Genomic DNA, 54,281 nt, shown 5'->3' with positions numbered 1-54,281 from the left:
TTTTTATTGTCTATAGTTTATTACTGACCGCGGGAGGACCAGGCCTTGTTAACTGAACGTCGCCATAAGTAGTCAATCCCAAAGTAACCGATTATTGCAGCAACACTGGCACAGATGAGTGAGCCGACTATGAAAGCCGGGCCTATAGTTGTGATACTTTGTGTAAGCCATTCCCAGCTAGCTTCAAAATGAAAAGGCTGGGTTTCTTGTCCTAATGCAAATACGCCAACGATATAGGAGCAGTAGAAAATAGGCGGCATAGTTAGTGGGTTTGTTAACCAAACTAATGCAACGGACAGTGGTAAATTAACGCGAAATGGAATCGCGAAAGCAGCAGCTAGCACCATTTGAAAAGGAACAGGGATGAATGCGAAGAATAACCCGACAGAAAATGCCCCACGAGCGGAACGGCGGTTTAAATGCCATAAATTGGCATCATGTAGTAAACGACCAAAAATCTTGAGTGACTTTTGCTGTTTGATCTTATTGTGATCGGGTAAAAATCGTTGGATCGTCTTCTTAGCCATTTTGTGCAACCATATACTTCAATTCTCTTAGGGTGTGGGTTTTGTTTAGGCTGCATAGTCACCATGTTTTATTTTGGTCAGTGGCAATTTTACTGCAGCTTACTCTTCCTATTGATCATCGCGTGTTATTTTAAGCCGTTTTGGCTTTTATTGTTAGGTTTTATTTTCGCTATTTTTTCAGTTTCGGTACATTATAGGTTGTTTTACCAACAAATTCCCTTAGGGAGTGATAAATTACAAACAGTACTCATCAAAGGTGAAGTCGAAAGAGTACTTTCTAAAGGGTATTTACGCATTAAGCTTACACAACTAGATAGTAAGGTAATACCTTGGTATAAATCTATATTCGCAAATATTGCAGTTAAACTCGACAACAAGTCGCTTAACGTTGGTGCTTGCTTTACAGCAACAGCTAAGTTGAAATCATATAGAAGTCGAAAAAATTTCGACAGCTTTGATAGTGAACTATATGCGTTTACGAAAAACCTTCATTTTAAAGGCAAGCTAGTCGCTTTTGAGGTGTCTCCTTCTCAATCTATAACTTGGATTTCTTCCTATCGGACTTGGTTGTGGCCGCATTTGGAAAAATATGAATTATCTTGGCTTTACTACACCTTGCTAAGTGGAGACAGGTCAAAAACGAATTACGAAAATACCCAGCTAATGCAACGCTTAGGTCTGAGCCATATGCTGGCAATATCTGGGTTACATGTAGGTATTATTTATGGGTTATGTTTTTACATGGCGCAATGGCTATTATTTTGCTGTGCTTTGTGCGGCTGTAAGTTTAATCAACTATATGATGTAAATCGATACTATGCCGCGATTGGTTTATTTGGTAGTGCAGTGTATGTATTGCTAAGTGGTTTGAGCGTGTCGGCGCTCAGAGCATTATTAATGCTTATCGTTTTAGTGATTGCATATATTTGTGAAAAACGCGTTATAAACTATAGAACTTTGTTATTTGCTTTGTGTGGTGTGCTGTTATTTGACCCCTTTTCTTTACTCAATCCTGGGTTATATTTTTCGTTCATTGCGGTGTATTGTATTTTTACGTTTGTACGGATTTTTATTCATCAACTAGGCTTAGAACGCTTTATAACGCAACTTTTTATTCTACAACTGATATTAGGCGTTGTCTTAGCGCCCTTGAGCAGTTTTTTCTTTTATGGCGTAAGTGTTTCGTCTTTATTGACAAACATCGTGTTCATACCACTTTTAACATTTACATTGCTACCGGCTTTATTGATTCTATTGCCTCTATTAGGGTTGGGTATTAGCGATAGTTGGTTTCTGTTGTTAGATGGTTTTTTCAGTTGGTTATTGCAATTATTTAGCAATAATCTGCTGACTATAGGTTGGTTGCCAACACAACCCTTTGAGTTTTCTTATTTAATCGCGTGCTATTTGGCATTACTATTAGTCATGCATGTTAAAATCTGGCGTATGATTGCGTGTTTGCCTCTATTAATAAGTGCAGGGTATGCACTTATGCAGCCTAGAGTACATTGGCAATTGGACGTATTTGATGTAGGTCATGGCACTGCTGTATTGATAACGTCACAAAAACAGGCTGTGCTCTATGATCTGGGTGCAAAGTATTTTGATCGATTTTCTATTTTTGAACGTGTTATTAAGCCTTATATTGAGCGCAATAAAATTACCTTATCTCATGTAGTTTTGAGTCATCAAGATAATGATCATGTTGGAGGCATAGATGAGTTAATCAATTTTGTAGGCAAGGCACCTTTGAGAGCGTTTCACAATGAAATGCCAGATTCTCTGTGTAATATAACGCGCTTAAACTTTGCGGGTGCGTTGAGTGTGGAATCAATTTGGCCAACGCAAATGATGTCTAGCAAAAACAATAATTCATGTGTTGTTAAGATCACTGATGGGCGTTTTTCGGTTTTGTTTGCGGGTGATATTGAGTATTTAGCTGAGCAGTGGTTGGTTAAACAGTCAAGAAAAAGTTTACAGAGTGATATTTTACTTGTGCCGCATCATGGCAGTAGAACGTCGTCGAGTGAAGAGTTCATTGCAGCAGTTAAACCTAAGCTTGCTATTTATTCTCGTAGCTACTATTCAATTTGGCGTTTGCCACACTCTGAGGTAGTTGCACGCTATACAAATGCTGGTGTTAGGCAACTTGATACTGCAATTGACGGACATATTCGTATAAAGATAACTCAACAGGGGCTGTTAGTAGAGTCTGCTAGAGAAAACTACCATTATTGGTTCTTATAAGTGTACAAAGAATACTCCATAGATTAGGTATTTAATTACTTTTTGCTTCAAGATGAGAGCTTTGGCAACATTGCATTTTGTTTTTGGTCACTGCACAAGTACAATAAGAGGGGTTTTCAAAAGCAGAGAGTTTTTATGCAGCACAGTGCCAAACAAGTCTACAAGCGGCTATTAAAGTATACATTTGACTTTAAAATGGTTGCGATCTTTTCAGTCGTGGGCATGTTGGGCTATGCGGCAATGGATGCATTATTTATTAAACTCATGCAACCATTTATTGATGAAGGACTAACGCAACGAAACAGTGAAGTTTTGACGTGGGCTCCAGTGGTGGTGATAGTACTGGTACTTGGCCGTGGTGTATTTAACTATATGGCATCATACTGCTTAAGTTATTTAGGCTCTCAAGTGGTACAAAGGCTTAGACAACAATTGTTTGAGCATATGCTATTTCTATCCGTATCTTTTCATGATCAGCACTCAAATGGCGACATGATCTCAAAGATCACCTTTGATACTGAGCAAGTGCAGCAAGCTATTACAAGAGCGTTACAAGTCATGATCCGAGAAGGTGCATTTGTTGTTTTCCTATTGGTAGTGATGTTTGATGCTAGTTGGCAACTGTCATCTATATTTTTAGTGATTGTTCCCCTTGTGGCTGTCATTGTTAATGTTGTTTCAAAACGTTTCAGAACAATTTCCAAGAATATTCAAGATGCAATGGGTGAGGTAACAAGAGGTTCTGAGCAAATGTTGTCAGGGCATAAAGTGATCCATGGTTTTGAAGGTCACAACAAAGAAATAGGACGCTTTGCAAAGGTTAATAATCACAATCGCCAACAAAGAGTGAAAATGGACGCAACACGTGCATTGAGTGTATCTGTTATTCAAATTTTAGCAGCCAGTGCAATGGCCCTAATTTTGGCGATAATTGCCATGCCATCGATGATAGATACGATCACCTCCGGTACTTTTGTTGCGCTTTTATCGTCGATGATGATGATGCTTAGACCACTTAAGCAGCTTGCTAATGTGAATGGAGAATTACAGCGTGGTATCGCCGCTGCGCAAAGTATTTTTGAAATTTTAGACACTCCAACTGAAGCGGATACCGGTACTTTAGCTATCACATCTTGTCGGGGCGAGCTTGAAATAAACAACGTAACGTTTTGTTATCCAAACAAACAAGAGCCTGTTATTCGAGATCTATCTTTACATATCAAACCTGGACAAAGTATTGCGCTTGTAGGACGTTCTGGCTCCGGTAAATCGACTGTATCTAATTTATTACCGAGGTTTTATGATATAGAAATGGGCGAGATTTTACTCGATGGACATGCTATACAACAGTACAAGTTAAAAGATTTGCGTCGGCAATTTTCTGTTGTATCACAACAAGTGGTGCTGTTTAACGACACCATTGCCAATAACATCATGTACGGGTTGGATGAACCCTTGTTACCCGAACAGTTAGAAGAAGTTGCTAAACAGGCACATGTGTGGGAGTTCGTTAAGGATTTACCTGAAGGTCTTGAGACCATGGTAGGTGAAAATGGTGTAATGCTCTCTGGCGGACAAAGACAGCGTATTGCCATAGCAAGGGCGCTTGTTAAAAATGCACCTATTTTGATTTTAGATGAGGCCACTTCAGCACTTGATACTGAATCTGAAAGGCTTATTCAAGGCGCACTAGATAGCTTGATGGCAGATAAGACCTCTATTGTCATAGCGCATAGGCTATCAACAATAGAAAAATCAGATAGGATATATGTTCTTGAACAAGGGCAAGTTATTGAGCAAGGCACACATCAATCACTCCTTGAGTCTGGCGGAACCTACGCTGCATTGTGCCAAATGCAACATGGGGCATAATATGATTGAAAAAAGCTGGTACCAAGCAAAAAGCTTGTTAACGTTCGTATTGTTACCATTGAGCGCCGTTTTTTGGTTGGTTAGTACGCTTCGTCGATGGAGCTTTTCTGCAGGGCTGAGAAAAAGATTCCATGCGCATGTACCCATAATTATTGTAGGCAATATTGGTATTGGTGGTAATGGTAAAACGCCATTTGTATTATGGCTTGTGCCTTATTTACAGCTACTAGGCTTAAAAGTAGCGGTAATTAGTAGAGGATATGGCTCTGAAGCGCTTAATTACCCGTATGAAGTCACCAAAGCAAGTTCTGTCAAAGAGGCGGGGGATGAGCCATTTTTACTGGCATCAAGGCTGAATTGCCCGATTGTAATTGGTGCAGATAGGCAAGCGAGTTGTACGCATATCAAAAAGCGCTATGAGGTAGATATCATTATCTCAGATGATGGGCTACAGCATTATAAAATGCACCGTGAAATAGAACTATGTGTTGTGGATGCAAGGCGTCGATTCGGCAATGGTTGTTTGTTACCGGCAGGCCCACTTAGAGAGTTGCCAAGTAGGTTAAACTCTGTTGATTTGGTGATTGAAAATGGTGGTAATGCCCAAATAAGCTATCAACTTGCCCATACAGGTATTTATCGGGTAATAAATGGCTCTGAAGCTACAGTTTACCCGCATAATGGCATTGCGATTAGTGCCATTGGCAACCCTGAGCGTTTTGAAAAAAGTTTAACAGAGCAAGGTATTACTTTAGAGAGTACACATCATTTTCGAGATCACCATGCATATAGTGCAAGTGACTTTGCATTATTTGGCAATACCCCTATTTTTATGACAGAAAAAGACGCAGTTAAATGTCAGGCGTTTGCTAAAGACAACTGGTACTATTTGAAGGTTGATGCGCAGCCTAGTGATGCGTTGCAATCACAATTAAAGCAGATTTTAAAACAAAAAGAGATTTATCATGGCGTTTGATAGAAAACTATTAGAAATTTTGGCATGTCCTGTATGTAAGGGAAAGTTGCAATACGATAAAGAAAATAGTGAATTAATTAGTACCGCGGCAAAGCTCGCATACCCTATTCGTGAAGATATTCCGGTGCTGCTTGAAGATGAAGCGCGAGAGCTTAGCGCTGATGAAATTGAAAAGTGGCATGGTTAACAGCACGATGCTAGTTATTCTAATAACAGAAAATACGTTATTTTAAATGGCTGATATTGTATTAATCGCAGATGAGCCAGACTTTGTTGTTGCCTACAAACAAGTTGGTGTGAGTTTTCATAGCGAAAGTGATATTGGCTTTGTTGTGCAACTTGAAAAGCAATTAGGTATTAAGCTTTATGCAGTACACCGATTAGACAAAGTAACATCAGGGATAATTATTTTAGCAAAGTCTAGTAAGGCTGCTAATGCATTAAGTCAGTTATTCGCTAATCGACAAGTTGATAAAGCGTATATTGCTTTAGTTACGGATAAACCGAAGAAAAAGCAAGGGTGGATAAAAGGTGACATGGCAAAGTCGCGTCGGGGGGCTTACAAACTGTTAAAATCCTCCGATAACCCGGCTATAACTCGATTTTACAGCATAAGCTTAGAGCCTGGGATCAGAGCATGCATTTTAAAACCATATACAGGTAAAACACACCAACTTCGTGTCGCCTTGAGGAGTTTATCTTCACCTATTCTAGGCGATGATCTTTATGGTGGAGCATCTAGTGATAGAGTCTATTTACACGCTTATGCTTTGCGTTTTTCTTGGCAAAATAAAGTAAAATGTTATTTTTCAAAGCCTCAACCTATGGGGCAGTTTTCAATATTATTAAATCACGAGGCGTTTGCTACATGGCAAAACCCGTGGCAGTTAGAGTGGTAGTATGACACAACAGCAAACCCAGTTACGTTTTGGTGGCATTGGCCGACTGTATGGTGAGCAACAATTGCAATGGTTAAGCGAGGCTAACTTTTGTGTTGTTGGTATAGGTGGAGTAGGTAGTTGGGTTGCAGAAGCATTGGCACGTAGTGGTGTTGGTCGGATTTGTTTAGTGGATTTAGACGATATTTGTGTAACTAATGTGAATCGTCAAATTCATGCATTATCATCTTCAATTGGTGAACAAAAAATTGAAGCTATGCAAGATAGGCTCAAGCAAATTAACCCAAACTGTAATGTACAGTTAATTGATGACTTTATTACCTTGGATAACATTATTGAACATATTAGTGGCTTTGATTATGTGATTGATTGTATTGATGCAGTAAAAGAAAAAGCAGCGTTAATTGCGCATTGTAAGAGAAATAAAATTCCAGTGATCACCACTGGAGGCGCTGGTGGCCAGACTGATCCCAGTCAAATTCAATTTGGTGATGTAGCGAAAACCACGCAAGACCCTTTACTTGCTAAAGTTCGTTATATTCTGCGCAAAAATTACAATTATTCGACAAACCCAAAGCGCAAATTTGGTGTCGATTGCGTTTATTCTACCGAACAACTGGTTTACCCAACTGACAGCGGCGAAGTATGTATGGCAAAGCAACAAGCTGATGGTAGTAAAAACATGGATTGTGCAACAGGATTTGGCTCTGCGACTATGGTAACGGGTACGTTTGGTTTTTTTGCAGCAGCGAAAGCTATTCGTAAATACTTGGATAAAAAGGCAAAAGTAGTATAAGTCTAAAAGTTGATAAAGTTAAAAATGATTTAATTTACTTTACATTAGGTTGTTTTTAACGCAGTGAATGAGTCATTGAGCTCGCTAGAATGATCAATTTTTTAATAAAATTGGTGTTATACATTGATTTTGTGCATGATATCGAATAGTCAAAAACAGTAGCTGTTCATGCGTTTTCATATTATTTAGCTTTTAAGTGATGTCAGTTAAGGCCTTTAGAGCTGTGTTATTTATGGTAAAAGGTTATTCAATACATCGATAAGAGAAGTCGATGTATTGAAAGAGAGTTAAACCCACTGTAAGGCTATTGTTTGAATTCTGTCTACGATGGCTTTGATACCGTTACCTCTTGAAGGGCTCAGATGCTTTATTAATCCCAGTGATTCAAATTCTTGATATGCATCTATTTTGGCAGCTTGTGTGGGAGTTTTACTATTGTATAAAGAAAGTACGATAGCTAATAAGCCTTTAACGATACGAGTATCAGAGTCGCCAACTAGTAGCATATGTTGCTGTGATTCATCTAGCTCAACATGAAGCCACACAATACTTTCACACCCTTTTACTTGTGCTTGCTCTGTTTTCAAAGCATCTGGTAAGTTAGGGAGCTGCTTACCTAGCAACATGATTTCACGATAACTTTGTTGCCAACTTGTGGTGCCAGTCAACTTACTGTGGATCTCTTGGTATGTCAAAAATACTATCCTTCTATCAATTCAATACAGTTATTTAAGGCACTGATGAACCTATCAATATCGACACGGTTGTTATAAAACGCCAAGCTAACTCGAATCGTACCATTGAGGTTGAGTGCTTGCATGAGCGGCTGAGTGCAGTGGTGGCCGCTGCGAACAGCAACGCCATAACTGTTAAGCAACATTGCTAAGTCGTAGTGATGCTCTGATTTGTAAGTAAAACTGATAGTACCAATATTATTGCCTAAATCACCATATAGGTTAACGCCTTTAATGGCTGATAAGTGTTTGAGTAAGTATTGAAATAAACTTTGTTCATACTTATGCATGGCAGCAAAGTTGATATTACTGAGATAATCTATCGCTGCTCCAAAGCCTAAAACGGCAGATATATTAGGCGTTCCAGGCTCAAACTTAGCTGGTGCCTGTCTAAAAGTAGTTTGCTCAAAGGTGACTGTTTCAATCATTTCCCCACCAGTTTGATAAACAGGGAGAGCGTTTAATTGTTCATATTTACCAAATAATATACCTAAGCCTGTTGGGCCAAGTGCTTTGTGTGCCGAGAGTACATAAAAGTCGCAATCTAACTGGCGAAGATTAGGGCGTAAATGCAAAAAGGCTTGTGCACCGTCAATTATTGTTGTTGCTCCTATACTTTTTGCCTGTGTGATAAAGGTTTGTACATCGTGAATATTGCCTAATGTATTTGATGCATGTGTGCAGGCAAATATTTTCGGTTGCCATTTCTGTATTTGTGCTAATACGTTGTTCGTGCAAATTATTCCTTGATCATTAACTGGGATCACTTTGAGTTTGGCACCTGTTCGTTGCGCGAGCTGTTGCCATGGTACAATATTCGCGTGGTGCTCCAGTGCGGTAATCAAAATAACATCGTCGTATCGCAATTGATTAGTTAAACCCGATGCAACAAGGTTAATGCTATGCGTTGCGCCACTGGTCCAAACTAATTCTGTTGCAAAAACACCAAGAAACTGAGCTAGTTTTTCACGCACACCTTCATACTGAGATGTCACTCGCTCACTGAGTGTGTGTAAACCTCTGTGTACATTTGCATTGTTTTTTGAGTAAAAATGATTGATTTCATTTATTACCACCTGAGGCTTTTGGCTGGTAGCACCTGAATCTAGATAGACTAAAGGATTACCTTCTATGTTCTGGTTTAGCGTTACAAAGTCATTTCTTAGCTGCGCAATATCGCTCATGCATAAGTCCTCAGATTTAAAGAGCGGAGATTTTAAATATATTCTGAGATAAAGCCAATAAAAAAGGCCGCATTAGGCGGCCTTAAAGCAAAATTAAAGTGAACTTATCTCTGCGTTGTGGCTTTATAGTCGCGTTTTGCGTAGCCTGTGTATAACTGACGAGGACGACCAATTTTGTGACCTGCTTGAGATAACATTTCATCCCAATGAGAGATCCAACCAACAGTACGTGACATCGCGAAAATAACGGTAAACATACTAGTAGGAATACCAATTGCTTTCAAAATGATACCTGAGTAGAAATCTACGTTAGGGTAAAGCTTCTTCTCGATGAAGTATGGGTCTTCAAGTGCTATTTGCTCTAGACGCATTGCTACATCTAACAATGGATCTTTAATATTTAACTCTTTCAATACTTCATGGCACGTTTGACGCATGACTGTTGCGCGAGGATCGAAGTTTTTATAAACACGGTGACCAAAGCCCATAAGACGGAATGGGTCATTCTTGTCTTTTGCTTTAGCAACGTATTCGTCGATACGATCTAGCGAACCGATTTCTTCTAACATGTTCAAACATGCTTCGTTAGCACCACCATGTGCTGGGCCCCATAATGATGCGATACCTGCTGCGATACAAGCATAAGGATTAGCACCTGAAGAGCCAGCTAAGCGAACTGTAGATGTTGATGCATTTTGTTCGTGATCTGCATGAAGCATAAAGATTTTGTCCATTGCTTTTGCAAGAATGGGGTTAACTTTATATTCTTCAGCTGGGACCGAAAACATCATGTGAAGGAAGTTTTCTGCATAGCTCAAGTCATTGCGAGGATAAACAAATGGCTGACCAACGTTATATTTGTAAGCCATTGCCGCGATGGTAGGTAACTTAGCAATTAAGCGAACTGCACTGCGGTGACGTTGTTCAGAATCAGAGATATCCAAGTCATCATGGTAAAAAGATGACAAAGCACCTACCACACCACAAAGCATCGCCATTGGGTGTGAATCTACGCGGAAGCCTTGGAAGAATACCGCAATTTTTTCATGCAACATCGTGTTGCGTGTGATCTCATCTGCAAATTCAGCATGCTGTTCAGCTGTCGGTAACTCACCGTTAAGTAAAAGATAACAAAGTTCGATGTAGTTAGAGTTGTCTGCTAGCTGTTCAATTGGGTAGCCACGATGTAATAGTACGCCTTTCCCGCCGTCAATGTAGGTGATAGATGACTCGCACGAACCGGTAGACATAAAACCTGGGTCATAAGTGAAGTGGCCATGAGCGCCTAGTGTGCGAACATCTATTACGTCTTGGCCTGCTGTGCCTGAGTAAATTGGAAGCTCGATTGGATCGTGACCTTCAATATGTACAGTGGCTTTCTTATCTGCCATCTATTTATCTCCTATGAAATAACAATTCTGATTGTTATGTTGTGATACTAATGTTAAGCAAATTCCGATCATTTTAACGTAAAAATAGGGTAGAAAGTCAATTTTTCTAAGAATTATGCAAATATGTATAATAAATATTCTATCAAGATTAAATATTATACCATTGGCTAATTCGCAACCGTCTCAATCTAAACAAGAATTGTAAAAGCGCGCATGGCCTTATATACTGTAAAAGGTTTTATACCGTATCGTCTGTGGGTAAACCTATTTTTACGAAAAATGATCGTTTTTTTGGAAAAACAGGTTTATTTAGAGTGTGCCATTTGTACATGGGTGCAAATGGGTTTTATAACAACAAGTAGATGAGCTCCTTTATGGGGCAAGATGGGCAAGTAACTGTGAAAAAGCAAAGACCTGTAAATCTAGATCTTACGACTATATCTATGCCGGCAACGGCTAAAGCATCAATTCTGCACCGTGTAACTGGGGTAGCCTTGTTCTTCGCTTTAACTTTTGTCATTTGGGCTTGGTCTGAGTCTCTTTCTTCTCCTGAAGGTTTTGAATTTGTGAAGGGCCTATTTACTGGCTTTATTGCAAAGTTCATTGCGTGGGGCACCGTCAGTGTGTTGGCATACCACTTAATCGTTGGTATCCGCCATATGATCCAAGACATGGGTCATTGGGAAGAATTAGAGTCGGGCAATAGCAGCGCTATAATTGCAATTTCACTTTCTGTGATAGCAGCAATTTTAGCAGGAGTGTGGATATGGTCTTAAATCAAGCAACTCTCAAGCGTGATGGCGTACAAGATTACGTTTCACTACGCACAACCGCATTAGTAATTGCAGCATATGCAGTATTTATTGTTGGTTATTTACTTCTAACACCAGAACTTACATACGAAGCGTGGCAGGGTTTATTCTCAAACTTAGCTGTTAAAGCTGCAACAATCGTTACATTGGTTTGCATCATGGTGCATACACGTATCGGTCTTTGGCAAGTATTAACGGACTACGTAAAGTGTTCAACCATGCGTTCTGTGCTTGGCTTCGTATTAAACCTAATGGCTCTTGCTTACGTAGCAATAGGTCTGTTTGTTCTGTGGGGTGTTTAAGTGAAATACAATACTCGTGAATTTGATGCTGTTGTAATTGGTGCTGGCGGTGCTGGTATGCGTGCAGCGCTTGCGATTTCTGAATCAGGTAAAACTTGTGCGTTGATTTCAAAAGTTTTCCCTACTCGTTCTCATACTGTATCTGCGCAAGGTGGTATTACCGTTGCGTTAGGCAATTCTCATGAAGATAATTGGGAATGGCACATGTATGATACGGTTAAAGGATCTGACTTTATTGGTGACCAAGACGCAATTGAATACATGTGTCAAACTGGCCCAGAAGCAATTACCGAATTAGAAAATATGGGTTTACCTTTTTCTCGTTTTGAAAATGGCCGTGTATATCAACGTCCTTTCGGTGGTCAGTCGAAAAACTTTGGTGGCGAACAAGCAGCACGTACTGCTGCGGCTGCAGACCGTACTGGTCATGCATTGCTTCATTGCCTTTACCAACAGAACGTTAAAAACAAAACTAACGTGTTTTCTGAATGGTATGCATTAGATTTGGTTAAAAACGACAACGGTGATGTTGTTGGCTGTACTGCGATTGATATTGAATCAGGTGAAGTTACTTTCTTCAAGTCTAAAGCTGTTGTATTGGCAACGGGTGGTGCAGGGCGTATCTTTGCTTCTACGACCAATGCTCATATCAACACCGGTGATGGTGTAGGTATGGCAACACGTGCTGGCATCGCAATGCAAGACATGGAAATGTGGCAGTTCCACCCTACGGGTATTGCAGGGGCTGGTACGCTAGTAACTGAAGGTTGTCGTGGTGAAGGTGGCTATCTGCTGAACAAAGACGGTGAGCGTTTCATGGAACGTTATGCACCGAATGCTAAAGACTTAGCTTCACGCGATGTTGTTGCTCGTTCAATGATGACAGAAATTCGTGAAGGGCGTGGTTGTGATGGTCCTTGGGGTCCTCACCTTAAGCTTAAGCTTGATCATTTGGGTGAAGAAACACTTAACCTTCGTCTGCCAGGCGTATGTGATTTGTCGAAGACATTCGCACACGTTGACCCAGCTAAAGAGCCAATCCCTGTGATACCAACGTGCCACTACATGATGGGTGGTGTACCAACTAACGTTAATGGTCAGGTATTGAGCGTAGATGAAAGCGGTAATAATAAGTTAGTTGAAGGCCTATTTGCCGTAGGTGAGATTGCATGTGTATCCGTACACGGTGCCAACCGTCTTGGTGGTAACTCATTGCTAGACTTAGTTGTATTCGGTCGTGCAGCTGGTAACTTCTTGGGTCAGTACCTTGCTCAAGCAGAAGTGTCAAAGCAAGCAACGAGCGATGATATTGATGCAGCGTTTGCTCGCTTTAATCGTTGGGAAAATTCAAGTAAAGGTCAAGGCGAAGATCCGGTTCAAATCAAAAAAGATTTACAACAATGCATGCAGCTTAACTTCTCGGTATTCCGTGAAGGAGACTCAATGTCTGAGGGTCTACAGCAACTTAAAGAAATTCGCGAGCGCTTACAGCACGCGCGCCTTGATGATAAGTCAACAGAATTTAATACACAGCGTATTGAATGCTTAGAGCTTGATAACTTGATGGAAACAGCCTATTCAACAGCGGTTGCAGCAAACTTCCGTCAAGAAAGCCGTGGTGCTCACTCTCGCTTTGATTACCCTGAACGTGATGATGAAAACTGGCTATGTCATACGGTTTATAACCCTGTGACGGAAAGTATGAGTAAGCGTGAAGTAAACTACGCGCCTAAGACTCGTGAAGCATTCCCACCTAAAGCACGTACTTACTAGGAGCACAGCGATGGCAACTTTAGAATTTTCTGTTTATCGTTATAATCCTGATGTGGATAATGCACCACACATGCAGGATTACACGCTAGAAGTAGAAGAAGGTCGTGACATGATGGTGTTGGACGCACTTTTACTCTTAAAAGAGCAAGATCCAACCCTATCTTTTCGCCGCTCTTGTCGTGAGGGCGTATGTGGGTCTGACGGAGTAAACATGAATGGCAAAAACGGCCTTGCATGTATTACACCTCTTTCTGCATTGCAAAAAAATGGCAAAGGTAAAATTATTTTGCGTCCACTACCAGGTTTACCTGTAGTGCGTGATTTGGTAATTGATATGAGTCAGTTCTACACTCAATATGAAAAGGTGAAACCTTTCTTAATTAATGATAAGCCAACTGGTGGTGAAGAGCGTCTTCAAACAATCGAAGAGCGTGAAGAGCTAGATGGGTTATATGAGTGTATTTTATGTGCGTGTTGTTCAACATCTTGTCCATCGTTTTGGTGGAATCCAGATAAGTTCATCGGTCCAGCTGGCCTTTTGCATGCGTATCGCTTCTTAGCTGATACTCGTGATACAGCAACTGAAGAACGCTTGGCAGATCTTGATGATGCGTTCAGCGTATTCCGCTGTCACGGTATAATGAACTGTGTTAGCGTATGTCCAAAAGGCTTGAATCCAACTAAAGCCATTGGTCAGATTAAATCTATGTTGTTAAATCGTTCGGTTTAATACATATTTAAATCCTTAGATGGCATGCGGCGCATGCCATCTTGTTAATTAAATTTCTGCGCTAGAGAAAAGGGCTAATAAATGCACGAAGGTGTGATGAAGGCATGGCTAGAATCTTCGCATTTGTACGGCGGAAACGTAGCTTATGTAGAAGAGCTGTATGAAGCGTATCTTGATGATGCGACTTCAGTGCCAGAAGAATGGCGGGAAGTGTTTGATCAACTACCTAAAGTTGATGGAGTGGATGTTGATGTTAAACATTCGCAAGTAAGGGAGCAGTTTGCTGACCTTGCGAAAAACAAACATAGAGAAGTAGTGGTTGCAGCGGATAGCTCGTCTGACGCGAAGCAGGTCAAGGTACTGCAACTGATAAACGCATTTAGGTTTAGAGGCCACCAAAATGCCAACTTAGACCCACTTGGTCTTTGGAAACGTGAACGAGTTCGAGATTTAGAGCTTGATTATCACGACCTAACCGATGCGGATTTAGAAAAAGAATATAACGTTGGCTCTTTCGCAGGTGGCAAAGAGACAATGAAGCTAAAAGACTTATATTCAGCGTTAAAAACCACTTATGGTGGTTCTGTTGGCGCGGAATATATGCACATCACTTCTACTGAAGAAAAACGTTGGTTACAGCAACGCTTAGAATCAACCTTCTCCAAGCCTCAATTTAGCAAAGAAACAAAACTACGCATTCTGAAAGGCCTCACAGCAGTAGATGGTTTAGAAAAGTATTTAGGTGCAAAATTCCCTGGTGCTAAGAGATTCTCTCTAGAAGGTGGCGATGCATTAGTACCGATGCTTAAAGAGCTAATTCACCGAGCTGGTGAAAGTGGTCAAGAAGAAGCTGTCATTGGTATGGCGCACCGTGGTCGCTTAAACGTACTAGTCAATGTGTTGGGTAAAAACCCGCAGGAGCTATTTGACGAGTTTGCTGGTAAATATGGCGAATCAGCTGGCTCTGGTGATGTTAAATATCACATGGGCTTCTCATCTGATTTTGCCACGCAAGGTGGTGACGTCCATATGGCGTTAGCGTTTAATCCGTCCCACTTAGAAATTGTTAACCCAGTAGTCATGGGTTCAGTACGGGCGCGTTTAGACCGTTTAGGATGTAAAACGGGGTCAAAAGCACTGCCAATTACGATTCATGGCGATTCTGCAATTGCAGGCCAAGGTGTTGTTCAAGAAACCTTCAACTTATCACAAACACGTGCATTTGGTGTTGGCGGTACAATTCGAATTGTCGTCAATAACCAAGTGGGCTTTACGACTTCTAAACAAGAAGATGTGCGTTCTACAGACTACTGTACTGATATTGCTAAGATGGTTCAGGCACCTATTTTCCATGTCAATTCAGATGACCCAGAAGCAGTTGCTTTTGTAACTCAGCTTGCACTTGATTTTCGTAATCAGTTCCGTCGCGATGTGGTAATTGATTTAGTTTGTTACCGTCGACACGGTCACAACGAAGCTGATGAACCAAACGCAACGCAGCCGTTGATGTATCAGAAAATTAAAAAACACCCAGTACCACGCCAGCTTTATACTGATCAGTTAGTGTCTGAAGGTGTTATTTCAGCAGATGATGCTAAAAAACTGGCTAACGATTACCGTAATGGCTTAGATAATGGCGAATGTGTAGTAGAAGAAATAAAATCAGATACTAAGCATTCCTCAGATTGGTCTAAGTTTGTGGGTCACGATTGGGATGTTGAATACGATCCAAAACTGTCAGTTGAAAAATTAAAAGACTTAGCGGATAAAGTGTCAACCTATCCAGAGTCGCATAAAGCCCAATCTCGTGTTAAGAAAATATACGATGACCGTAAAGCAATGGCAAAAGGTGACAAGCAACTTGACTGGGGGATGGCAGAAACATTAGCCTATGCGACTTTGGTGGACGAAGGTGTTGATATTCGTATGACCGGTCAAGATTCTGGCCGAGGTACTTTTTTCCACCGCCATGCAGTTGTGCATAATCAGGCAGATGGTTCTACCTATCTACCATTGCAGGATATTGGTCAAGAGCAAGGTGCATTTGAAGTATACGATTCAGTATTATCTGAAGAAGCTGTACTAGCATTTGAATATGGTTATGCAACGGCAGAGCCGACTTCTTTAGTACTTTGGGAAGCTCAATTTGGAGACTTTGCTAACGGTGCTCAGGTTGTATTTGACCAATTTTTAAGCTCAGGTGAGCAAAAGTGGGGTCGTTTATGTGGCCTGACTATGTTGTTACCTCATGGCTATGAAGGTCAAGGTCCAGAGCATAGCTCTGCTCGTTTAGAGCGTTACTTACAGTTGTGTGCTGATCACAATATGCAAGTGTGTGTGCCTTCAACACCTGCACAGGTTTATGCTATGTTGCGTCGTCAGTCGGTTCGTCCGTTGCGTCGTCCACTGATTGTTATGACGCCAAAATCATTACTTCGCCACCCGTTAGCTGTTTCATCCATTGAAGAGCTAGCACAAGGCACATTCCACAATATGATTGATGAAGTAGATGATCTCGATCCGGCTAACGTTGAACGAGTGGTGTTCTGTAGCGGTAAAGTATATTACGAGTTACTGCAAGAACGTCGAAAACTTGAGTTAAATAATGTCGCTATTGTGCGTGTGGAGCAATTATATCCGTTCCCGCATCAGGAAATGGACGAAATTATGGCTCGTTACCAGCACGTAAAAGATTTTGTCTGGTGTCAAGAAGAACCACAAAACCAAGGTGCTTGGTATTGTTCGCAGCACCATTTCTGGGATGCAATTCCAGCGGGCGCGAACCTAACTTATGCTGGCCGTAAAGCCTCGGCAGCACCTGCGTGTGGCTATATGTCAACACATACTAAAGAACAAAACGCGTTAGTTGCTGACGCATTAACAATTAAAAAGTAAGGGATAAGAGATGACAACCGAAATTAAGGTTCCTGTTCTTCCTGAGTCAGTTGCAGATGCTACAGTAGCAACTTGGCACGTTAGCGTTGGTGATACAGTAACTCGTGACCAAAACCTAGTTGATATTGAAACAGACAAAGTTGTGCTTGAAGTAGTTGCGCCTGAAGATGGCGTGATCACTGAAATTACACAAGCAGATGGTGCAACGGTTTTAGGTGAACAAGTTATTGCAATTCTAGGCGCGGGTGAGCAAGCTAGCGCACCAGCTCAGTCAAATGATCAACCAGCAGCGTCTTCATCGGCGCCAGCAGCAGAAGGTAAAGAAGTGGACATTAAAGTACCTGTACTTCCAGAGTCAGTAGCGGATGCTACAATCGCAACTTGGCATGTTCAACCAGGTGAAGCAGTAAGCCGTGACCAAAACCTAGTTGATATTGAAACTGATAAAGTTGTTTTAGAGGTTGTTGCACCAGAAGACGGTGTAATGGGTGAACACGTGCACGCAGAAGGCGACACGGTATTAGGTGAGCAAGTGATTGGTAAAATCACAGCAGGTGGTGCACCAGCTGCATCATCAGAAGCCAAAGCTGACGCAGCACCGCAAGCGTCTTCAGATGAGAGCTCAGATGTACTGACGCCATCTGTACGTCGTCTAATTGCAGAAAAAGGCCTAGATGCGTCTAAGATTAAAGGTACAGGTAAGGGCGGTCGTATTACCAAAGAAGATGTTGATACATTCTTAAAAGCACCGGCTGCTAAGCCTGCTGCAGCAGCGTCTTCTACACCTGCTGCACCTGTGGGTGAGCGTACACAAAAGCGTGTACCAATGACGCGTCTTCGTAAGACGATTGCCAACCGTCTACTTGAAGCTAAAAACTCAACAGCAATGTTAACAACGTTCAACGAAGTGAACATGAAACCAATCATGGATCTTCGTAAGCAATATCAAGAAGTGTTTGAAAAACGCCATGGTATTCGCCTAGGCTTTATGTCTTTTTATGTGAAAGCAGTAACGGAAGCACTTAAGCGTTTTCCTGATGTAAACGCATCTATTGATGGCGATGATATCGTTTATCACAACTACTTTGATATTAGTATTGCAGTGTCAACACCACGTGGTCTAGTAACACCTGTATTGCGTGATTGTGACAAATTATCTGTTGCTGAAATTGAAAAAAGCATCCGCGAGCTCGCGCTTAAAGGTCGTGATGGTAAGTTAACTGTTGAAGATATGACTGGTGGTAACTTTACTATTACTAACGGTGGTGTGTTTGGTTCGTTACTATCAACACCTATCATTAATTTGCCTCAGTCTTCAATCTTGGGCATGCACAAAATTCAAGAACGCCCAATGGCGGTAAATGGCAAAGTAGAAATCTTGCCTATGATGTATTTGGCACTAAGCTATGACCACCGTCAAATTGATGGTAAGGAATCTGTAGGTTTCTTAGTTACGATTAAAGACCTATTAGAAGACCCGACACGTTTATTACTAGACGTTTAATCGTAATTGATTAGATATTAAGCTGTATGTTTGTTCATACAGCTTTTTTTTTGCGCCTTTGGTCTAACTAGGGTTTTCATCGTAAGCCTTGGGATCTATACTAGGAGCGCAATTTGGGATAGCTGATTATTTGCATAAATATTCAGCTTTTTTAGTATAAGAAATTGGATAAAGCATCATGAATTTGCATGAGTATCAGGCAAAACAACTATTTGCCGACTATGGTTTGCCAGTATCTGAGGGGTTCGCTTGTGATACACCTCAGGAAGCGGTAGAAGCAGCTGCTAAAATTGGCGGCGACAAATGGGTAGTTAAATGTCAAGTACACGCCGGTGGCCGTGGTAAAGCAGGTGGTGTTAAGCTTGCTGATAGCAAAGAAGAAATTCGCGCATTTGCTGAAAACTGGTTAGGTAAAAACTTAGTAACTTACCAAACGGACGAAAAAGGTCAGCCAGTTGCTAAAATTTTAGTAGAAAGCTGCACAGATATCGCGAACGAATTATACCTAGGTGCTGTTGTAGACCGTGCAACACGTAAAGTTGTGTTCATGGCGTCTACTGAAGGCGGTGTTGAAATTGAAACCGTTGCAGAAGAAACACCAGAGCTAATCCATAAAGCTGAAATTGATCCTCTAGTTGGCCCACAGGCTTACCAAGGTCGTGAGCTAGGCTTCAAGCTAGGTCTAAACCCAGTACAAATTAAACAATTTGTTAAGATCTTCATGGGTCTTGCAAATATGTTTAACAATCATGATTTCGCATTACTAGAGATCAATCCACTAGTAATCACTGATGAAGGTAACCTTCACTGTCTTGATGGTAAAATCGGTGTGGACGGTAATGCATTATTCCGTCAGCCTAAGATCCGTGAATTTCACGACCCATCACAAGAAGATGCCCGTGAAGCTCACGCAGCAAGCTTTGAGCTTAACTACGTTGCACTAGATGGTAACGTAGGTTGTATGGTTAACGGTGCAGGCCTAGCGATGGGTACTATGGATATCGTAAACCTACATGGCGGCAAGCCAGCTAACTTCTTAGATGTTGGTGGCGGCGCAACAAAAGAGCGTGTAGCTGAAGCATTCAAGATTATCTTATCTGATGACAATGTTAAAGCTGTGCTAGTTAACATCTTCGGTGGTATTGTACGTTGTGACATGATCGCAGAAGGTATTATCGGTGCAGTTAAAGAAGTTGGCGTTCAAGTACCAGTAGTAGTACGTTTAGAAGGTACTAATGCTGAACTAGGTCGTGAAGTTTTAGCTAACTCAGACCTTGACATTATCGCTGCAGAATCACTAACTGATGCTGCACAGAAAGTTGTTGCTGCTGCGGAGGGCAAATAATGTCTGTATTAATTAATAAAGAGACTAAAGTAATTTGTCAGGGTTTCACTGGCGGTCAAGGTACTTTCCACTCTGAGCAAGCTATCCAGTATGGTACGCAGATGGTTGGTGGTGTGTCTCCTGGTAAAGGTGGTCAAACTCACTTAGGTCTTCCTGTATTTAACACAGTACGTGATGCGGTAGAAGAAACAGGCGCAACGGCATCGGTTATCTATGTACCAGCAGCTTTTTGTAAAGATGCAATTTTAGAAGCAATCGATGCTGGTATCGAGCTTATCGTTTGTATCACTGAAGGCATTCCAACGCTTGATATGGTTGACGTTAAAGTTAAGCTTGATCAAACGGGTGTGCGTATGATTGGTCCTAACTGCCCTGGTGTTATCACTCCGGGTGAAACCAAAATTGGTATCATGCCTGGCCATATCCATAAGCCAGGTAAAGTAGGCATTGTTTCTCGCTCTGGTACGTTAACGTATGAAGCGGTTAAGCAAACTACAGATGCAGGTTTCGGTCAGTCTTCATGTGTTGGTATCGGTGGTGACCCAATCCCTGGTACTAACTTTATTGACGTACTAGAAATGTTCCAAAATGACCCTCAAACAGAAGCAATCGTGATGATTGGTGAAATTGGTGGTACTGCGGAAGAAGAAGCAGCTGAGTACATCAAAGCGAACGTGACTAAACCTGTTGTTTCTTACATTGCTGGTGTAACTGCACCAGAAGGTAAGCGTATGGGGCACGCAGGTGCGATTATCGCAGGTGGTAAAGGTACAGCAGACGAGAAGTTTGCAGCTCTTGAAGCCGCAGGTGTTAAAACTGTGCGTTCTCTTGCAGATATCGGTGTTGCACTAAAAGAAAAAGCAGGTTGGTAATAACCGCTTAACTTCAAAGTAAATACTAAATGCCAGTCTATATGACTGGCATTTTTCATTATGGGCTTTTAATTTATTATACTTATTGGATTAAATAAATGATCAGATATTGCAACTGAAAATGGCTTAATAATCGGGCAAAAACTTCGGTATATAGTTATTCTACATGAGCCATTTAACGGGCTAAAATGATTAATTTTTTAATAAATGGTTTTATTTTCGGTTGTTATTTTGCAAGAGCGATAGCATGGTAGGAGTGATTCTGATTTTTTTGCGTAACTAAATTAAGATACTTTTGCTTATATTCTGCTGGCCATAGAGCGCCACCGTTAGCATGAAATTTTTTGCAGTCGTAAAGCTAATATTGAATATAGCTTTGAACTAGTTCATCAATTGTTGGTTGTAATTGGGTAATTGCCCAATTAACTTGTTTTAACAAATCTTTATTAGTAGGACTCTTTTTAATTATAAAATGTACTTGGTTGTCATGAACTATATATGGCCATGGCTTGATGTCTTTATAGCCCTTAGTTCTTTTAATATAAAGGCCAGAAATAATGTCATCTACAATAAAGTCGACGCGTTTTTTCAGGAGCATGTCTGCTCTGCGATCTGAACTTGAAATTTTTACAAATTGATTTTGGTATTTTGGCAGCTTGCTTAGTTTAGCGATCTCTTTGCCATAAAATGAACCGATACTGAGACCAATTATCTTTTGTTTGTCTAATAGCTCAGGTAAACTCTTAATTGGGTAAGCGTCTAAATAACTAAAAAGTCTCATTTTTTCATATCTATATGGTTTTGAAAAATAGCCAAATTGTGCCCTTTGCTCTGTATAGCTAACCATTACAGCTACATCAATATCTCCATTTTCTATTTGCTCTAAGGCACGTGCACTTGATGGTAGGCGAACATATTTAACACAAATATCAATCGAGTCGAATATAATTTTTGCAATTTCAATATCTAAGCCATGTGCTTTGCCTTGGTAAAAATAAGTCAGAGGAGGCCAATCAGCAACCAATCCGAGCTGAACAGTTTGAGAACAGCTTTGATGTGCATAACCTTTTGTTATATAAATTAAAATACATATTAAAGCTATTTTTGATAACGGCAGCAAAATTATTTCCAATGGAACATATATCCTACTAAATTTAGTCAAGTTTGGAAAAATTAAATAATTTTAGTGAATATTTTTTCTAGGTGTACTTTCAAAGAGAATACGGGACGATAAGAGTTTTATTATCTCATCTATATTTCTTTGCATTTAAAAATCAGCCCTGCATAATTGCGCAAAAAATTAAAAGTGTCTTTCATGCAGTTAGGAATTGGTGAAATGGCAGCGTTGTTCGCTGCATTTGTGTGGGCAAGTTCAACATTACTGTACAAGCGCTTCAGCCATAGTTTATCGCCCTTGCAACTTAATGTTAGTAAGGGGGTTCTAGCAGGGTTGATGATGCTCATTGCTGTTATCATTACTCAGGATTGGCAAATACCTGAATTTAAGGAAAGTTGGTATTGGTTAATTGCTAGCGGCATTATTGGTATAGCGATTGGAGACAGCGCTTACTTTGCTGCCCTAAGAAATATTGGGCCAGCAAGAACGTTAATTGTCGAGTCATTTGCCCCGGTTATTGCTGGTATACTGAATATTGTAATATTGGGAAGTTATTTATCTGTACAGGCATGGTTTGGTATTTCACTTACAATAATAGGTGTTTTGATAGCGCTTAAACCTAAGCACATTCTACCCCAAATTGAACGCGGTATTTATTATAAAGGCGTATTATTTGCCTTGTTAGCTGCTTTTTGCCAAGCTGCTGGTATGGTAATGTCTAAGGGTGCGATGAACATTGAACAAACAAGTAGTCTATGGGCTGCGTTAATTCGTCTATTCAGTGGTACTTTTTGTGTCGCTATTATTGTTGCTTGTTTGAAAGAGCATAATCTTAAACAGTCCATTAGATTGCATAATGTCGAAGGGAAGACTTGGTTATTTATAGCGGTATTTTTTGGGACGTTCATTGGCTTATGGTTGCAGCTTTTATCGGTTAAGCACACCGACCCTGCAATTGCTCAAACCGTTTTTGCTACGGCCCCTTTGATGGTTATGACACTTGGCCTTATTAAAAATGAACCTATAACTGCAAACATGGTAGGTGGTGGAGTTTTGGCTTTTGTTGGTGTCGGGGCACTGTTACTTGGCTAGCCTTTTGCGAGTGATGCAATTGTTTATACCAATTGCATCACCAGATGGATTACCTAACTTGGTTAGTAAGCTCTGAACGCCTATCCAATGCCTCTTGTAAATTAAACAGTGTTACATTAGCAATCTGCTCTAGTGCTTCTTGAGTAAAAAAACCTTGGTGGCCTGTGATTAATACATTGGGAAAGCTCACAAGACGAGAAAATACGTCATCTTGAATAATTTCGTCACTACGGTTTTTAAAGAATAGCTCTGACTCTTGTTCATATACATCGAGCCCTAAATAACCTAATGTACTGTTTTTTAAGGCTCGAATACAAGCTTTTGTATCTATGAGCGCGCCACGGCTGGTGTTTATCAGCATAACACCGGGTTTCATTTTATTAAATGCATTATCATTTATCATATGGTGAGTTGCATCACTTAGCGGGCAGTTCAAACTGATGATATCACTTTGTTCTAGCAGCATATCCAAAGAGGATAAAGTGTATGAACCCTCACCTATATTTGGATCGTAAACGAGTATATTGGCTCCAAAACCGTTCAAAATAGCAATTAACGCTTGACCTATCTTTCCTGCGCCTATTACCCCAACTGTTTTGTTGTGCAGGTTAAAGCCTAGTAAACCATTTAAATCAAAGTTATCTTCTCGAACTCGATTGTACGCTTTATGTGTTTTACGACTCAGTGTTAGCATTAATGCAATACAATGCTCAGCAACCGCTTCGGGGCTGTAAGCTGGTACTCTAACAACTTTAATACCCAGTGCTTGAGCTGTTTTAATATCAACATTATTAAAGCCTGCGCAGCGTAATGCGAGCGTCTGAATACCTGACTCAGCTAGTTCTGTTAGTACAGTTTTATTTAAAGTATCATTTACAAAAGCACAGACTGCATCAAAACCTTGACATAGTGCAGTAGTTTGCTCGTTCAGTGACTCACTGAAGTAGCTTAACTCTATTTGAGGATGATCTTTTAATGCCTCTGAAAAAAAAGGCTTTTCATAATTTTGCGAACTGAATAGGGCTACTTTCATCATTTAATTGGCTCTCAATGACAGGTTTTAAAGTATCTGGTTTTGTCCTTGGTGCATACCGAGAAACCAGCTCTCCCTGTGAGTTTACTAAAAACTTGGTAAAGTTCCATTTAATTGCACGGTTCTGGGCAATTCCCCTAGTATTTGATTTCAAATAATTAAATAGAGGATGAGCATCAGGGCCGTTCACTTGCACTTTATCACATACCATAAAGCTTAAGCCAAAATGACTTTTGTAAAATTCATTTAACATAGCGCCTTCTAGCGGTTCATTTCGGCCAAACTGATTGCATGGAAAGGCCAAAATTTCAAATCCGTAGTTTTTATATTGTCGATATAGTTTTTCTAAAGCACTCAGTTGTGCAGCAAAACTACACTTGCTGGCGATATTGACTATCAGCAAGGTTTTCCCCTGCATTTGTTTCAGTGCGAGCATTTCGCCATTAATTAGTTTGACACTGTAGCGATGTATTGTTTCCAAAGCTTAGACTCCTTGCCCGCTAAATCTACTGTTAAGATATTTCATAATTCATTCGTGTTTTTCATTTGCTATACCTGTATGAGTTAGGTATAAAAACTCCATTATCGATACCATAACAACGAAATAGGACAGAATTATGTCAATGAGAATTGCGTTCATTGGATTAGGTGTGATGGGCTTCCCCATGGCTGGCCACTTAGCCAATGCAGGTCACCAAGTAACGGTATACAACCGCACTGATACTAAAGCCCAAGCTTGGGCTGAAAAACATAAAGGACAGTGGGCTAAAACCCCTGCATTAGCATCGAACAACGCCGATATAGTGTTTATGTGTGTTGGTAATGACGATGATTTACGTTCTGTTGTATATGGTAATTCTGGGGTGTTAGAGGGCATGGCCGAGGGGGCAATACTGGTCGACCATACGACAACGTCTGCAAAAGTGGCAGTTGAGGTAGCACAAAAAGCAAGTGAAAAAAATGTAACGTTTTTAGATGCACCCGTGTCAGGTGGCCAAGCAGGGGCAGAAAATGGCGTATTAACTGTCATGGTAGGTGGCGAGCAAGCCGTGTTTGATATTGTAGAACCTGTTATGTCGGCTTACAGCAAATTTTCTCAATTATTAGGTAAAGTAGGTAGCGGGCAAACTTGTAAAATGGTGAATCAAATTTGTATTGCGGGTGTAGTACAAGGCTTAGCTGAAGGGCTTCATTTTGCTAAACAAGCTGGCTTAGATGGTGAAAAAGTGATTGAGACTATTTCTAAAGGCGCGGCAGGTTCTTGGCAAATGGAAAATCGTTACAAGACCATGTTAGCTGGAGAGTATGAGTTTGGCTTTGCAGTGGAGTGGATGCGCAAAGATTTAGGCATTGCACTTGATGAAGCGCGTAATAATGGTGCATCGCTACCATTGACGGCTATGGTCGATCAATACTACGCGGATGTGCAAGCACTTGGTGGTGGGCGCTTTGATACATCAAGTCTATTGGCGAGGCTTGATGCGATTCATGATAAAAAATCGTGAGTTAAAACGCTAAACTGATGCTTAAAGCCAATTGCTTAGGAGATCCTTAGCGTTGTCAAAATAACTAAACGCTGCTTGTTTAAGTGTTTGCCATTCTTAACTCGCTTAAGAATTTCATTACACTTAAACCTGCGACATTGAGTGTCTAGACGTTTTTTATTAAGTTTACAGTTGTCTATAAGCTTTGTGCGTAATGGTAAAGTGCTTTTAAAATACTTAGATTTTTCTCGTTTCCATCATTTTCATGTACTAAGTTCTCAAGTGTTAGCATAAAATCCTCAGCGCTAATTGATGGATTATCCTCACCATGCATTAGCTTGTTTTGACAATATTTTCGCCAGCTATCTAGCTCTTGAGGATTGAGTGTTCCCGGCCAATTGCGAGCACGATAACGAAATAGCATAGTCGTAAACTTAGCATCGTCAAAAGTTAGATTTAGTGTACTCAGTGCTTGGGGTTGCGCATCGCGAATAATGGCGAACTTAGCTTTATCGGCTTTACTGGTAAAACCGTTGTATAGTTGATAGTCAGGGTTAGTATTTTCGGCAAAGTTACCTTGCTCATTAAATACTTGCGCTACTTTATCGCGTAATTCTGGGTGTGCTTTAAGTACTTTGAGGTGCTCTAAACATTGTGATCTATCTATACCTAGCCTTGCTGCATTTTCAGGTAGCAAGGTTTTGGCGGGGGCCAAAATAGGGCACTTGTTTACATGTACCAGTTTTAACCCTGCTGGCAACTCACCTTCGGCTAAATCACGGTGTTTGGTATATAATCGTTCCCGCAATTGCTCAACCGATAAATCTAGCAGTACTTGTGGGTTATGCGTTAAATTAAAACATACAACGGCATTTTTATTAACAGGATGAAAGCTCATAGGTGCAATCCAGGTTGTGCAACCTTGAGTAGCTGGAATACGTGACGATGTGTGGACTAATGGCTGCATATTATAAACATCTACCATCTCTAATAGTGTTTTTTTGTGCCGCAAGCCGAAAAAGAATTGAAATAACTTAGGCTGCTTTTCTTTAATCAACTTAGCCAGTGCAATAGTTGCAGTTACATCACTGAGCGCATCGTGAGCAGCACCATGCTCAATACCATTAGCCACTGTTAAATGCTCTAGTCTAAAACTTGGGGTGCCATCATCTTTTAACGGCCATTCAATACCTTCCGGGCGAAGCGCATAACAGGCTCGTACTAAATCGATTATATCCCAGCGGCTGTTACCGTTTTTCCACTCGCGCTCGTATGGGTCATAAAAGTTTCGATAAAAACTATAACGGGTTACTTCGTCGTCAAAGCGAATACTGTTATAGCCCGCTACACAGGTATCTGGATGACTAAATTCAGCATGTATTTTGGCCATAAACTCAGCCTCAATTAACCCATGTTTCTGTGCATGCTGCGGGGTGATCCCGGTGATCAAACACGCTTCAGGGTGAGGTAAATAGTCCGGTGCGGGTTTACAGTATTCAATCAGCGGCTCGCCAATAATGTTTAAGTCTAAGTCTGTACGAATACCTGCAAACTGGCTTGGGCGGTCTTTTTGTGGTGAAGCCCCCCAAGTTTCATAATCATGCCAAAAGATAGTTGCGGTATTATTGTTATAGTTTTTTGTATTTTGCTGGGTTTTATTCATATAAAAATCAATGCTCTGCTATCTTTTTTATGGCTATAGATAAATTACTAATTAACTGGCTCTTATAGCTTAGTGTGTATAGTTGTGTATATAAAAAATCAATGAGTGTACAGGCGAAAAGCGACATAGATTAAGCCATATTCACAGCATTTGAGTATTAGCACATTATCACATAGTGAAGGGTTTTGGGTAAAACGGAATTCTTTGTTTAACGACTATTGTAAGACTGTATATATACACCAAGCATTGCGTTTTTTCCGACATGCCGAAATTTCTGTTTTATTACTAAGTCATTTATTTGTCTCAATATCCGGTCGTTTTTAATGCAACTGGTATACTTTCATGTCCATATAAGCCCCTAGAATAAGCAAGGCTTTAAATACAGCTACCCGACAGCAAAGCTTTTGTATGATTTAGAAGCTTTTTTGTTATAGAGGCTACACGCTAGCTCAATTTATTATGTAACTGCTCATGCAGCTTTTTAAATCGTCTCAAGATAAACAAGTATGCAAGTACAAGTTGTAAAAAATATAAACTGCCACCACTTGATGTTTTCGATTCTGAAATGCTGCCGTCATCTATTTTAGTCTTATTAATGTTCACTTTTTGCGACCATCGAGTAGGGTCTAATGGAAAATCATCGTTATCATCTAAGTATCCATCATTATCATCATCGTTGTCTTGATTGTTACCAATGCCATCGGAGTCAGTGTCTAGCCATTCATTACTATCCAATGAGAAGGCATCAAGGTGATCTAAATGACTATCGTTATCATCATCTGTGTCTGTATTGTTGCCGAGCCCATCTTTGTCAGTATCGAACCATTCTGTTGCGTTAAAAGGAAATACATCGTCTACATCAAGATAGCCATCATTGTCATCATCAAGATCTGAATTATCGCCAATTCCATCTAAATCATAATCAAGCCACTCATTTGCATTAAGAGGGAATACATCGTCTACATCAAGGTAGCCATCGTTGTCATCATCAACATCGATATTATTACCAAGACTATCAGAGTCGGTATCTAACCATTCAGTTTCATCAAAAGGAAAATCATCGTGGGTATCTAAATATCCATCGTTATCATCATCGGTATCGCTATTGTCTCCGATACCATCGTGATCAAAGTCGTACCATTCTAAAGCATTGTTTGGGAATTCATCTCTTAAATCTACAAAGCCATCACCATCACTGTCTAAAGTGCTATATCTAAAAAGACTCCAACTTCCAGCTCGAAATTCATCAACATTATTTACGCCATTATTATTACTATCTGTTTCTGCATCATTTGCGTCATAAGGGTTCAATCCATTGATGTATTCATAGCCATTACTCATACCATCATTATCACTGTCTCTGTCTTGTGCATCGTTAATTCCATCACGGTCAGAATCCAAGACTAACAACTCATTTAAAGTACCACCGGATACGACTGCATCACTGAGCAAAATTGATTTTCTTAAGAGATTATCTGCAAACTTTATCCGTAAACTAGAAAGCGATACGGTATCTGTAGGCGGTAATTTAATCCGCATTTTTATCGTTTGATCTAATTCATTGCTACTGATAACTACTTGTTCTGTTTGTAGAGGTTGCCACGAAGCGTTTTGAGATAGCTCTGCTGTGACGACGATGTCTCCCAGTGATGATGCAATGTTCTTAACAATATAGGTTAATTCAACGCTATCTTTGTGTTCATTGGCTTCTTGGACTTGGTAGTCAATATGTTCTATGTGAAACTGGATATCGTTTGCCTGAGAATTGAGCTGATGCTGCGTTGTTACGACAGGGGCACTTACGCCAGCTAGATAGTTATCAGCAAGGGTAATAAATTGAGTCGTCTCGCAGTTTTTCGCTTTATTTTTGGCTTTTGTAAAACCAAGCATACGGTTGTCTATAAAAGACAGGTTTTTGTTGCGTTTTGCGATAATTATGTTGTCACAAACGAGTATTGAGTCATTAATGTAGTGTGTAAAAAGGATGCCATTATTATCTGTGAGTTCATCATAAAACCTTAAGTCGGTGTTGAAGCCAACTTGAGCGCTGTCTGCAAAAACACCTTGCCAATTGATATCTATATTTTGACTAAGGTTATTCTCACTTTGGCGCTCAATACCCTTGTTAGCAAAGTGGAATGGGGTTGTTGCGATATACCGATTGGCGGATGATTGCTCATGTACTTCAAATTTATAATAACTGGCATGCTGACTTTGTGTGCTATTACCATGAATATTTACGGTAAAATCACTGTTAAAGCTCGCGGCTTTATTCATTGTTAAAGAGTCGTAGGCGCGGCCAGAAGTTTCAAAGCCAGATACATTGGTATCAAACACCTGGGTATTGTGAGTAAAGTTGATGTGGTTATACAAATACCAATTGTGTGCTTTTTGCTCTTTTGCAAAAACGTTAAACACGGTGTTACTTTGTTCGCCGTTAAGAGATATTAACTGAGGCTTATTTAAGCCTCTTACGCTATTTGACCAAGCATACAAATGATAGTCATCGCTTGTGCTTTGCTTATCGCCAAACATCAGGGCGTAGCTAAATGTATCTTCTTCAGGAACAGTGGAAACAAACACGGGCTTTTTCGCAAAAGCGTCATTAAGAGATTGCTTGAAAAACTTTGTCCAGCGGCGCATTTGCTGATAGTTAACAACCTCAAAAAATACTCCAAAGCCCTCTAAATCTTCTAAATTTCTGGATTGACCTTGATGATCAAGCCATTCATTCACTTGAACTTTATGTACCGCATTTGATGCTAAAAGTAGCAATTCATCTTGTTGTGAAATTTTTAGCGTTTTAACAATAATAGCGTGCTTGTCTGCTAAGTCATACCAAGCATGCAAAGTATAGGTACCCGGTCTTAACAGATACTCAGTTTGATATGTGTATTTATTGGTGTAAGAGCCATTATCATCATGCTCATAAAGCCAGCTTTCTTTAATTTGGTCATTTGAATTAACGCTATATTGAATAGCATCGAGTACTAAAATAGGAACTTGAAAGTCATCGCTAAGTACCAAAGAAAATTGATGTAAGAAGTTATCTGCATATGCTAATGAATTATTTACTTTAGCTTTTATGCTAAATGTATGTGCCTTGCCTGGTGCAATAGTTACTGAGGGCGACCCTTCAACATACATATTCACATCATCACTTGCCTTGTCATGTTCAATCTTTGGCGCTAAAGTAACAGGCTGTTTTGAGATATTGGTAATTGTAATTGTTTGTGATTGTTGCCATTGTTCTAAATTTCTATCTAATTTACCAAGCATAATCTGTGATTTGGACGCTACCAATTTACTTTTGAGGGCACTTGATATGTCTAATCGGCCATTACCTTCTAAAGTAAATGGAGAGTAAATAGAGCGTGCACTATTAACCACTAATGACTTAAGTTGTGCGGGTTGCATTGTGGGGTACTGCTCTTTTAATAAAGCAACTAAGCCTGCAACATGTGGTGCCGCCATTGATGTACCAGACATGCGTATGCGACCCGTTTTTACTGCAAGTGAATTTATCAGGTCACCCTGAGCGACGAGGTCGGGTTTTTGAAAGTCTGATGAAACCACGGGACCTTGTGAGCTAAAACTAGAAATATCATAGCTTGCATTTGTCGATGGCCCATGTGAGCCTACCGTAATCGCAAGTTGCGCATTTGCTGGACTGCCAATGGTTTGTGGACCTTGTTTGCCAAGGTTTCCTGCTGCTACCACCACCGTGATGCCTTGCTTAACAATGTTGTTTACCGCGATAGTGACTGGGTCATCGATACTACCCGGGCCACTTAAGCTCATGTTAATCACATCAGCAGCATCGTCGGTTGCAGGGTTGCCATCTGGGTCCAGTGCATGTTCTAACGCTTGCAGTATAGCGCTAACAGGACAGGTTGTATTACAGACTTTGTAAGCCAGTAGCTGCGCATCGGGTGCAATACCTTGCATTTGGCCATTGGCTGCAATAACGCCTGCTACATGGGTACCATGGCCGTTACTATCAATTGGGTCTGTATTTGCATCAAGAAAATTGTATCCGCCTTTAACTTTGCAGTTTTTGCCAAAGCAGCCGCCTAAATCAGGGTGGGTGTAGTCAATTCCAGAATCAAGGACGGCCACAGTAATACCTTTACCGGTATATTTTTGAAGCATTCTACCTGCGGTCGTTACGGTGGTGTTCGTTATCTGTGTGTTTATCGGGGGTAATGTTTTATTTTCAACAAGGTGCACCTTTTTGACAACAGCAAGGCGTTTTAGCGTGTCTATTTGTGAATGTGTAGCTGAAAGTGCAAAACCATTAAAGACTTTATAATATTTAGAGCGGACTTTTAGCGTTGGGTAGTCTTGAGCTAAAATATCCATGAACTGCTTTTGAGGATTTGCAATCCGTTGTTTTGCTTGATGCGTTTCACTATTGTTTAATGACTTTAATAGCCTTTCATTGGCATAGAGTGCAGGTTCATTTAATTGCACAATTATCTCAAAGGTACTTTGCTGAGTTACTGATGTTTTTTTTACATGCGTATCTGCATAGGTATTTAAACTCAGTATCATAACAATGAAGTAGATAAATCTAGGTCTGATGTTAGGGATATTTGATGCCATTGATGTTATTTTTGCAATTCTGCTTGTTGCCAAAAGCTCGACATCATACACATATATGGTGCTTTTACTTATCCTGCTGCAGGGGTTTTTGTTAAGAATTGTAAATTTCATAACTACACTATGAGTAAAAAGCGTTTACATTTAATATGTTGCTCAAGATTAAGTTGAAATTTAAATGTAGGGAGATAACGATGTTATTAAGGTATTTATTAGCTTTATTACTTATTTTTACATTCAAAGTGAGTGCTCAACAGACGATTACGCAACAGCAATTGTTGAGCAATCAAATGTCAAAGCATCCGTATACGATCATAGATGTTCGCAGTGCAGAAGAGTTTGCGACAGGGCACTTAAAAGGTGCAATTAATATTCCCTTTAATGCAATTGAACAGCATACAGTTTTACTTAACAAGGTAAAAAGCGACCAACTTGTTGTTTATTGCCGTTCTGGCCGTAGAGCAGGTATTTTTATCGATGCATTACAAGAAAAAGGGTTTAACTTGCTGCATCTAGAAGGAGACATGAACGGTTGGTTAAATGCAAAACTGCCTGTGTTAAAAAATTAGTATTTAATTGTGGGTGATGTAAATAAACCTAAGAAACTAACTTCTTAGGTTTATTAAATACTATTTTAAGCCTTTTTGTGTGTATAAGGTAACCTTCTCGGATACTAATGTCACTTTGATATGCTGGTCTTCATTACCCCAGATACAGTTAGTATGTAGAGTTTTTTCTTCACAATTATCTGCAGAACCTAAAATTGCTTCAATTTCTGTTTTATCCATTCCGACAGTTACTTTATTGTAGTTTTCAATATTGACTTTTGAGCAGCCAACAAGTGTTAATATTGCCGCAGCAACTAATAGCTTCTTCATGATTTCCCCGTTCCTAGTGTTGATATTTTCTAATTTGAAAGATAATTCCAAGCTTTGGATGATCTAAATAGTGTATGTCTCCGCTGTAGACACGTGTAAACTGTGACATTCTTGCTTTTTCAATTGCACCATCTTCTAATTGATAACGAATATCAAGATTGCTTGTTACATATAAGTAATGCCGCACATGGATCTTTAGTAACCCTTCGAGTTGCCAATTATCTTTGTCACCTTCTTTGTGTAACTCAAAAGGTGGATTTAAGAGTCCTGAATATCCATCTTGCTGCACTGTATTGACAAGTTTATTACTGACTGGAGATTTAAACCGTTTTCCCCCGTAGATTTTGATAAAAGGGGCCCGCCGTTGATTTTGCTCCGGAAATCGCCATCCCGTATGTAAAATCGGTTTTTGTCCCTTGCGTTGCAGTTTTTTTAAAATATTTGAAAATTGTAATTGTTGCTCTGACAATAGATAAATGTTGTCCATATGCTCTTGTGGTTGTGCATAGGGTGAAATAGGTAATGTCTCATAGCGAGAAATATAATCGTAGCTTTCAGGGCAGCTCCAAGAATAAGAGCCATCTAGCTTATTTATTAGCGCACGAGGGTCAAAATCAGAGTCGCCGTCAAGGCAGCGCTGCTGTCCTTGCGCGTTGAAGCCTCTGGTGAGTAAATCGCGTTGATTTTTACCGTCAATCTCAGGGTGAGCCAATGTAAAGTCTTCACGTAACATCGACGCAGGTTGTTGCTCAAAAGCAATCATTTCTACCTCAAACCAACGTACTGCATGTGCTGAGAACGGTTGTGTAATTAGCAACAAAGTGAACGCTGATTTTAATATTAAGTGCTTCATGCAACAGCCTTTTTCTGAAAGTCCTCTATCATAGCATCAATGAGCTTTAAGCGCTCTTTGGCATTTTTTTCTTCAATGGCAAAGCGTAGTTTGTTGGCACCTTCCATTTTGTACACGCGCGGGTTGCTTTGTATCAAACCAATGATGAATGCTGGGTTAACTTTGGTTGTTTCATTGAACTCAAAGTAACCCCCCTTAATATTTGCCTCAATTTTACTGACACCTAAGTCACTGGCTTTTATTTTCAAAAGCTGTACTTGAAATAGGTTTTTAGCTGCATCAGGCAGTAAACCAAATCGGTCAATTAACTCCACTTGAAGCTCATCTAATTCATCAGCACTTTTTGCACTGGCAATGCGTTTGTACATGCTAAGACGCATATTAACATCAGGAATGTAGTCATCGGGGAGCAGTGCGGGAATTTTAAGCTCAACATCAGTATGTTGTTGTAAAAGATTATCAAGCGTTGGCTCTTTGCCATCTTTGAGTGCTTGTACGGCCTGATCAAGCATCTCCATGTATAAATTAAAACCTACCGATTGAATTTGGCCACTTTGGTCATCCCCAAGTAGCTCACCAGCTCCGCGTATCTCTAAATCATGGGTTGCTAGGGCAAAACCGGCGCCCAAGTCTTCTAGTGATTCTATCGCTTGCAGGCGCTTAACTGCGTCTTTAGTTAAAGTTTGCGTACTTTTGGTAAGCAAATAAGCGTACGCTTGATGATGGCTACGCCCAACACGACCACGTAACTGGTGCATTTGCGCAAGCCCTAACCGGTCTGCTCTATCCATGATAATCGTATTTGCAGTAGGTATATCAATGCCAGTTTCGATAATAGTAGTACATACTAATACGTTATGCTTTTGATGATAAAAGTCACTCATCAAGTGCTCAAGTTCTCGCTCTCGCATTTGTCCATGAGCAACCGCAACGCTTGCTTCTGGCACTAATTGTGCAATATCTGCGGCTGTTCTTTCAATTGTCTCTACATTATTGTGCAAAAAGTAAACTTGCCCACCGCGCTTGATCTCTCGTAAAATTGCTTCGCGGATAAGTTCATCATTACGCTCTTTCACAAAGGTTTTTATTGCCAGACGTTTTGCAGGTGGTGTTGCGATGATAGATAAGTCACGCATACCGCTCATTGCCATATTCAATGTACGTGGAATCGGGGTTGCAGTGAGCGTTAGTATATCTACATCGGCTCTTAGCTGTTTGATTTTTTCTTTTTGACGCACGCCAAAACGGTGCTCTTCATCTACTATTAGTAAGCCTAAATCACTAAACTTGATGTTTTCTTGGATCAGTTTGTGAGTGCCAATTACAATATCAATTTGACCAGTCGATAGTTTATCTAGTGTCTCTTTTTGTTGTTTTGAACTATTAAAACGCGATAGTACGCCTACCTCAACGGGTAAGTCGGCAAAGCGGTCTTTAAAGTTCTCAAAATGCTGTTGAGCTAATAAAGTAGTAGGCACTAATACAGCAACTTGTTTATTATCATTTATAGCAGCAAATGCGCCACGCATGGCTACTTCCGTTTTTCCAAAACCAACATCACCACACACTAACCTATCCATTGCTTGGTTTGATTGCATATCAGCTAAAACAGCTTCTATGGCATTGCGTTGGTCATCGGTCTCTTCAAATGGAAAACTTGTTGCAAAGTCGCGGTACATTGCGCCATCTAACTTAAACGCAAAACCAGGTTTGCTTTGACGCTTGGCATAAATATCAAGTAGTTCAGCAGCCACATCTCTGACTTTTTCAGCCGCTCTGCGTTTGGCTTTTTCCCATACATCAGAGCCAAGTTTGTGCAGTGGCGCTGACGCTTCCTCACCACCAGAGTAACGGCTTAGCATATGTAATGCTGATACTGGCACATACAATTTAGCTTCACTGGCATAGGTAATGGTGACGAACTCAGTTGCAACACCTGCGGCATCAATCGTCTGTAAGCCTATGTAGCGGCCAACACCATGATCAAGGTGTACAATCGGCTGACCTTCTTTTAATTCGGCTAAATTGCGAATAAGCGCATCTTGGCCTTGCTCGTATTTATGTTTACGACGTCGACGCTGCGATACTTTAATCCCTAAGAGCTCTTGCTCTGTAATGATACTTAAAGCTGGTTTGTCTAACTTTGATGAGCCTGCCAAACATACGCTTTGCTCAAGTGGACTTACAATCAGGCCGACATCTGCTTTACTGCTGATAAATTTTGAAAAGTTGTCAAACTCTTTAAGCTTTAGTCCGCTGGGTTTTAGCAAGGTGATTAGCGACTCACGTCGACCATCTGATTCAACACTAAATATAACGCGTGATTGTTGTTGTTTTTGCGCTGCAATATAGTCCAATACTGCGCTATAAGGCTGTGACAGTATATGATCAATACGAATATCTGTAAGTTCATTTGCGGCCAAATTTGTATGGCCAGCTTTCGTGCCTAACTTGGCTTGGCTGAGCTTGATACGTGCATATCGGTTAAAGTTACTGAATAGTTCATCAATAGGCTGATACAGTTTAACTGGTTTTAGTAATGGCCTAAGTGGGTCGACTCGACGATTTTCATATCGCTTTTCTACATCCTGCCAAAAAATATTGGCCGAATGCTCAATATCGCCTAGGTGCATGAACGTTGCATTATCAGGTAAATAATCAAAGATGGTAGCAAGTTGCTCGTAAAACAGTGGTAGGTAATATTCTATCCCCGCAGGCCAATGACCTTTGGTTACTTGCATGTAAATAGAATCTTGTTCTGCACTTGCGCCAAAGACTTCACGATAAGCAACTCGAAAACGTTCAATATCAGCTTCGTTAGTTGGAAATTCATGTGCAGGGAGTAAATCAATGTCATCGACTTTGTCACTAGAGCGTTGAGTTTCGATATCAAATAATCGGATGCTATCTAACTCATCATCAAAAAAATCAAAGCGATATGGGTGTGGGCTACCCATGGGGAATAAGTCTACAATTGAGCCGCGAACCGCAAATTCGCCATGCTCCATGACTTGCTGCACGTGACGGTAGCCAGATTCACTCAATGATAATTTGAGTTGCTGTGCATCAATGATATCGCCTACTTTATATTTAAGTGCATTACCGTAAATAAAAGCGGGTGGGGCGGTACGAAGCATCAAAGTAGCAACTGGTACAATTAATACGCTGTCGCTTTGTCTTTTCAGTGCATTTAAAGATGCTAGGCGTTGAGAAATAATATCTTGATGTGGTGAAAAGTGATCATAGGGCAGAGTTTCCCAATCAGGAAATACCATCACTGGGCGCTCTGGTAATAAATACTCAAGCTCTGTTTCTAAGCGCAGGGCCGAAGGTGTATCTGGGGTAACAATAACAACCAATTCATGGTGTTGTGCAATACCAGCGCTTAGCGCCACACTTAAGCCGCTGCCACTGAGTTGACCCCAATGGATTTTATCGTTTGGGCTTTTTACCCAAGGTAGTTCGCTCCAATGCGCAGAGGCCATTGAACACTCCTATTTGTGGTTATTAGTCTCTATAGATCTTACAAAGATCGTCGTAATGATCGATGCGACGATCCCGCAGGTATGGCCAAATTCGACGCACTGATTCACTGCGTGCTTGGTTGATTTCAACGACGAGAGTTTGCTCTTGGTTTTCGCTCGCATGAATGAGCATTTCTCCTTGGGGGCCTGCTGCAAAAGAGTTGCCCCAAAATTGAATACCGTCACTTTGGCCGCTTGGGTCTAGCTCATGGCCAACACGATTGACGCTAATGACAGGTACGCCATTGGCGACAGCATGCGCTCTTTGGGAAATAATCCAAGCATCACGCTGGCGTATTTGTTCATCTTTATCATCACGAGGGTCCCAACCGATTGCTGTTGGATAGATAAGTAATTCTGCGCCTGCCATAGCCATTAACCTTGCAGCTTCTGGAAACCATTGATCCCAGCATACCAATACGCCTAATTTTCCTACAGATGTTTCAATAGGGGTGAAGCCAAGGTCGCCCGGGGTGAAGTAAAACTTCTCATAAAATCCAGGATCGTCTGGAATATGCATTTTCCGGTACTTTCCTGCGATAGTACCATCTCGTTCAATTACAACTGCTGTGTTGTGATATAAGCCCGTGGCACGTTTTTCAAATAATGACGTAACAATTACAATATCGAGCTCTTTTGCTAACGCGCCATAAAAGTCTGTACTGGGTCCTGGTATGTTTTCAGCTAAGTCAAACAAGTCAGTATCTTCAGTTTGGCAAAAATATAGGCTGCGGTGTAGCTCTTGCAATACTACTAACTTTGCACCTTGGTCTGCTGCACCCCGAATACCTTGTTCAGTTTTTGCTGCATTGTTTGCCACGTTACTAGTATTAGCATGTTGTACTAAGCCAACTTTGAGTATTTGTGAATTCATGGGTTGGTCCTATTTCAAAAAACCGCGCGGTAGTTGCATTGTGATACAGTGCAGGCTACCAAATTGGTGAATAATGGGCAGGCAATCAATGCCAATAATGGTGTGTTCTGGATAGGCACTTTGTATTTGAGATAAGGCAAGTGCATCATGGCTATCGTTGTAAAGGGGCACCAAAACTGTGTTATTGATTATTAAATAATTGGCATAAGTGGCTGGCAAACGCTCACCTTCGTCATTGAATACCGCTTTAGGCCAAGGCAGAGCGACTAGTTTATAGGCATCACCATCGGTTGTCTTATAGGATTTCAACTGTTTTTCCATAGCCTCAAGCGCACTAAAGTGTTCGTCATTTTGCTCATCACACTTGACGTATACAAGCGTATTGTTTGGTGCGAATCTAACGAGTGTATCTATGTGGCTGTCTGTATCGTCGCCAGCCAAGTAGCCATGATCAACCCATAAAAAACTTTGCGCTCCAAGCTCTTTTTCTAGTAATGACTCAATACTTTGTTTATCGTAGTTAGGGTTACGATTAGGATTAAGTAAACATTCAGAAGTGGTTAGTAATACACCATGCTCGTTTATTTCAACACCACCACCTTCAAGCACAAAATCAAACGACTGATATTGATTAGTGCAATGGGCTGTGTGCTTGACTAATGCCTTGTTAATCGCATTATCAAAATTTGCTGCAAACTTATTGCCCCAACCGTTAAAGGTAAAGTCCTTAATGCAAAGTTCGCCTTGTTCATTTGCACATGTTAAAGGACCATGATCTCGAGCCCAAGTATCATTAGATGGAGCAACGACAAATATGATCTTTGAAAGCTCAACACCTGCATTAGATAACAGCTGTGAGATATGCGCTTTTAGCGCCTCGTCATGTGCAACGATAACAACAAATTGCATTTGGCTAATATGCTGGCAAAGCGTGACATAAACCGGCTCCACCTCCGCTAATATGTCAACCCAGTCAGTTTTTTTATGTGGCCAAGTCAGCATTACGGCGTCTTGGGGTGCCCATTCAGGTAAAAGTCTAAAGGTCATGATCAAACATTAATTTATGAACAAGGTGATAGTTTATCACTGTGTTGTAAGGTGTCAGCTATTTTGTTCTTCATCTGGTTCTGATTGGCGTTTTTTTAACTGCCTAGTTTGAGCATGGAGGCTGGCACGCACGACAAGTTCACGATCTTCTTCTCTTATTTTTGTAAACGCGAGTGTATGCTGAAATTGCTCATCTGATAACGCTTTAACATCAATCACTTCACTGTAACAATAAATTGCCGCCGCTTCTTGGCGTAAAAACAACTTGGTACGAAACGCAGTGCCTTTAGGGTGTGCTAGATTATCGCTAAAGCGAATACCGCCACCGCCATATGAGTCACAAAAAATATTGTCTTCATCAGGTTGTTCTGTTGCTAATATATGACTCATCATGAGATCAATTTTACGCGACTGTGCTTGTAAAAATGACGCAAGCTCCGATGCTAAGTCTCCCATATTACGAAGTGGGCTGAGCATGCTGTGATCCAGTTCTTTCATTTCCGTAGCCAGTTTGAATAGGGCTGGTATTTTTAATTCTAGTTCAGCCACACTTTTAGGTACTTCCTCATTGCTTACTTCTTTTAGATTGACTTGATTTATATCGTCAATTTGAAAGTACTGCTCAAAATTGTCTTGAAGTTGCTTATTCATAACATGACCAATTTAGTGTTTTATTTAATATTAACGGCTTAGCATGTAAAACGCCATAGACGCCACGCGGCATGAAAATAAAGAATGTGTTAAAACGAATAATAATTTGTACAAATAAAGTGTTGTAATAATAATGTATTAAGTTGTTACTTAATGATTAATTAAAAGCGGGGGCTTTATATGGAAATAATCGAAAAGGATGCAAGATCGCTGACAATGGCTTTATCTTTGCCAAGCAATTTAATAATAAGAAATGCAGTTTTATCAGATGCACAAGCAATGGCAGGTGTAACTTTTGAAAGTTGGCATACTGCTTTTAGTGAATTTCTTCCGCAGGAAGTATTAGAAAAAGGGACATTAGACTTTTTTGAAAATATCTGGCATGCGATGTTAGCTAAGCCAAACATACATAGTGCAGTCTTGCTATGCGATGGAAGCAAAATTATTGCATGCGGTGCAGCTGGGGTATATCGAAATTTGCATAACCCAGTTAGCCGTAAGGTATGTAAATTAAATGCGGGAGAATTATATCGCGGATATGTTCTACCAAGTTATCAAAATAAGGGCATAGGGCAAGCACTATTAAAGGCACGTTTACTTAAGTTGCACGAACAAGGTTATCACAAGGCATATACATGGATTTATGCAAAAAACATCCGAGCTTGTGCGTTTTATGAAAAGTATGGTGCCGTTCGTTTAGACCAAACTCTTGGCTTAACGATGAACAAATATCCTTTTGATGAAGTTTGTTATGGCATTGAAGTAGAGAGTGTTTTTAATTTTAGTTAGCAATATAAGGGAGGCGGCCAGCGGCCGCCTCTTAAAGCCTTTAGACTAAACCTTCATTGGTATCAACATGCTCTTTTTTATGTTGCTGTGCTATTTCATTAGCCAACTCTTTGCGAGAGCGCTTTTCTGTTAGCTGGCGATTGGTTAACCAAAAAAAGAATAATGGTACAAAAAATACAGCTAAAAAAGTTGCTGCCATCATGCCGCCCATAACACCGGTGCCAACGCTATGGCGTGCACCAGCACCTGCCCCTGAACTAATGACCAGAGGTACAACTCCTAAAATAAACGCAAGTGAGGTCATGATTATTGGCCTAAACCTTAATCTGGCAGCTTCAAGTGCAGCTGCACTTGCACTCCAACCTTGTTGATGTTTCATTAGCGCATATTCTACGATTAAAATTGCATTTTTACTGGCAAGCCCTAACAGCGTAACCAAGCCTATCTGAAAGTAAACATCATTTGTCAGTCCTGCTATCCAGATTGATATGAGTGCGCCAAATGTACCAAAGGGTAGTGCCAGTAATACTGATAAAGGTAGTGACCAACGTTCATACAATGCGGCTAAAATCAAAAATACCATAATAACTGCTAGACCAAGTGCCAGACCTGTAGTGCCAGAGCTTTGCTTTTCTTGAAAGGCTGAACCTGTCCAGTCGTAACTCATATCAGGAGGCAGCACTTTACGTGCAATACGTTCCATTTCTGCGATTGCTTGACCAGAGCTATAGCCCGGAGCGGGTTCACCAAGCAGTTTTACAGCTGATAGGTTGTTATAACGCTCTAAGGTTTCAGGACCGCGACTATACTCTATGTCAGTGAAAGCGGAAATAGGTACCATGTCACCTTGATTATTTTTAACATAAATTCTCCCTACATCTTCAGGGGTCATCCTAAATTCGGCTTCTGCAGAAAGTAGCACCTGCCAAGCGCGGCCAAATTTGTTAAAGTCATTGACATAATAAGTACCGAGGTTTGCAGCAAGTGCATTAAATGCGCTATTGATATTTACGCCCATTGCTCTTGCTTGTTCTCTATCCATATGGACTTTTAACTGCGGTGCATCTGGTCGCCACAAAGTTTGTAAACTGGCAAGTATAGGGCTTTTTTGTGCTTCACCCATGAGTAATTGCATACCTTGCTTTAATTTTTCGCTACCGCCTGCGCCTTTATTTTGCAGGTAAACTTCGAAGCCACCGGTGTTACCTAACCCAAAAATAGCGGGTGGATTAAAAGCTAACACGAGTGCTTCATTGATATGAGCCGTTTTCATATACAATTCGCCTACCAGAGATTTAGTATCCACATCTCTTTCATCCCAGTGCTTTTGTGTCACAAACATTGTTGCAGCACTGTTTTTATAGCCATTGCCTATAAAGTCAAAACCTGTGAATGCGATTACGTTCTCGTTAGCCGGATTGGATTTCACGGCTTCGATTACTTCATCAACCACTTTTGCTGTGCGCTCAAGTGATGACCCATCAGGTAAGAATATGGCAGAAATATAGAACCCCTGATCTTCGTCTGGAACAAGTGAACTGGGGGTGTTTTTCCACATTATGCCTGTAACACTGACCATAGCACCGACCAGTATCAAGCCTAATAAACCTCTTCTAATCATGAAGCTAACAGAGCTCACATAACGGGCAGTGATTTTGGCAAACAGAGTGTTAAACCATACAAAAAAGCCCGCTGTTTGTTTGTGCTCATGCTTTAAAATCATCACGCACAACGCGGGAGTCATAGTTAATGCCACAACACCCGACAGACTGACAGAGATAGAGATTGTGATTGCAAACTGTCTAAATAACTCACCGGTTAACCCACCTAAAAAGGCGATTGGCACAAACACAGAGCATAGTACTAGTACAATGGCGACAACTGGGCCACTTACTTCTTGCATTGCTTGGATAGCAGCTTCGTGCGCACTTACGTGCTTTTCGTGCATAATACGCTCGACGTTTTCAAGCACCACAATGGCATCGTCAACCACAATACCAATGGAGAGCACCATGCCAAACAGAGTTAAGGTATTAATTGAATACCCGAGCATATACATGCCAGCAAAAGTACCTAGTAATGATACTGGCACAGCCAGAGTAGGAATTAGCGTCGCTCGCCAGTTTTGCAAAAATAAGTAGACCACGAGAAAGACTAGAATCATGGCCTCACCAAGCGTGATAAGCACCTCCCGAATTGATACTTCTACAAAACGGGTTGTGTCATAAGCTGTCAGGTGGGATAAACCTAAAGGAAATTGAGATTTCAGCTCCTCAATTGTTTCTTTAACTTGTTCTGCAACGTCCAGTGCATTAGCACCTGGTTGTAAAAATATACCAAGTAAAACTGCTTGTTTGCCATTAGCTGTACCCGCAAAGTTATAGTCTTTGGACCCGAGCTCCACGCGTGCAAGATCTTTTAGCCTTAAATTTGAGCCATCTGGATTTACACGAATTAATATATCCTCAAACTCATCAACTGTTGATAAGCGACCTTGAGCTGTGACGCTGTAAACCAACTCCTGTGCATGCTCTGCTGTAGGGGTTGCACCAATTTGACCTGCAGCATATTGGGAGTTTTGTTCTCGAATTGCAGCGGATACTTCTTCAACCGTTACACCTAATTGACTCATAATATCCGGACGAAGCCAAACACGCATTGCATAGTCTTTTGCCCCAAAGATTTGTACGTTTGTAGTACCTGGGATCCGTTTTATTCTATCGAGTACATTCATCGTGACATAGTTGGATGTCCATAAACTGGTTCGCGAGTCGTCAGGTGAATAAAAAGCATGTACCTGTAAAAAGCTTGAAGAGCCTTTTGCAACAACCACTCCTTGGCGGCGCGTTTCTTCAGGTAAACGGGCTTCAACTTGTTTAACCCTGTTATTGACATTGACTGCTGCTTGGTCAACGTCGGTACCTATTTCAAAGGTGACTGCTATCGTTGTAACACCTGAGTTAGTGCTTGTTGAACTCATGTACATCATGCCTTCAACACCTGTAATCGCATTCTCAATGGGTGCTGCAACTGTTTGTTCTAGGACCTCAGCTGATGCACCTGGATATACCGCAGTAACTTGGACTACAGGGGGGGCTATCTCAGGGTATTGCGCAATTGGAAGACTGCGCATTGCAGCAAGACCTGCAAGTACAATGACGATAGATATGACAAAGGCAAAAATTGGCCTGTCGATAAAAAAGCGTGAAAACATAAGCAATTATTCTCCTTTATCAGCCACTTGTATTGGCATTCCTGGGAAGAATATTCTTGCCATACCTTCGGTTACTACACGTTGATTAGAATTGAGACCTTCGTTTATCACCCAGTAATTTTTACCATTTTGCTGAACCCATTCACCAACTTTAACCGGTGCGGGTAGAGCAATTAGCTGACCTTGTTCATTTTCGGTTGCAATATAAACAAATTTACCCGTTCCATTGTCTAGTACAGTTCTTTGCGGCAGTAAAACGACATTGTGACGAACAGCGCCAGTTAAACGCACACGCACAAATTGGCCTGGTCTTAATTGTGAATCGGGGTTTACAACTTTAGCCTGCAGTTCACTTGTTCCCGTGTAGCGATTAACCCTAACATCAGAGAAGTAAACTTTACCTGTTTGTGGGTAAATACTGCCATCTTGTAAAATAATTTGAACATCAAATTCATTATGCACAGGCAAGGTGAGGCTGCCATTTGTTACATCTTGGCGCATTTTTAGCTGTTCTCGCTCAGAAAACCCAAATCGTATTCGCATGTTGGCAGTGTCGGTAAGTTCAGCAAGAAGTAGTTCAGGCCCAGACACATAACTTCCTTCTGATACTAACTCTCGGCCAATAATGCCCGATACAGGCGCTTTTACATGAGCATATTCTAAATTAAGTTTTGCTTCATTGAGTGCCACCTTAGCTGACTCTAAATTAGCTAAAGAGATGTCATAATTTGAAGCTGCATTATCAAAGTCTCGTTTAGAAACTGAACGCTCGTTCGTTAACGTTTCAAAACGATCACGTTCACGTTTGTTTTGCTCAACTTGCGCTTTTGCAGCATTCAATAGCGCTTGTGCTTTATTGAGCTCTAGTTGGAAAGGGTTTAAATCCAAAGTGAATAATGATTGCCCGGCACTTACAATTTGCCCTTCTTCAAAATTTCTAGATTCAACAATACCAGATACCCGAGCTCTGATTTCAACCTCTTTATTACCGGCAAGGGTTGCAGGTAGTTCTATATGAATAGGCACATTTGTTTTACTTACTGCAATTACGCTCACTGTTGCTGGTGGCATTGAGTGAGTCTCAGATTGCGTGTGTTGCTCTTGGCAACCGGACAGTACTGTTAATGCACTAACTATTAACATAAGGAATATTACACGGTTGAAGAAGTGTGAATACATGTTTACTCCAATTCCATTTTTAGGGATTTAAATTTTTCGTATAAATACTTAAGGGCTTTAGTCGTATCGAGATATGGACTTATCTAACACGAATTGAGCTGACTAATGTATGCCTACCACCATTACAATATATACCAAAGTAAACTTAAATGGACGACTTTTACGCAGGTAGGCGTAAGTCTATACGTATTTAATAGAAAGGTAAACGACATCGTTTACCTTTCTATTTCAAGCTATAATCATTAAAATACGGTTAACAACTCAGGTGGTTTAAGTTTACTATGGCCGATTATTCAATAAAACAGTTAGATATTTTGCGTGCAGCAATTGCATTATTTGCACAGCACGGTGTGTCAGCTACGACGATGGAGCAAATAAGCAATAACGCAAACGTATCGAAGCGTACCCTTTATAAGCACTTTGCCAATAAAGAAGCACTTTTTGATGTTGTGGTAGAGCTACTTATCTCACGGGTCGAACCCTTAACGGCGATACAGTTTATTCCTAATTATGACTTTATCACCCAGCTTCGAAATCTAGCCACAAATGCTGTGACGATGCTCAGTGATGACGATTATTTGACTTTATCACGCATTGTTCTGATTGAATCAATGCGCTCGAAAGAACGTGCAGAAGTCCTCAACACACGCTTTATGACCTGTGAAAAAGCGTTATTACAGTGGTTTGAAGATGCAGAAAGTGCGCATTGTTTAGGTCAATTTAAAGCACATTTTGCCGCTGCATTTTTCTGGGGAGGGTTAAAAAAGCTGACATATTGGGAGCAAGCTATAAAATGGCAAGCACCCCTAGATGAAGAGGCACTTGATGATCTTATAGACCAAGCATGCTTATTATTTTGCTCTGGTATTACTCTACACCAATAAAACCACCCGTTTGGTGAGCCCATAGTTTTGCATAAATTCCGCCAGATGCCAGTAGTTCTTGGTGTGTACCGTGCTCAACAATTTCGCCTTTCTCCATGACAATGAGTTTATCCATTTGCGCGATTGTTGATAGCCGGTGAGCAATAGCAATCACGGTCTTTGCAGTCATCAGTGTATCGAGACTTTCTTGAATTACAGATTCAACCTCAGAATCAAGTGCTGATGTTGCTTCATCCAAAATAAGAATAGGGGCGTTTTTAAGTAAAACTCGTGCAATTGCTATACGCTGGCGTTGACCGCCAGAGAGTTTAATGCCTCGCTCACCCACTTGAGCATCAAATCCGTGATTACCTTTTGCATCCTCCAGCTGTTGGATGAATTCAAAAGCTTGCGCTTGCTTAGTTGCTGCTATTAGCTCTTGCTCTGTTGCGTTAGGGCGACCATATAAAATATTATCACGTACACTTCTATGTAGTAGTGAGGTGTCTTGCGTGACCATAGCAATATGTTGACGTAAACTTTCTTGTGTGACCGTTGAAATATCTTGTCCATCTATTGTAATTGTCCCGTTATCTAGGTCGTAAAACCTTAATAACAAGTTCACTAATGTTGATTTACCTGCGCCTGAGCGACCTACGACGCCGACTTTTTCCCCTGGTTTGATGGATAAACTTAGATTATTGATCACATTACTTTGTACATTCTTATCTAAACGTTTGTAGGCAAAATTTAGTCGGCTAAAATCTATTGCACCATTTTTAAACTCAAGCGGCTCAGCGTCAGGATAATCTTGTATATCAACGGGTTTAGATAGGGTGGTGATCCCATCCGTAACGGTGCCTATATTTTCAAATAAGCCACTTACTTCCCACATAATCCACTGCGACATACCATTTAGACGCAGTGCTAAACTAACGGTAATGGCGATAGCGCCAACGGTGATAGCGTTGAATGACCACAGATAAACAGAAAGTGCAGCGACTGAAAAAACTAATGAATAGTTCAGTATTTGAACGCATACATTTAACGATGTTGCCAAGCGCATTTGTTTATACACAGGTTGAATAAATACATCCATGCTATCTTTAGCATACTCTTCCTCTCTTTGCGTGTGAGAAAAAAGTTTTACAGTCGAAATATTCGCATAGCTATCTACGATACGTCCGGTCATTTCGGAGCGTGCATCAGCTTGTGCACTAGAAACCCTTTTTAGTTTTGGCACAAAATAAACCTGTACACAGATATATAAAACGAACCAAGTCAACATTGGCAGCATTAGCCGTAAATCTGCTTGCGCTACTAATGCTAACATTGCACCAAAATAGACAAAGACATAAACGAGTACATCAAGTAACTTCATCACACTTTCACGCACGGCCAGCGCTGTTTGCATAACTTTGGTTGCAATACGCCCGGCAAATTCATCTTGATAAAAGCTCATGCTTTGCTTGAGTAAATACCGGTGTGCTTGCCAGCGGATAGACATTGGGTAGTTACCTAGCAGGCTTTGGTGTAAGATCGCAGAGTGAAAAAACACTAAAATAGGTAATACAACTAATGTTATGACCGCCATCATAACAAGCTCTGAACGCTTTTGTTCAAAGAGAGCTTTTGGTGTGTAGGCTGATAACCAGTCAACTAAGTTACCCATAAAGCTAAACAAGGTAACTTCGAGTATTGCTAACATTGCAGCACTGATTGACATAAGCATTAATGGCCACTCCATTCCTTTGGTGTAAAAGCGGCAAAATGCAAACAGTGTGTTTGGCGGTTGAGATACAGGGGTATCAGGAAAGGCGTCAGTAAAGCGTTCAAAAATTTTGTACATATTATCTTCCTTAAAAAACTTATATGCGATTTATCTGTATATTTATACAGTTTAAAATAACAGTTATATGTGAAGGAATGCTAGGAATATTTAATCAAAGACGGAAAAGTAAAGATAAAAAAACCGGCTAAAGCCGGTTTAAATCAAAAAGGCAGATAATAACGGTTAATTAATTACCGTTATTATCTGCGTATGTTTTACACGCCGCCTTATCTTCACATTCACCATAAAGGTAAAGTGAATGATTGGTGAGCTTAATACCATTTTGTTTGGCTATTTCTTCTTGGCGAGTTTCAATAACATCGTCTTCAAACTCAACCACTTTGCCACATTTAAGACAAACAAGATGGTCGTGGTGAGTGCTACCAGAGAGTTCAAATACTGACTTTCCACCTTCGAAATGGTGACGGCTTACAATGCCCGCGTCATCAAACTGGTTTAAAACACGGTAAACGGTCGCTAGACCAATTTCTTCCCCTAAATCTAATAAGATTTTATAAACATCTTCAGCGCTAATATGCTGATTATCTGGAGATTGTAAAATCTCTAGAATTTTGATTCTAGGGAGGGTTACCTTTAAACCTGCTTTTTTTAGTTCTAAGTTGTGATCAGTCATTAAATCTGTCTCAATCTATTATGTGTATTTATCTTAGGCTATCTGCACGACACTGCTAGACCTAAGAATAACGTGCTCTGCAATTAAGTGCAAAGCATGCATGAATTTAATCTTCTAGCTCGGCAAGACACATCTCATCGTATACTTGCGCAGACCAGTCTTTAACGCGCTTTTCAGTAAGTTCAGGTTGCCTGTCTTCATCAATACCAAGGCCAACAAAATGATTGTCATCAATGAGCGCTTTAGATGCTTCAAATTGGTATCCATCAGTTGACCAATTACCAACAACGATAGCGCCGCGCTCTGTGACGATGTCATTGACCATACCCATAGCATCTAAGAAGTATTCTGCGTAGTCTTCTTGATCACCACAACCAAATATGGCTACCAACTTACCTTCAAAGTCAACTTCTTCTAATTCAGGAAAAAAATCATCCCAGTCACACTGCGCTTCACCGTAATACCATGTAGGAATGCCGAATAAGATCAAATCAAACTCTGCAATTTCTTCTTTACTACTTTTTGCAATGTCTTTGACGTCTACAAGCTGTTTACCTAGCTCTTTTTGTATCATCTTAGCAACGTGTTCAGTGTTGCCTGTGTCACTGCCAAAAAATATACCTACGCTTGCCATTTAATGCTTACCTTCTATCTGTTATTCGCTAATTTTTCTTGCAAGATTGTTTCAATTAACGCGCTGCGACTAATATTTTGCTCATCTGCCATGTCACTTAAAGCTTGATACAGCTCAGATGACACTTTAAATTCTACACGCTTTAAGCCTCTTGCACGATCGCGCTTAATCTGATTGCGCTTGTTTACCTTTAATTGCACTTCTCTAGGAAGCGGGTTTGTCTTAGGTCGACCAGGGCGCTTTTCATTATCAAATAAGTCAATTGTGGTCCTATCTGTCTCAGATTTTGCCATTTTTAACCAACACCTGCACCTTGCCAAAACACTTGAATTAATCCTTTAGCAATAAACCCTGAGCAGCCTAAAAACAATACTAACCAAACAGTATATCTGCCAAATTTGGGTACATTACCTTTTTTAAGAACGTCTTGAATTGCCATTCCTATAAAAAAGAAGATCCCTGCTAAAGCAAAATACAGCCCTAAGGTTTCAAATTCATTTATAAACTGACTGACCATGTACGCTCTACTAAAAAATCAAACGGCGCACACTATAACATAATCATTTGACATAAATTAAGTTCACAAAGCAAAAACAATACGATTATTGAAGAAAATCAATTATCGAACGATTTACTGATTGTGGCTTTTCAGCATGTAGCCAGTGTCCTGCTCCATGTATCACCTTTGCTTTGGCATTTATGAAGCACCGAGTTATTGCTTCTTTATGTTCAGGAACAATATAATCTGAGTTATTACCTTTAATGAATAGGGTATCACACAAACAGGAATGCGTTTCATTTATATTTGAGGTGATATTAGTATAATTTTTGGCGATTGTTGGCAAATTGAATCGCCAGTTAAATTTATTTTGTATATTTTTTTCAAGACTTTTTAGTAAGAACTGTCTTACCCCAGCTTCTTCAATATAGTTAGATAACAGCATGTCAGCATCACTTCTGTTATTAATTTGTGTGCTTTGTGCTACGGCATTTAAACCTTTGATTATTTCATCATGACGAGAATGATAGGTAACAGGGGCAATATCTAGCACCACTAGCTTGTTAACGCGCTGCTCTGCGAGCATAGCAATTTGCATAGCAACTTTGCCGCCCATTGAATGCCCTACAATATGCGGTTTTTCAATGCCTAAATGGTCCATAAGCGTGATAATATCTTGAGCCATACTAGGGTAGTCCATCGACTCATCGTGAAATGACTGCCCGTGATTTCTTAAATCGACATTGATAACACAAAAGTCTTCACCAAGTGCTTTGGTAATAATATTTAAGTTATCTAGTGAACCAAATAAACCATGCATAAGAATAACATGAGGGCCTGCGCCTGTTTTGGTGTAGTTAAGTAGCATGTTTTCTCCTAAGTCTATTTTTACAATTGTGCCAGTATTAGGCAAAAATGCAAAGCCGTAGAGTAATATGTGAAATCAGGATATAATCGGAAATAGATGCACAAAATTTCAGTAATGACAGGAAAAGCATGAAGAAAATAGAAATAGATGACGAGTTGTATCAATACATCGCTAGTAATACTCAAAGTATTGGCGAGAGTGCCTCACAAATATTGCGTCGTTTATTAAACCTCTCTGCTGACAGTAAACTCTCAGCCATTGTTATTGATGATGCAGCCCAAGATATAGAACAAGCAGAGCAAAGTGAGCAAGTAGCCGGGCCTGCTGAATCGCATGAAAATGTATTTAATATCCTAAATAAAGAAGAACTGGCGATGCAAAAAGGCGTAGTAGGTCGGTTTTTGTTTATCCTTTGTGCGTTACATCGTACTCATAAAAAGAATTTTAATAAAGTGCTTGATATTAAAGGGCGTGACAGAATTTATTTTGCAAAAAGTAAAGAAGCGTTACTTGAAAGTGGTAGTAGTATGAACCCAAAAAATATTCTAGACAGTGAATATTGGGTGATGACCAACTCAAATACAACTCGTAAGAAAATGATGCTTCATGAAGTCGCATTAAGCCTAGGCTACAATGAAGCGCAAGCCGAAACTATCCGAGACTACCTATAAGGAAATCTTATGGCAATCCATCCAGACGCTGGGAAACCGGTGACACAGTCGCAATTGGTTAATATCTCAAAGCTTGTCTCTGCTTATTATATTAATGAGCCAGACTTAGAGCTATTCCCAGAGCAATGCGTTGCATTTGGTACATCAGGTCACCGAGGGTGCTCTTATAATGTGAAGTTCAATGAATCACATATCTTGGCCATTACTCAGGCAATTTGTGACTATAGAAAAGCCAATGATATATTTGGCCCGCTATTTTTGGGCAAAGATACGCACGCACTATCAGAAGCTGCGTATAACTCTGCAATTGAAGTTCTGGTTGCTAATGAAGTACAAGTTATTACACAAGAGAATGATGATTACACGCCAACTCCCGTAATTAGCCATGCGATTGTTTGTCATAATAAAAACAATCCAAACGAGCTTGCAGATGGAATTGTGGTAACACCATCGCATAATCCTCCTGAAGATGGCGGATTTAAGTATAATCCACCAAATGGTGGCCCAGCAGATACTGATGTCACTAAATGGATTGAAGATCGCGCGAATAAGTTACTTCTAGAAGATTTGGTTGAAGTTGAGTTGTTTTCTTTTGCTAAAGCTAAACGTTCGGGGTTTATAAAATATCAAGATTTGATCACTCCTTATGTTGATGATTTAGAAAATATCGTTGATATGCGAGCCATTGCTAAAGCTGGCGTTAATATTGGTGTCGATCCTTTAGGGGGCTCTGGGATAAACTTTTGGCCTGTCATTGCGCAAAAGTATAACCTCAATTTAACCGTGGTGAATGATAAGATCGATGCACGCTTTGCATTTATGCCATTGGATAAAGATGGCAAAATCAGAATGGATTGTTCATCTCCTTATGCTATGGCAAATCTGATTGCTCTTAAAGATGATTATGACATTGGGATTGGCAACGATCCAGATTACGACCGCCATGGAATAGTAACCAAAGATGGGTTAATGAATCCAAACCATTTTTTAGCTGTCGCAATTGACTATTTGCTCAACCATAGAAATTGGCCACAGGATGTAAAAATTGGTAAAACTTTAGTGTCTTCAGCGATGATTGATAAAGTAGTTACTGCCAATAATCGTCAAGTATATGAAGTACCTGTTGGCTTTAAATGGTTTGTAAAAGGGCTTAATAAGCAATGGCTTGCCTTTGGCGGAGAAGAAAGTGCAGGTGCATCATTTTTACGCTTAGATGGTAGTGTTTGGAATACTGACAAAGATGGTTTTATCCTCGGATTATTAGCCGCAGAAATTTTAGCCGTCACAGGTAAAACACCATCACAGCGCTACAAAGAGTTAGAGCAACAATTTGGTGCGCCTTTATATAAGCGAATAGATGCACCAGCGGAACCTGAGCAAAAAGCACGTTTAAAGTCGCTAAGTGCGCAAGACGTTAAAGCTGATTTACTTGCAGGCGATAAAATTACGCAAATATTGACTAACGCCCTAGGTAATAATGAAGCCATAGGCGGCTTAAAAGTGGTAACCGAAAATGGTTGGTTTGCAGCTCGCCCCTCTGGTACAGAAGATATCTATAAAATTTATTTAGAATCGTTTAAAGGCGAAGCGCATTTGCAACAGCTTGAGCAAGAAGCTAAAGCACTTGTTGATTCAGTCATTAGCTGATTTAAACACATCTATTAAGCCATGCTATTGCATGGCTTTTTTATACCTTTGTATTGCTATCTATTATAGATAGCATCTTTGAAAAACTTAACTGGGTGACCGTATGTACCTTGAAGCACTAAAAACATCTGGGGATTTTTTAAGCCTCACTAGAAACAACGAATTTCACATACCAGCGCAGCAGTTTACTTTAAGTAATGGCACATTGGTTGAAGTGATTGATACCGGCGTTATTCAATTTACACCAGCCAATTATGGTAATAAAGACATTGTATTATCAAGTGCTGTACATGGTAATGAAACCGCACCTATTGAGATCTGTGATGAACTAATAACAGCTGTAATAAAAGAAGAACTACAACTTGCGCATCGTGTGTTGTTTATTTTCGGTAACCCTAAATCAATTAATATTGGTGAGCGGTTTGTGGAAGAAAATTTGAACCGCTTATTTAATGGCGCACACGCACAAGGCTCGGTAATGAATGAAGAGCGCAAACGTGCTGCCAATCTAGAGCAATACGTTAGAGAGTTTTTCACTTCAGTTGAGCAGGGCCGCTATCGCTGTCATTATGATTTACATACTGCTATTCGCGGTTCTAAAAATGAAAAGTTCGCAGTATATCCGTTCTTACATGGTATGCCGTGGAAGAAGTCGCAATTACAATTTTTACTCGCATGTGGTGTGAACACGGTATTGATGATGCGCTCTGCAGCAACAACATTTAGTTATTTTTCTTCGAGTCAATTTGCAGCAGACGCATTTACAATAGAGCTTGGACAAGTAAAGCCATTCGGTGAAAATGACATGAGTCGTTTTACTAAAACAAAGAACACATTAACTGCATTAATTAGCCAAACTAGCATTAGATATAAGAATTTTAATTCTAGCGATTTTGAGCTATTTCAGGTTCATAGAACCATTAATAGAACACAGCAAAACTTTAGTTTTGCCTTTTCTGATAGCGCTGAAAATTTTACGGGCTTCGCACAAGGTGAACTATTAGCCTCTGACGGTGATACTAAGTATTTAGCGGAAGTAGAAGGTGAGGCTATTATTTTCCCAAATGCTAAGGTGGCATTGGGTCAAAGGGCGCTATTAACGGTTATTCCTATGGAAGTCGATGAAAGGTTTGTTTAATTATCTGTTTTTAAAGTAATAACTCCTGCGTATCAAAATCTTTCCAAGCATAATTATGCAAATAGAGGGTTATTCATCTAGGATTAGTTGAATAACCCTTTACGTTAACGTAAAGTGTCACTAGTTTTTATTTAAGCAATTTGCATTCTCTAAACAGATAATTCTTACAATTTAACGCTGATCTATAATTAAAAAATTCATTGTGATTAGTGCTGTTTGGAACGAGTATACATACTCAAGCGTGCACGTGTTATGACAACAAGAGAAGGTAGGTTATGACTAACCCCAATAACATATCGTTAAATATCAGCCATGCGTTGAAGTTTATTGATAGCCATGCCCTAGATATTCCAACGTTAACCATTTTAGGTGACAACGGTGAAGTGCTAGATGGTGCGCAAGCACCAGATATTGATAAAGAAACAGCACAGCATTTATATTCAACCATGCGTTTTATTCGCCTGTTAGATGAGCGTATGCAAGCGGCGCAAAGACAAGGGCGTGTAAGTTTTTATATGCAATGCTTAGGTGAAGAGGCCGCTATTACAGCCAGCACCGCTGCATTAAAGCCCGAAGATATGATAATGGCGCAATACCGTGAACAAGCTGCTATTGCGTATCGAGGCTTTACGCTTGA

46 protein-coding genes (1 of these 46 only partly in view) are annotated in these 54,281 nt (G+C 40.3%); 23 read left to right on the top strand and 23 right to left on the bottom strand.

Annotated elements, in window-relative coordinates; translation table 11 throughout:
* Positions 1 to 20 precede the first annotated feature (20 nt).
* Positions 21 to 527, bottom strand: a complete 507-nt coding sequence (locus SANK73390_RS22160; protein ID WP_261593477.1) for a DUF2062 domain-containing protein — start codon at positions 525 to 527, stop codon at positions 21 to 23.
* Between the two features lie 63 nt (positions 528 to 590).
* Here SANK73390_RS22160 and SANK73390_RS22155 point away from each other — a divergent pair, with 63 nt between their 5' ends.
* The 6 genes from SANK73390_RS22155 to tcdA all read left to right on the top strand — a co-directional run bounded on the left by SANK73390_RS22155 (position 591) and on the right by tcdA (position 7,317).
* Positions 591 to 2,774, top strand: coding sequence for a DNA internalization-related competence protein ComEC/Rec2 (locus SANK73390_RS22155; protein ID WP_462768448.1), 2,184 nt, complete (start codon positions 591 to 593; stop codon positions 2,772 to 2,774).
* A 135-nt stretch (positions 2,775 to 2,909) separates the two neighbouring features.
* Positions 2,910 to 4,646 carry a lipid A export permease/ATP-binding protein MsbA gene (gene msbA / locus SANK73390_RS22150; protein WP_261626582.1) on the top strand — a complete coding sequence of 579 codons (1,737 nt, stop codon included), beginning with the start codon at positions 2,910 to 2,912 and terminating at the stop codon, positions 4,644 to 4,646.
* Between the two features lies 1 nt (position 4,647).
* Positions 4,648 to 5,622: a tetraacyldisaccharide 4'-kinase gene (lpxK, locus tag SANK73390_RS22145; protein WP_462768447.1), complete on the top strand. Its 975-nt coding sequence runs from the start codon at positions 4,648 to 4,650 to the stop codon at positions 5,620 to 5,622.
* Complete coding sequence (locus SANK73390_RS22140) at positions 5,612 to 5,809, top strand: Trm112 family protein (RefSeq protein ID WP_261593481.1); 198 nt, start codon at positions 5,612 to 5,614, stop codon at positions 5,807 to 5,809. The genes lpxK and SANK73390_RS22140 overlap by 11 nt, the downstream gene beginning before the upstream one ends.
* Before the next feature lie 46 nt (positions 5,810 to 5,855).
* Positions 5,856 to 6,521, top strand: coding sequence for a TIGR01621 family pseudouridine synthase (locus SANK73390_RS22135; protein ID WP_462768446.1), 666 nt, complete (start codon positions 5,856 to 5,858; stop codon positions 6,519 to 6,521).
* A 1-nt stretch (position 6,522) separates the two neighbouring features.
* A complete protein-coding gene (gene tcdA / locus SANK73390_RS22130) occupies positions 6,523 to 7,317 on the top strand; it encodes a tRNA cyclic N6-threonylcarbamoyladenosine(37) synthase TcdA (RefSeq protein ID WP_462768444.1) in 795 nt (264 codons plus the stop codon).
* Between the two features lie 287 nt (positions 7,318 to 7,604).
* On the opposite strand, the gene SANK73390_RS22125 is transcribed toward tcdA, so the two are convergent.
* The 3 genes from SANK73390_RS22125 to SANK73390_RS22115 form a co-directional block, all read right to left on the bottom strand.
* Positions 7,605 to 8,012, bottom strand: coding sequence for a SufE family protein (locus SANK73390_RS22125; protein WP_462768443.1), 408 nt, complete (start codon positions 8,010 to 8,012; stop codon positions 7,605 to 7,607).
* 5 nt (positions 8,013 to 8,017) lie between these two features.
* On the bottom strand, positions 8,018 to 9,235 hold the full coding sequence (locus SANK73390_RS22120; protein WP_462768442.1) for an aminotransferase class V-fold PLP-dependent enzyme: 1,218 nt from the start codon (positions 9,233 to 9,235) through the stop codon (positions 8,018 to 8,020).
* 104 nt (positions 9,236 to 9,339) lie between these two features.
* Positions 9,340 to 10,626: a citrate synthase gene (locus tag SANK73390_RS22115; RefSeq protein ID WP_261593486.1), complete on the bottom strand. Its 1,287-nt coding sequence runs from the start codon at positions 10,624 to 10,626 to the stop codon at positions 9,340 to 9,342.
* Positions 10,627 to 11,024: 398 nt separating this feature from the next.
* On the opposite strand from SANK73390_RS22115, the gene sdhC reads away from it, so the two are divergent.
* From sdhC to sucD, 8 genes are all read left to right on the top strand, one after another.
* Positions 11,025 to 11,402 (top strand): succinate dehydrogenase, cytochrome b556 subunit, encoded by a 378-nt coding sequence (gene sdhC / locus SANK73390_RS22110; protein WP_261593593.1) that lies wholly within the window; start codon positions 11,025 to 11,027, stop codon positions 11,400 to 11,402.
* Entirely contained in the window at positions 11,393 to 11,740 is a 348-nt protein-coding gene (sdhD, locus tag SANK73390_RS22105; protein WP_261593487.1) for a succinate dehydrogenase, hydrophobic membrane anchor protein, read from the top strand. The genes sdhC and sdhD overlap by 10 nt, the downstream gene beginning before the upstream one ends.
* Entirely contained in the window at positions 11,741 to 13,513 is a 1,773-nt protein-coding gene (sdhA, locus tag SANK73390_RS22100; protein ID WP_462768441.1) for a succinate dehydrogenase flavoprotein subunit, read from the top strand.
* 10 nt (positions 13,514 to 13,523) lie between these two features.
* Positions 13,524 to 14,243 carry a succinate dehydrogenase iron-sulfur subunit gene (locus SANK73390_RS22095; RefSeq protein ID WP_261593489.1) on the top strand — a complete coding sequence of 240 codons (720 nt, stop codon included), beginning with the start codon at positions 13,524 to 13,526 and terminating at the stop codon, positions 14,241 to 14,243.
* 81 nt (positions 14,244 to 14,324) lie between these two features.
* Complete coding sequence (sucA, locus tag SANK73390_RS22090) at positions 14,325 to 17,138, top strand: 2-oxoglutarate dehydrogenase E1 component (RefSeq protein WP_261626585.1); 2,814 nt, start codon at positions 14,325 to 14,327, stop codon at positions 17,136 to 17,138.
* Positions 17,139 to 17,148: 10 nt separating this feature from the next.
* On the top strand, positions 17,149 to 18,642 hold the full coding sequence (gene odhB / locus SANK73390_RS22085; protein WP_462768439.1) for a 2-oxoglutarate dehydrogenase complex dihydrolipoyllysine-residue succinyltransferase: 1,494 nt from the start codon (positions 17,149 to 17,151) through the stop codon (positions 18,640 to 18,642).
* 178 nt (positions 18,643 to 18,820) lie between these two features.
* On the top strand, positions 18,821 to 19,987 hold the full coding sequence (gene sucC / locus SANK73390_RS22080) for an ADP-forming succinate--CoA ligase subunit beta (protein ID WP_261593492.1): 1,167 nt from the start codon (positions 18,821 to 18,823) through the stop codon (positions 19,985 to 19,987).
* On the top strand, positions 19,987 to 20,859 hold the full coding sequence (gene sucD / locus SANK73390_RS22075; protein ID WP_261593493.1) for a succinate--CoA ligase subunit alpha: 873 nt from the start codon (positions 19,987 to 19,989) through the stop codon (positions 20,857 to 20,859). The genes sucC and sucD overlap by 1 nt, the downstream gene beginning before the upstream one ends.
* 358 nt (positions 20,860 to 21,217) lie before the next feature.
* On the opposite strand, the gene SANK73390_RS22070 is transcribed toward sucD, so the two are convergent.
* Positions 21,218 to 21,991 (bottom strand): substrate-binding periplasmic protein, encoded by a 774-nt coding sequence (locus tag SANK73390_RS22070; RefSeq protein WP_462768438.1) that lies wholly within the window; start codon positions 21,989 to 21,991, stop codon positions 21,218 to 21,220.
* Positions 21,992 to 22,174: 183 nt separating this feature from the next.
* Between SANK73390_RS22070 and SANK73390_RS22065 the strand changes: the two genes are divergently transcribed.
* A complete protein-coding gene (locus tag SANK73390_RS22065; protein ID WP_462768437.1) occupies positions 22,175 to 23,068 on the top strand; it encodes a DMT family transporter in 894 nt (297 codons plus the stop codon).
* A gap of 49 nt (positions 23,069 to 23,117) precedes the next feature.
* Here SANK73390_RS22065 and SANK73390_RS22060 read toward each other — a convergent pair whose 3' ends face one another.
* Both SANK73390_RS22060 and SANK73390_RS22055 read right to left on the bottom strand, forming a co-directional pair.
* On the bottom strand, positions 23,118 to 24,101 hold the full coding sequence (locus tag SANK73390_RS22060) for a 2-hydroxyacid dehydrogenase (protein WP_462768451.1): 984 nt from the start codon (positions 24,099 to 24,101) through the stop codon (positions 23,118 to 23,120).
* Positions 24,067 to 24,582 (bottom strand): glutathione peroxidase, encoded by a 516-nt coding sequence (locus tag SANK73390_RS22055; protein WP_462768436.1) that lies wholly within the window; start codon positions 24,580 to 24,582, stop codon positions 24,067 to 24,069. Before SANK73390_RS22055 ends, SANK73390_RS22060 begins: the two co-directional genes overlap by 35 nt.
* A gap of 136 nt (positions 24,583 to 24,718) precedes the next feature.
* Between SANK73390_RS22055 and SANK73390_RS22050 the strand changes: the two genes are divergently transcribed.
* Positions 24,719 to 25,606 carry an NAD(P)-dependent oxidoreductase gene (locus SANK73390_RS22050; protein WP_261593497.1) on the top strand — a complete coding sequence of 296 codons (888 nt, stop codon included), beginning with the start codon at positions 24,719 to 24,721 and terminating at the stop codon, positions 25,604 to 25,606.
* Positions 25,607 to 25,781: 175 nt separating this feature from the next.
* On the opposite strand, the gene sbcB is transcribed toward SANK73390_RS22050, so the two are convergent.
* A complete protein-coding gene (gene sbcB / locus SANK73390_RS22045; protein ID WP_462768435.1) occupies positions 25,782 to 27,248 on the bottom strand; it encodes an exodeoxyribonuclease I in 1,467 nt (488 codons plus the stop codon).
* Between the two features lie 444 nt (positions 27,249 to 27,692).
* Complete coding sequence (locus SANK73390_RS22040) at positions 27,693 to 31,853, bottom strand: S8 family serine peptidase (RefSeq protein WP_462768434.1); 4,161 nt, start codon at positions 31,851 to 31,853, stop codon at positions 27,693 to 27,695.
* Positions 31,854 to 32,044: 191 nt separating this feature from the next.
* Here SANK73390_RS22040 and SANK73390_RS22035 point away from each other — a divergent pair, with 191 nt between their 5' ends.
* Positions 32,045 to 32,419 (top strand): rhodanese-like domain-containing protein, encoded by a 375-nt coding sequence (locus tag SANK73390_RS22035; protein ID WP_462768433.1) that lies wholly within the window; start codon positions 32,045 to 32,047, stop codon positions 32,417 to 32,419.
* 60 nt (positions 32,420 to 32,479) lie between these two features.
* Here SANK73390_RS22035 and SANK73390_RS22030 read toward each other — a convergent pair whose 3' ends face one another.
* The 6 genes from SANK73390_RS22030 to SANK73390_RS22005 are packed head-to-tail and all read right to left on the bottom strand — an operon-like array spanning position 32,480 to position 39,677.
* Positions 32,480 to 32,728, bottom strand: coding sequence for a DUF3862 domain-containing protein (locus SANK73390_RS22030; protein ID WP_462768432.1), 249 nt, complete (start codon positions 32,726 to 32,728; stop codon positions 32,480 to 32,482).
* A 13-nt stretch (positions 32,729 to 32,741) separates the two neighbouring features.
* On the bottom strand, positions 32,742 to 33,581 hold the full coding sequence (locus SANK73390_RS22025; RefSeq protein WP_462768431.1) for a CsiV family protein: 840 nt from the start codon (positions 33,579 to 33,581) through the stop codon (positions 32,742 to 32,744).
* Entirely contained in the window at positions 33,578 to 37,066 is a 3,489-nt protein-coding gene (mfd, locus tag SANK73390_RS22020) for a transcription-repair coupling factor (RefSeq protein WP_462768430.1), read from the bottom strand. Before mfd ends, SANK73390_RS22025 begins: the two co-directional genes overlap by 4 nt.
* 22 nt (positions 37,067 to 37,088) lie before the next feature.
* Entirely contained in the window at positions 37,089 to 37,979 is an 891-nt protein-coding gene (locus SANK73390_RS22015; RefSeq protein ID WP_462768429.1) for a carbon-nitrogen hydrolase, read from the bottom strand.
* Positions 37,980 to 37,988: 9 nt separating this feature from the next.
* Entirely contained in the window at positions 37,989 to 39,026 is a 1,038-nt protein-coding gene (locus tag SANK73390_RS22010; protein ID WP_462768428.1) for an agmatine deiminase family protein, read from the bottom strand.
* A gap of 54 nt (positions 39,027 to 39,080) precedes the next feature.
* Complete coding sequence (locus tag SANK73390_RS22005; protein ID WP_462768427.1) at positions 39,081 to 39,677, bottom strand: PilZ domain-containing protein; 597 nt, start codon at positions 39,675 to 39,677, stop codon at positions 39,081 to 39,083.
* Between the two features lie 180 nt (positions 39,678 to 39,857).
* Here SANK73390_RS22005 and SANK73390_RS22000 point away from each other — a divergent pair, with 180 nt between their 5' ends.
* Positions 39,858 to 40,466 carry an N-acetyltransferase family protein gene (locus SANK73390_RS22000; RefSeq protein ID WP_462768426.1) on the top strand — a complete coding sequence of 203 codons (609 nt, stop codon included), beginning with the start codon at positions 39,858 to 39,860 and terminating at the stop codon, positions 40,464 to 40,466.
* A gap of 40 nt (positions 40,467 to 40,506) precedes the next feature.
* On the opposite strand, the gene SANK73390_RS21995 is transcribed toward SANK73390_RS22000, so the two are convergent.
* Positions 40,507 to 43,680, bottom strand: coding sequence for an efflux RND transporter permease subunit (locus tag SANK73390_RS21995; protein WP_462768425.1), 3,174 nt, complete (start codon positions 43,678 to 43,680; stop codon positions 40,507 to 40,509).
* Positions 43,681 to 43,686: 6 nt separating this feature from the next.
* Positions 43,687 to 44,859 (bottom strand): efflux RND transporter periplasmic adaptor subunit, encoded by a 1,173-nt coding sequence (locus SANK73390_RS21990; protein ID WP_462768424.1) that lies wholly within the window; start codon positions 44,857 to 44,859, stop codon positions 43,687 to 43,689.
* Positions 44,860 to 45,140: 281 nt separating this feature from the next.
* On the opposite strand from SANK73390_RS21990, the gene SANK73390_RS21985 reads away from it, so the two are divergent.
* Positions 45,141 to 45,743, top strand: coding sequence for a TetR/AcrR family transcriptional regulator (locus SANK73390_RS21985; RefSeq protein WP_462768423.1), 603 nt, complete (start codon positions 45,141 to 45,143; stop codon positions 45,741 to 45,743).
* On the opposite strand, the gene SANK73390_RS21980 is transcribed toward SANK73390_RS21985, so the two are convergent.
* From SANK73390_RS21980 to SANK73390_RS21955, 6 genes are all read right to left on the bottom strand, one after another.
* Positions 45,727 to 47,571, bottom strand: coding sequence for an ABC transporter ATP-binding protein (locus SANK73390_RS21980; RefSeq protein ID WP_462768422.1), 1,845 nt, complete (start codon positions 47,569 to 47,571; stop codon positions 45,727 to 45,729). The genes SANK73390_RS21985 and SANK73390_RS21980 overlap by 17 nt on opposite strands.
* 169 nt (positions 47,572 to 47,740) lie before the next feature.
* Positions 47,741 to 48,187: a ferric iron uptake transcriptional regulator gene (fur, locus tag SANK73390_RS21975; protein ID WP_462768421.1), complete on the bottom strand. Its 447-nt coding sequence runs from the start codon at positions 48,185 to 48,187 to the stop codon at positions 47,741 to 47,743.
* Positions 48,188 to 48,293: 106 nt separating this feature from the next.
* Positions 48,294 to 48,821: a flavodoxin FldA gene (gene fldA / locus SANK73390_RS21970; protein ID WP_462768420.1), complete on the bottom strand. Its 528-nt coding sequence runs from the start codon at positions 48,819 to 48,821 to the stop codon at positions 48,294 to 48,296.
* A 14-nt stretch (positions 48,822 to 48,835) separates the two neighbouring features.
* Positions 48,836 to 49,114: a LexA regulated protein gene (gene ybfE / locus SANK73390_RS21965; protein ID WP_070985549.1), complete on the bottom strand. Its 279-nt coding sequence runs from the start codon at positions 49,112 to 49,114 to the stop codon at positions 48,836 to 48,838.
* Positions 49,115 to 49,116: 2 nt separating this feature from the next.
* On the bottom strand, positions 49,117 to 49,338 hold the full coding sequence (locus tag SANK73390_RS21960) for a DUF2788 domain-containing protein (RefSeq protein ID WP_261593519.1): 222 nt from the start codon (positions 49,336 to 49,338) through the stop codon (positions 49,117 to 49,119).
* Between the two features lie 85 nt (positions 49,339 to 49,423).
* Entirely contained in the window at positions 49,424 to 50,188 is a 765-nt protein-coding gene (locus SANK73390_RS21955; protein ID WP_462768419.1) for an alpha/beta fold hydrolase, read from the bottom strand.
* 128 nt (positions 50,189 to 50,316) lie between these two features.
* Between SANK73390_RS21955 and seqA the strand changes: the two genes are divergently transcribed.
* From seqA to SANK73390_RS21935, 4 genes are all read left to right on the top strand, one after another.
* Entirely contained in the window at positions 50,317 to 50,859 is a 543-nt protein-coding gene (gene seqA / locus SANK73390_RS21950; RefSeq protein WP_462768418.1) for a replication initiation negative regulator SeqA, read from the top strand.
* A 9-nt stretch (positions 50,860 to 50,868) separates the two neighbouring features.
* Positions 50,869 to 52,506 carry a phosphoglucomutase (alpha-D-glucose-1,6-bisphosphate-dependent) gene (gene pgm, locus SANK73390_RS21945; protein ID WP_462768417.1) on the top strand — a complete coding sequence of 546 codons (1,638 nt, stop codon included), beginning with the start codon at positions 50,869 to 50,871 and terminating at the stop codon, positions 52,504 to 52,506.
* A gap of 103 nt (positions 52,507 to 52,609) precedes the next feature.
* The gene (astE, locus tag SANK73390_RS21940; RefSeq protein WP_462768416.1) at positions 52,610 to 53,644 is read left to right on the top strand and encodes a succinylglutamate desuccinylase; all 1,035 of its coding nucleotides are present in this window, start codon (positions 52,610 to 52,612) and stop codon (positions 53,642 to 53,644) included.
* A gap of 275 nt (positions 53,645 to 53,919) precedes the next feature.
* Positions 53,920 to 54,281, top strand: partial view of a thiamine pyrophosphate-dependent dehydrogenase E1 component subunit alpha gene (locus SANK73390_RS21935; protein WP_462768415.1) — the start only. 856 nt of this gene lie beyond the right edge of the window; 362 of the gene's 1,218 nt are visible here — the first part of the coding sequence; its start codon is at positions 53,920 to 53,922; the stop codon falls past the right edge of the window.

The sequence above is a fragment of the Pseudoalteromonas sp. SANK 73390 genome (assembly GCF_054966645.1).
This window is presented reverse-complemented; position numbering and strand designations above follow the sequence as displayed.

Coding starts and splice junctions, on each gene's coding strand:
- sdhD (WP_261593487.1), top strand. CDS start 11,393: ATGGTCTTAAATCAAGCAACTCTCAAGCGTGATGGCGTACAAGATTAC.
- sucA (WP_261626585.1), top strand. CDS start 14,325: ATGCACGAAGGTGTGATGAAGGCATGGCTAGAATCTTCGCATTTGTAC.
- SANK73390_RS22010 (WP_462768428.1), bottom strand. CDS start 39,026: ATGACCTTTAGACTTTTACCTGAATGGGCACCCCAAGACGCCGTAATG.
- SANK73390_RS21980 (WP_462768422.1), bottom strand. CDS start 47,571: ATGTACAAAATTTTTGAACGCTTTACTGACGCCTTTCCTGATACCCCT.
- astE (WP_462768416.1), top strand. CDS start 52,610: ATGTACCTTGAAGCACTAAAAACATCTGGGGATTTTTTAAGCCTCACT.
- fur (WP_462768421.1), bottom strand. CDS start 48,187: ATGACTGATCACAACTTAGAACTAAAAAAAGCAGGTTTAAAGGTAACC.
- SANK73390_RS22015 (WP_462768429.1), bottom strand. CDS start 37,979: ATGAATTCACAAATACTCAAAGTTGGCTTAGTACAACATGCTAATACT.
- SANK73390_RS21990 (WP_462768424.1), bottom strand. CDS start 44,859: ATGTATTCACACTTCTTCAACCGTGTAATATTCCTTATGTTAATAGTT.
- SANK73390_RS21960 (WP_261593519.1), bottom strand. CDS start 49,338: ATGGTCAGTCAGTTTATAAATGAATTTGAAACCTTAGGGCTGTATTTT.
- SANK73390_RS22155 (WP_462768448.1), top strand. CDS start 591: ATGTTTTATTTTGGTCAGTGGCAATTTTACTGCAGCTTACTCTTCCTA.
- odhB (WP_462768439.1), top strand. CDS start 17,149: ATGACAACCGAAATTAAGGTTCCTGTTCTTCCTGAGTCAGTTGCAGAT.
- SANK73390_RS22025 (WP_462768431.1), bottom strand. CDS start 33,581: ATGAAGCACTTAATATTAAAATCAGCGTTCACTTTGTTGCTAATTACA.
- SANK73390_RS22040 (WP_462768434.1), bottom strand. CDS start 31,853: ATGGCATCAAATATCCCTAACATCAGACCTAGATTTATCTACTTCATT.
- SANK73390_RS22140 (WP_261593481.1), top strand. CDS start 5,612: ATGGCGTTTGATAGAAAACTATTAGAAATTTTGGCATGTCCTGTATGT.
- SANK73390_RS22135 (WP_462768446.1), top strand. CDS start 5,856: ATGGCTGATATTGTATTAATCGCAGATGAGCCAGACTTTGTTGTTGCC.
- msbA (WP_261626582.1), top strand. CDS start 2,910: ATGCAGCACAGTGCCAAACAAGTCTACAAGCGGCTATTAAAGTATACA.
- SANK73390_RS22120 (WP_462768442.1), bottom strand. CDS start 9,235: ATGAGCGATATTGCGCAGCTAAGAAATGACTTTGTAACGCTAAACCAG.
- SANK73390_RS22050 (WP_261593497.1), top strand. CDS start 24,719: ATGTCAATGAGAATTGCGTTCATTGGATTAGGTGTGATGGGCTTCCCC.
- SANK73390_RS22115 (WP_261593486.1), bottom strand. CDS start 10,626: ATGGCAGATAAGAAAGCCACTGTACATATTGAAGGTCACGATCCAATC.
- SANK73390_RS21955 (WP_462768419.1), bottom strand. CDS start 50,188: ATGCTACTTAACTACACCAAAACAGGCGCAGGCCCTCATGTTATTCTT.
- sucD (WP_261593493.1), top strand. CDS start 19,987: ATGTCTGTATTAATTAATAAAGAGACTAAAGTAATTTGTCAGGGTTTC.
- SANK73390_RS22095 (WP_261593489.1), top strand. CDS start 13,524: ATGGCAACTTTAGAATTTTCTGTTTATCGTTATAATCCTGATGTGGAT.
- SANK73390_RS21985 (WP_462768423.1), top strand. CDS start 45,141: ATGGCCGATTATTCAATAAAACAGTTAGATATTTTGCGTGCAGCAATT.
- SANK73390_RS21995 (WP_462768425.1), bottom strand. CDS start 43,680: ATGTTTTCACGCTTTTTTATCGACAGGCCAATTTTTGCCTTTGTCATA.
- lpxK (WP_462768447.1), top strand. CDS start 4,648: ATGATTGAAAAAAGCTGGTACCAAGCAAAAAGCTTGTTAACGTTCGTA.
- sucC (WP_261593492.1), top strand. CDS start 18,821: ATGAATTTGCATGAGTATCAGGCAAAACAACTATTTGCCGACTATGGT.
- SANK73390_RS22060 (WP_462768451.1), bottom strand. CDS start 24,101: ATGAAAGTAGCCCTATTCAGTTCGCAAAATTATGAAAAGCCTTTTTTT.
- SANK73390_RS22035 (WP_462768433.1), top strand. CDS start 32,045: ATGTTATTAAGGTATTTATTAGCTTTATTACTTATTTTTACATTCAAA.
- pgm (WP_462768417.1), top strand. CDS start 50,869: ATGGCAATCCATCCAGACGCTGGGAAACCGGTGACACAGTCGCAATTG.
- ybfE (WP_070985549.1), bottom strand. CDS start 49,114: ATGGCAAAATCTGAGACAGATAGGACCACAATTGACTTATTTGATAAT.
- mfd (WP_462768430.1), bottom strand. CDS start 37,066: ATGGCCTCTGCGCATTGGAGCGAACTACCTTGGGTAAAAAGCCCAAAC.
- seqA (WP_462768418.1), top strand. CDS start 50,317: ATGAAGAAAATAGAAATAGATGACGAGTTGTATCAATACATCGCTAGT.
- SANK73390_RS22160 (WP_261593477.1), bottom strand. CDS start 527: ATGGCTAAGAAGACGATCCAACGATTTTTACCCGATCACAATAAGATC.
- fldA (WP_462768420.1), bottom strand. CDS start 48,821: ATGGCAAGCGTAGGTATATTTTTTGGCAGTGACACAGGCAACACTGAA.
- SANK73390_RS22065 (WP_462768437.1), top strand. CDS start 22,175: ATGCAGTTAGGAATTGGTGAAATGGCAGCGTTGTTCGCTGCATTTGTG.
- SANK73390_RS22005 (WP_462768427.1), bottom strand. CDS start 39,677: ATGAATAAGCAACTTCAAGACAATTTTGAGCAGTACTTTCAAATTGAC.
- sbcB (WP_462768435.1), bottom strand. CDS start 27,248: ATGAATAAAACCCAGCAAAATACAAAAAACTATAACAATAATACCGCA.
- tcdA (WP_462768444.1), top strand. CDS start 6,523: ATGACACAACAGCAAACCCAGTTACGTTTTGGTGGCATTGGCCGACTG.
- SANK73390_RS22030 (WP_462768432.1), bottom strand. CDS start 32,728: ATGAAGAAGCTATTAGTTGCTGCGGCAATATTAACACTTGTTGGCTGC.
- SANK73390_RS22000 (WP_462768426.1), top strand. CDS start 39,858: ATGGAAATAATCGAAAAGGATGCAAGATCGCTGACAATGGCTTTATCT.